Source organism: Frigoribacterium sp. SL97, from assembly GCF_026625765.1.
Classification (GTDB): Bacteria; Actinomycetota; Actinomycetes; order Actinomycetales; family Microbacteriaceae; genus Frigoribacterium.
In genome coordinates, this window is sequence record NZ_CP113062.1 from 1,191,101 (window position 1) to 1,247,538 (window position 56,438).

Sequence of the window (56,438 nt, forward strand, 5' to 3'; positions counted from 1 at the left end):
CTCCCGACCGTGCCCGCGCCTCCTGACCGGGTCTGCGCGTCCTGACCGTGTCCGCGCCTCCTGACCAGGTCTGCGCGTCCTGACCGGGTGTTCGCCTGCTGAACGTGCCCGCACCTCCTGACGGTGGCCCGCGCCTCCCGACCGGGTCTGCGCGTCCCGACCGCGCCCGCGCCTCCTGACGGCACCGTGTCCCCGTCGGCAACTCAGGAGAACGGCCGCCCGCGGGCGCAGGACTGCCGCGGACGACGCCGTAGTCCGGAGTTGCCGACACCCCCGTCGAGGGTCCGGGCCCCCGTGGCCCGGGACGACGAAGGCCCCCGCTCCGTTCGAGCGGGGGCCTTCGGCGTCGGACCTACGGCTGGTAGGTCTCGACGTTCGTGATCGACACCGAGATGTCCTTGCCGTTCGGGGCGGTGTAGCTGGTGGTCGTGCCGACCTTCAGCCCGTTGATGGCCTGGCCGAGCGGACTGGTCTCGCTGTAGACCGAGAGGTCGCTGCCGGCGGCGATGATCTCGCGGTTGCCGAGCAGGAAGGTGCTCTCGTCGCCGGCGATGGTCGCCGTGACGACGGTGCCGGGGCCGACGATGCCGTCGGCGGCCGTCGAGTCACCGACCGTCGCGTGCTTCAGCAGGTTGATCAGCGTGCGGATGCGCGCCTCCATCTTGCCCTGCTCGTCCTTGGCGGCGTGGTAGCCGCCGTTCTCCTTCAGGTCGCCCTCTTCGCGGGCCGCCTCGATGCGTGACGCGATCTCGCGACGTCCCTCGCCGCTGAGGGTGTCGAGCTCGGCCTGCAGACGGTCGCGGGCGTCCGTCGTGAGCCAGGTGGTCTCGTTGTCAGTGCTCATGGTGTCTCCGTTTCGTGCGGCGGCCGAACCCGGTCGGGCGACTCGAGCCGAGGAGGCGCGGTGCCGGGAGCCGGGGCGAGGTCGCCCACCGAAAAAAGGAGACCGGCCGAGTGGCCGGTCTCGTCGTGCGATTCCGAGCAGTCTAGGGAAGCCAGCACCGGTAGATCAAGCCCGTGACCGCCCGTTCCGACGTCGCGAGCGAGGTCGTGTAGGTCACCGAACGGCGCTCCGAGGCGGGCAGGTGCACGATCTTCCAGCCGACGACCGCGAAGCCGCTGTTCTGCGCTTCTACCGCACAGTCGACCGCCGCGCCCGTGTCCGCGGTGACCGTGTACTGGACCTCGACGGCCCGGTCGGAGGTGACCTGGTAGCCCACGTCGGCGGATTCGAGCTGGGACGAGGTCCCGTCGAAGGCGGCGAAGACGACCCACGCCGCGAAGACGACGACGAAGGCGACGGCGACGGACAGGCCCACGACGAGGCGCCTGCGCCGACCCCGCGGCGAACGCCCGTACCGTGCGTCGAGGCGCGACGAGGGCGAGGTGACACGGGGCGTGGACGTCACGCGGATCTCCGTCCGATTAAGCTGTCCCCAGGGTAGCAACGTCTGCCCGGCACACATTGCGAGGAAGAATTGACCCTGCGCCTGCTGGCGGTCCACGCCCACCCCGACGACGAGTCCAGCAAGGGCTCGGCGACCTACGCCTACTACCGCAGCCTCGGCGTCGACGTCCTCGTCGTCAGCTGCACCGGCGGCGAGCAGGGGTCGATCCTCAACGAGCAGCTCGAGGCCCGAGCTCACGCCGAGCGCGACATCGCGGGCCTGCGCGTGCACGAGATGGCGGCCGCCCAGGCGGCGATGGGCATCGACCACCTGTGGCTGGGCTACGCCGACTCGGGCCTGCCGGCCGAGGGCGAGTCGGTCGCGGTCAACTCGTTCTCCACCATCCCGCTCGAGATCAGCGCCGAGCCGCTCGTCGCGATCATCCGCCGGTTCAAGCCGCAGGTGCTGGTGACCTACGACGAGAACGGCGGGTACCCCCACCCCGACCACATCCGCACGCACGAGATCTCGATGGCGGCCTACCGCGACGCCTCCGACCCCGAGCGTTACCCGGCGACCGGCGACGCGTGGCAGATCGACAAGGTCTACTACGACCGCATGTTCAGTGCCGGACGCATCGGCGCGATGATCACGCACCTGCGCGAGAGCGACCCCGAGTCGCCCCTCATCGAGTCGTTGACCGAGATGCTGGCCCGTTTCAGCGACCGGCCCGACCTGGCCACGACCCGCGTGCCGGTCTCCGACTTCTTCCCCGTGCGCGACGCCGCCCTTCGGTCGCACGCCAGCCAGGTGCCGCTCGACAGCGCGTTCTTCTTCTGGCCCCACGACCTCCAGGTCGCCGCCTGGCCCACCGAGGACTTCCAGCTCGTCGAGTCGAACGTCGGGTCCGACCTGCCCGAGGTCGACCTCTTCGCCGGGGTCGTCGACCCCGACACCGGCCTCGTGGGGGTGCAGCGATGAGCGTGCTCTCCGAATCGGTGGTCGCGGTCACGACCCGTCTGCTGGCGCAGCCGCAGACCCCCGACCCGACGCTGCCGCCGTCGACCATCCCCGACGAGGCCGTCACGCCCGGCGTCTGGGGCTTCGTCGCCATCGCGTTCGTCGCCGTCGCGACGGTGCTGATCGTCGTCGACATGACCCGTCGGGTCCGACGCACCCGGTACCGAGGCGAGGTGCGCGAGCGCATCCAGGCCGAGCGCGACGAGGCGACCCTGGCGGCCGCGGCTCTCGACGACGAAGAACTCCCCGGAGACGCCGATCGGCGGGCTCGCCCCGTCGAGGGCGACCTCGACGACGACGGCGACCGCAGGAGGCGCGAGCGCGACTCGTGACCGACGCGACCGGTGCCGGGGTGGCGACCCGCGCCTCCTCGGCTCGGACGACCTCGCGCTAGAAGGTCGGCGGGTCCAGGGCCACGAGCAGGATGCCCGTCCAGTGGCAGAGGTACGCCAGCACCGTCATGGTGTGGAACAGCTCGTGGAATCCGAAGTGCCCCGGTACGGGGTTCGGCCTCTTGATGCCGTAGAACACGGCACCCGCGATGTAGAGCGCGCCGCCGACCAGCACGAGCACCATCATCGCGACGTTCGCGTCGAGCAGGTCGACGATGAACCCCAGGGCGCCGACGCCCAGCAGGACGTAGAGCGGCACGTACAACCACCGCGGCGCGTTCAGGAAGAACACCCGGAAGAGGATGCCCAACACGGCGCCCGTCCAGACGAGCACGAGCAGCGTGACGCCCTTCGACGGCGGCAGGGCGATGACCGCGATCGGCGTGTAGGTGCCGGCGATCAGCAGGAAGATGTTGGCGTGGTCGAGGCGCTTCAGGAAGCGTTTCGCGTTCGGGCTCCACGGGAAGCGGTGGTAGGTCGCCGAGATGCCGAAGAGCAGGAGCGACGTGGTCATGAAGACCGCGCAGGCCCAGGTCGCCGCCACGCCCTGCGCGAGGACGACGAGCACCACGCCGGTCGCGATCGCGACCGGGAAGGTGGCCGCATGGATCCAGCCGCGCCAACTCGGTTTGCGCTCGATGTCGGGGTAGGCGAGGGCGTCGTCGAGCAACGGCAGGTTCGGGATGTCGGCCCCGTCGGACCCGTCTGCCCGGTCGGCTCCGTCGACCTCGTCGGCCCCGAGGCTCGCGCGATCTCCGTCGGTGTGGCTGCTCATGGGGCCGAGCCTAGGGGAGCGCCCGAGGAGGGGGGCTGAGAATCCTCGGCTCTGTGGACGGCCCGCCGTGGGCTACCGTAGCCCTGTGAAAAAGCGCCGTCCCTCTCCCCTCGCCAGGGGAGTCCTGTACGGCCTCTACCAGAACCGCATCCGCCGGAGCCTCGACGGTCAAGAGCTGCCGCACCACGTCGCCATGATCGTCGACGGCAACCGGCGCTGGGCCAAGCAGCGCATGCTCGAGACCGCTGCCCACGGGCACCGCGCGGGTGCCGCGAAGATCAGCGAGTTCCTCACCTGGTGCGACGACCTCGGCATCAAGGTGGTCACGCTGTACCTCCTCTCCGCCGACAACCTCGGCAACCGACAGTCCGACGAGTTGACCGAGCTCTTCGGCATCATCGGCGACGTCGCGGACGAGCTCTCGCGTCAGCGGGACTGGCGCGTGCAGCACGTCGGCGCGACCGACGACCTGCCGCCGGCGCTCTGCTCGGCCCTGCGCGAGGCCCAGGCCCGGACCGCCGACAAGACGGGGCTGCACGTGAACCTCGCCGTCGGCTACGGCGGGCGCCGTGAGATCGCCGACGCCATGCGCAGCATCGTGCGGGCGCACGATGCCGCGGGGGGCACGCTCGACGCCCTGGCCGAGGTGCTCACCCCTGAGCTCATCGCCGACCACCTCTACACCGGCGGCCAACCCGACCCCGACCTCGTGATCCGCACGTCGGGCGAGCAACGGTTGAGCGACTTCATGCTGTGGCAGAGCGCCCACAGCGAGTTCTACTTCGTCGAGGCCTTCTACCCCGACCTGCGCGAGGTCGACTTCCTCCGGGCCGTGCGCGACTTCGCTCTCCGGCACCGGCGCTACGGCAGCTGACGCCCGAGCGGCCGCCGGCGCGGTGACCGGGCTGGTGTCGGCAACTCCGGAATCCGGCTGCGCCGCGCCTCCTCAAGGGGTTCTGGTGCGTCGTTCTCCTGAGTTGCCGGCTGTGCGCGCGGTGGCCGGGCTGGTGTGGGCGACTCCGGAATCCGGCTGCGCCGCGCCTCCTGCTGGGGTTCTGGTGTGTCGTTCTCCTGATTTGCCGGCCGCGTGCTGGCCCCCCGCGCACGGCCCCGCGCGGACGACCGGACGAGGAGGCGCGGGTCGGCGGACCGCGGACGGCACTACGGTGGACCAGTCACCGCCGCCTAGGAGAACACCGTGAAGACCATCGACGACCTCGCCTCGGGGTTCACCGACGAGCCCGGATACTTCGACTTCGCGAAGTGGGGTCCCATCTCGAGCTCCGTCGCCGACGAGCAGCGCTCGTTGGTCGAGGTGCAGGCGAGGGCCCGTTTCGGGTCCGAGATCGCCCTGACCGAGCAGGCGGGTCGCGTCGGACGGGCGATCTCGTCCCTCGTCGGCTTCGCACCCGACCACGTCGTCTTCCAGCCGAACACGAGCGAAGGGCTCACGCACACGCTGTTCGGTCTCACCGGGCAGGTGCTCATGTCGCCGCGCGACTACCCGAGCATGCCCGTCGCGGCGACCCGCTCCTCCGAGGCCCTGCGCGTGCTCGAGCCGGTCTGGATGGACCTCGACCACGACGTGGTCACGCCGGCCGTGGTGCAGCGTCACCTCACCGACTCGGTCACCGCCGTGGCCGTCAGCCTGGTGGACTACCGCACGGGGTACCTGGTGGACCTCGAGGGCATCCGCCAGGTGATCGGCGACCGGTTGCTGATCGTCGACGCGATCCAGGGGTTCGGTGTGGTCGACGCGCCCTACGCCGTGGCCGACGTCGTGGCGTCGGGCGGTCAGAAGTGGGTCCGCGCCGGGTGGGGGACGGGCTTCCTGGCCCTGAGCGACCGCGCTCTCTCGGCCCTGACACCGGTGTTCAGCGGTGTCGCCGGGAGTGACCTGACCCTCGGCGGCTCGTACCACGGACGGCAGCCGACCCGCCCGGGTGCTGCGGCGTTCCAGCTGACGAATCCCGACCCCATCGCCCAGGCGCGCCTCGCCACGGCCCTCGAGGACCTCGCCGACGTGGGCGTCGCCGCCGTCTCGCGGGCCGTGGCCGAGCGGGCCACGCGGGTGATCGACCTCGCCGACGAGTTCGCGGTGCCGGTGGTCTCGCCGCGCGACGAGGCGGAGCGCGCCGGCATCGTCGTGCTCGAACCCGCCCTCGACCAGATGACGACGCTGACGGCCGCTCTGATCAACCACGGGGTCACGGCCACCGTGCGCGACACGACCGTGCGGCTGAGCGTGCACGTGTCCACGGGCGACGATTCGTTCGAGATGCTGCGGGGTGCGTTCACCTCGTTCGGCACGACCGTCTTCTACTAGGCGGGATCGCCCTGCGGGGTGGGGCTCGCGCGCTGCACCCTCGACCGTTACATGAGGGTCGTTCACCTGATCGTCACACGACACGGTGGTGTCGATGATGCGGATGTCGGAGGCGCGTCGTAGGTTCGTCACATCGGGCAAGGAGCCCGATCGAGACGGCCACGAAAGTTCGCCTCGCAACTGCTCCGCGGCCGTCTCTGCCGAAGGTACCCGGGTGCCCAGCCGCCCGAGGACGGAGTGGTCGTGACCGCGTCGAACATCACCTCAACCGAACGCAACACTGCAGCAACGACGGGGGGTGACCAGTCGGTCGCCCAACGCACGTACGTGCTCGACACCTCGGTGTTGCTGTCCGATCCGCAGGCGCTCTTCCGCTTCGCCGAGCACGACGTGGTGCTTCCCGTCGTCGTCGTCAGCGAACTCGAGGGCAAACGTCACGACCCCGAGCTGGGCTACTTCGCGCGCCAGGCCCTGCGCCTCCTCGACGACCTCCGCGTGAAGCACGACCGTCTCGACTTCCCGGTGGCCGTGGGTGACGGGGGCTCCCTGCGGGTCGAGCTCAACCACTCGAACATGTCGGTCCTGCCCTCGGGCCTGCAGTTGAACGACGCCGACTCGCGCATCCTCGCCGTCGCGTCGAACCTCGCCGCCGACGGGCTGGCCGTCACGGTCGTCTCGAAAGACCTGCCCCTGCGGGTGAAGGCCGCGTCGATCGGACTGGCCGCCGAAGAATACCGGGCCGAACAGGTCGTCGACAGCGGGTACACCGGGCAGACCTCGATCGACGTGTCGAGCGACCAGATGGCCTCGTTCTACGAGTCCGAGAAGATCTCCGCCCGTGCGCTCGCGGACGTCCCCGTGAACACCGGGGTGGTCGTGCACTCGGAGCGGGGCTCGGCACTGGGGCGCGTGGTCGCCCGCGGCGAGGCTCGTCTCGTCCGCGGCGATCGCGACGTCTTCGGGCTGCACGGTCGATCGGCCGAGCAGCGCCTCGCGATCGACCTGCTGCTCGACCCCGAGGTGGGCATCGTGTCGCTGGGCGGCAGCGCCGGCACGGGCAAATCGGCCCTCGCGCTCTGCGCCGGCCTCGAGGCCGTCCTCGAGAAGCAACAGCACAAGAAGATCATGGTGTTCCGCCCGCTCTACGCGGTGGGCGGCCAAGACCTGGGGTTCCTCCCGGGCGACGCCGGCGAGAAGATGAACCCGTGGGCGCAGGCCGTCTTCGACACGCTGGGCGCGATCGTGTCCCAGAACGTCCTCGACGAGGTGGTCGAGCGGGGCATCCTCGAGGTCCTGCCCCTGACGCACATCCGGGGCCGGTCGTTGCACGACGCCTTCGTGATCGTCGACGAAGCGCAGTCCCTCGAGCGCAACGTGCTGCTGACCGTCCTGAGTCGCATCGGCCAGAACTCGCGGGTGGTGCTGACCCACGACGTGGCGCAGCGCGACAATCTGCGCGTCGGCCGGCACGACGGGGTCGCCTCGGTCATCGAGACGCTCAAGGGTCACCCGCTGTTCGGTCACGTGACGCTGACCCGCTCCGAGAGGTCCGCGATCGCCGCCCTCGTCACCGAGATGCTCGAGTCGAACGACCTGGTGTAGCAGGGACGCAGGAGGCGCGGGTCACCTGACCCGCGCCTCCTTGCGGTCTGGCGCCGCGGCTCCTGCGTTCTGGCGCCGCGCGTCCTGCGTGTCTGGCGCCGCGCGTCCTGCGGTCTGGCGCTGCGCCTCCCGCGGTCTGGCGCCGCGCGTCTTGCGTGTCTGGCGCTGCGCGTCCTGCGTTCTGGCGTCGCGCCTCCTGCGTGTCCGCCACCGCGCGTCGTGTCGGCAACTCCGGCGATCGGCAGGCTGCGGGGAGTCAGGGCCGCACCTGGTCGCCGTTCTCCTGAGTTGCCCACCGGACTGTGCTCGGGGTCGCGTGGTGCTCGGTGGTCCGTGACGAGTCGGCGTCTCGGTGCGACCCGTGCCGTGCTCGACCGGCACCAGGGTCCACCTGCCGGTCGGCAACTCAGCAATCCGACACGGTTCGAGGCCGTGTCGAGGTCGGTGGGCGGTATTCTCCGGACTTGCCAGCATGGTCGGGAACGCCCGGACGGGCGCGGGGCGCGGGCACGGGCGCGCCGCGGGGTCGACGAGCCGCGGGGTCGACGAGCCGCGGTGAGGGACGCCTCGGCCCCACCTCGCGCGACGCGGACGTTCTCCACCGGCGGGCTCTCGTGCGCCGCGGAGGAGGCGCGGGTCGCGTCAGCCTGTCGGCATGCAGCAGATCGCGACCCACGTCAGGAGGGCAGGCGGCGTCCTCCACAAGCGGGATCTCGTCGCCCTCGGAGCCACCGACCGGATGCTCACCGCAGCAGTGCGATCCGGGCACGTTCACCGAGCCCGACGCGGGTGGTACACGACCTTCGCGCCGGGGGACGCACGGTACGAGGCCGTGCGCATCGGGGGCCGGTTGACCGGGGCGTCGCTCTTGGCCCTCCTCGGGGCGTGGATGTGGACCACCGTTCCGATCGTCAGCGTCGTGGTGCCCCCTGGAGCCTCACGACTTCGGGCCAGGCACGGTGCGAGGGTGCTGTGGCGCTCCGACGGGGGCGTGCCCTGTCGTCCGTCACCCGGGCCGGTGCCCCGTCCGCCGGATGACGACGAACACGGATCGGAGGACGCACGGCGGGCGGCCTGGGCCGTTCCCGTCGGCACCGCTCTGGTGGACGCCGTGACGGCGGCTCCTCTCGACGAGGCCGTCGCCCTCCTGGACTGGGCGCTGTCGAGCGGTCACTTCTCAGTCGCCGGACTGCACGCGGCGTTCGCCGAGGCTCCCGCCGATGTGAGGGGCATCGTCGACTGGGCCGATCCGCGGAGCGAGAGCTTCATCGAGAGCGTCATGCGGGTGACGTTCGCCGACCTGGGGCACCGCGTCGAGTCCCAGACCCGGGTCGGCCCGGAGGATCGCCGCCGCATCGACGTCGTCGTCGACGGTGTCGTCGCCCTCGAACTCGACGGGCGCAGGTGGCACGGCGACACGTTCGACGCGGACCGTCTGAAGGACCTCGCGATCACGGTCCAGGGACGAACCGCCCTTCGAGCCAGCTACGAGATGGTGCGCGACCATCGATCGCTCATCGTCGAGGCCGTGCACGCGGTGCTCGACGACGCCCGGCGACCTCGACGGCGACTCGTCGTGACGACGGGCCGTGCCCACCGTCCGCGAACTCGGCGCACGCGAGGTCGACGCCCGTGGCATCTGGTCCGACCAGCTCGGGGACGTACTCCGCATTCGGGTCGGTCGGGATCGGAGACGGCCTCGTCATCAGGAGCATCGTGAGCTCGTCGGAAGGTCTCGTGGACGAGACGGCGTCCCCGGACGGGACGGGTTCGTCGGACGGGACGGGCTCGCCGGACGGGACGCGCTCGCCGGACGGGACGCGCTCGTCGGACGGGGAAGCGGTTCGAGGTGGTGATGGACCGCGACAGGAGCGCACGCAGGCCCTCGAAGCAGTCGCCGCGGCTGCACTGTCGGCGGTCACGGTCGCTGCCGCCACACTGGATGCCGGCCCCCTCACGGGCGCGAGCGCCGGGGCGGTGACGCTCGTCGGATGTCTCGGAGTCGCGGCCGTGACTCCGGCCCTGGTCTGGATCGACATCGCCGAGCGTCGACTGCCGAACGTCCTCGTCGGAGTGGCCGCGGGTGCGTGGGGGGTGTCGACCGTCCTGCTCGTCGCGGGGGGCGGTATCGCCACGGCGGCCACGAGCCTGGCCTTCGCCCTGGTCGCCGCCGTGCTCGGTCTGGTGGCCGCCATCGCCGGCGGCCTGGGCATGGGGGACGTCAAGCTCGGCGCCGTGTTGAGCGGACTCGTCGCGACGGGTAGCCCGGCGGCCCTCCTGGGTCTCTGGGCTCTTGCCGGAACGTTCGCGGTCGGGGTGGCCGGCGTTCGGGCGTTGGGCTCGAGGTCGCGACGGGCCGGCACGCCTCCGTGGCCAGAGCTGGCATCGGTCAGCCGGGGCATCCCTTTCGGGCCGTGCCTGCTCGCGGCCTTCTGGTGTGTCGTGGCCAGCCCGTCGGTGGCCGTCGCCGTCGATGCCGTCGTGACGGGTCCGTGAGGTCCGCGTCGCGGCGTGCCCCCGTCGACGGGAACGGGAACGGGAACAGGAACGCGAACAGGCAGGCGAGAGGGTAGAGAAGCCTAAAGGTCGAGGAGGCGCGTGTCCGTCGACGACGGGCGCGCGCCTCCTCGACGTGCTGTGGTCCCGGCCGGCCGGGGATGGGCTCAGGACGGAGGGCTCGACCCGGGCCGCTCGGGGCTGGACTCAGGCGGGTGGGCTCAGCCCGGGTGGGTCATGCTGAGCACGTCGAGTGCGGTGTCGAGCTGCTGCTCGGTGACCTCGCCCCGCTCGACGAACCCGAGATCGACGACGGCCTCGCGAACGGTGAGCTTCTGGGCCACCGCGTGCTTGGCCACCTTCGCCGCGGCCTCGTAGCCGATGACGCGGTTGAGCGGCGTCACGATCGACGGGGACGACTCGGCGAGGGCCCGGGCGTGCTCGACGTTGGCCTCGAGCCCGTCGACGGTCTTGTCCGCCAGGGCGCGGGTGGCGTTCGAGAGCAGGCGGATCGACTCGAGCAACGCCGTCCCCATCACGGGGATCGCCACGTTGAGTTCGAAGGCTCCGGACGCGCCCGCCCAGGCGATCGTCGCGTCGTTGCCGATCACCCGTGCCGAGACCATGAGCACGGCCTCGGGGATGACCGGGTTGACCTTGCCCGGCATGATCGACGAGCCGGGCTGCAGGTCGGGGATGTGCAGCTCGCCGAGACCCGCGTTGGGCCCAGAGCCCATCCAGCGGATGTCGTTGTTGATCTTGGTGAGGCTCACGGCGAGCACGCGCAAGGCACCGGAGGCCTCGACGAGCGCGTCGCGGGCCCCCTGCGCCTCGAAGTGGTCGAGCGCCTCGGTGACGGGCAGCCCGCTGTCGTCCGCGAGGGCGGCGATGACCCGCTGCGGGAAGCCCTGAGGCGTGTTGATGCCGGTGCCGGTGGCCGTTCCGCCCAGGGGGACCTCTGCCACGCGCGGCAGGGCGCTCTGCACCCGTTCGATCGCGAGACGGATCTGCCGGGCGTAGCCGCCGAACTCCTGCCCGAGCGTGACCGGCGTGGCGTCCATGAGGTGGGTGCGGCCCGCCTTCACCACGTCGGACCAGGCCGTGGCCTTCTTCTCGAGGGCGACCGCCAGGTGGTCGAGGGCGGGCACCAGGTCGTGCAGCAGCGCGCCCGTGACGGCGACGTGCACCGAGGTCGGGAACACGTCGTTCGACGACTGCGACGCGTTGACGTGGTCGTTGGGGTGGACGGCGACGCCGTCGACCGTTCCGGCGAGGGTGGCGAGCACCTCGTTCATGTTCATGTTCGAAGACGTGCCGCTGCCGGTCTGGTAGACGTCGACCGGGAACTGGTCGTGATGGCTGCCACCGATGATCTGGTCCGCGGCCGAGACGATCGCATCGGCGACGGGACGGTCGATGATGCCCATCTCGCCGTTCACGAGGGCGGCCGCGCGCTTGATGCGAGCGAGCGCGACGATCTGCGCCGGCTCGAGACCGGCCCCGCTGATGGGGAAGTTCTCGACGGCACGCTGCGTCTGGGCGCGGTAGAGGGCCGATGCGGGCACCCGCACCTCGCCCATCGTGTCGTGCTCGATGCGGTACTCGGTCTCGGATGTGGTCACGACGTCGTGGTCCTTTCCTCGGGCCCTGCCGGGCTGCTGCGCCCGTCGAGGGCGCGGGGCGTCGGAGCGTTCGCACCGACTCGGTTCAGAGTCGGCCGACGACGACCGAAGGGTCGACCCGCCCGTTGGCGAGGTCGTAGTTCGCGCCGACCACGGCCAACTTACCGTCCGCGACGGCGGACGCGATGAGGGCGGACCGGTCGACGAGCGTGCGGACCGACGCCTCGATGTGCAATTGGCCGACCGTGCGGGGGTCGAGGTCGGCACCCGTCTCGAGGTCGAGCTGGGCACGCTCGACCGACGGCATGATCATGTCGATCAGCCCACCCAGGAAGGCCGACCCGGGGGCGGCGTCGGAACCGATGGAGTCGATGGCCGAGGCGACGGCGCCGCAGCTGTCGTGGCCGAGCACCACGATGAGGGGGACGTGGAGCACCGAGACCGCGAACTCGAGCGAGGCGATGACGGTGTCGCCGACCACCTGGCCGGCGTTGCGCACGACGAAGAGGTCACCGAGGCCGACGTCGAAGATGATCTCGGCGGCCAGTCGCGAGTCGGCGCATCCGAAGAGGGCCGCCACGGGCTCTTGGCCGGCGGCGAGGGACGACCGCCGGTCGCTGTCCTGGTGGGGGTGGCGAGGTGCCCCCTCGACGAAACGGTGGTTGCCGTCCACCATCCGGCTCCATGCCGTCCCCGGCTCGGACGCGCTCACCGGCGCGATGGCCGAGACGTCCGTGGGCCGGGACGTCGCGGTGTTCTCGGGTGCGGAAGGGACCGCGGTGGCGGGCACGCCGGCGGCGGGGTCGTGTCGGGTCACGTCATTCGCTTTCTTGGCTGGAGATCTGCTCGGCAAGGGAGGTGGCCAGCACGTCGAACTCGGCATCGTCGGCCGTGCCGTAGAGCACGTACGAGCTGCGGTCGACCGTGGTGGTCAGGGCATAGGCGTAGTTGCCCGGGTCGTCGGCGTCGCGCCGGTCGTAGACGTCCCAGGTCAGACCGCCGATCGACCGGGTCGACGTCGCCGCCGCGTTCTGCACCTGCAGGCTGACCCAGGTCGGATTGGCGTCGATGCCCTGTTCGAGCCCGATGAACTGCTGGGCCGGCGTGATCAGCCCCACGTACCAGGTCGGCACGTCGTCGCGGGTCGTGGACCGGACCTCGGCGGCGTTCGAGCTCCAGCCGTCGGGCAGCGGAGGCGCGGCCAGGGGGGCGTCGACGCTCGCCTGGGCCTGCGACGCGACCTGGACGTAGTCGATCTCTTGCCGGTTCACCGTGCCACTCGGGCGGACCACGACGAGCACGAGGAAGAGCACGATGCCGAGCGAGGCGACGATCGACAGGGTCAGGTTGATCGCCGTCTGGTTCGCGTAGTGCTTGCGGGTGTTCTCGGCCTTGCGCGCGGCGGTCTCGTCCGGGGTCTCGGGTCGGCCGAGTTCGGCGACGATGCGGGGCTCTCGGGGACGTCGCGAGCCCCGGGGACCGCCGTCGGAGGGGGAGGTCATTCTGCCGACCCCTGACGGCGGGCCGCCTCGAGGCGCTCCCGCGCCCCCATCAACCATTCTTCGCAGCGCCGGGCGAGCGCCTCGCCGCGTTCCCAGAGGGCCAGCGAGCGCTCGAGGGTCGAGGCGCCCTGCTCGAGTTCGGACACGACGGACACGAGCTCGTCGCGGGCCTGCTCGTAGCTGAGCGACGAGACGTCGGGCGGGGTGCTGGTCGGGGTGGTGTCCACGCGACGATCCTAACGAGGGGTGCTGACGGAGGTCGTGGCGGACGCCACGGGTGACGACTCGTCGGGAGCGTCGGAGCCTGGGGAGGAGGCGCCGGTGCTGACGGCGCCCACCGCGCCTCCGTCGGTCGTCACGAGCAGGCGCGTCTCGGCGGGGGCCTCGGCGGGGGACCGCAACACCCTGCCCGACGGCAGCTGCACGATCGCGTAACCGCGGCGCAGCGTGCCCTGCGGCGACAAGGCGCGCAGCTGGGCCGTGAGCTCCGAGACGCGGGTGTGCGCCCTCTCGACGGCCCGGCCGACGAGTTCTTCGCCGCGGGCCACCGCCCGGACGACCTCGTCGGCCCGCACGTCGACGAGGGTCTGGGGCGACGCCAGCACCGGCCGGCTGCGGATCTGTTCGAGCCGGTCGATCTCGGTGGCGACCAGCGAGGTCAGGCGCACGCCGATGCGGGTGCGCGCCTGTTGCACGCGCGACAGTTCTTCGGTCACGTCGGGGACGACCCGTTTCGCGGCGTCGGTGGGCGTGGACGCGCGCAGGTCGGCGACGTCGTCGAGGAGCGGCCGATCCGCCTCGTGCCCGATGGCGCTGACGACCGGCGTGGTGCACGCCGAGACGGCGCGGACGAGGCCTTCGTCGCTGAAGCCGAGGAGGTTCTGGAAATCGCCGCCGCCTCGCGCGACGATGATGACGTCGACCTCGTCGTCGGCGTCGAGGCGCTGGATCGCCGCCGTGACCTCGCCGACCATGCGGTCGCCCTGCACCGCCGAGTGCACGACGCGGAACGAGACCGAGGGCCATCTCAGCTGGGCGTTGCGCAGGACGTCTTTCTCGGCGTCGCTGTCCTTGCCGGTGACGAGGCCGATGCAGCCGGGCAGGAACGGCAGGGCCCGCTTGCGCTCGGGGGAGAAGAGCCCCTCGGCCGTGAGCTGGCGACGGAGGCGCTCGAGTCGTTCGAGGAGGTCGCCGAGCCCGACGTGGCGCATGTCGAAGACCTGCATCGTGAGGCTGCCGCCCTTGACCCAGTAGTTCGGCTTGACGGCGGCGATGACCCGGTCGCCCTGCTTGAGGTCGGCGGGTACGCGTGACTTCACGCTGGACCAGATCGAGAACGAGACGGTCGCGTCGTGTTCGAGGTCGCGGAGCTTGCCGTAGACGTTGCCGCCCGAGACGTTCCACTGGGTGATCTCGCCCTCGACCCAGGCCGTCCCCAGGCGGTCGATCCAGTCGCGCACCTTGCTCGCGAGGAGGCCGACGGGCCACGGGGACTCGGCGGTGGGGGGAGGGGGAACGATCGTCATGGAGCTCCGTTCGAGGGGTGGTCGACACCGGCAGGACGAGCGGCGACCCCGGTGATCGACCGGTCGCGCGGTCTCTCCCAGTACGCGACCAGTCCGGCACACCTAGACTCGTCGGGTGAGCCACATCTCCAACGGCGCCCTCGCCATCGACCTGCCGACACCGCGTGTTCCTGCGGTGCGGAACAGGCTAAAGGATACCCCCGTCAACGGACGCAAGCAGGTGCTGCTCGCGGCACCCCGCGGGTACTGCGCCGGCGTCGACCGCGCCGTCATCGCGGTCGAGAAAGCCCTCGAGCACTACGGCGCGCCCGTCTACGTCCGCAAGCAGATCGTCCACAACGTGCACGTGGTCGCGACCCTCGAGAGCCAGGGGGCCATCTTCGTCGACGAGGTCGACGAGGTGCCCCCGGGGTCGCACATCGTGTTCAGCGCGCACGGCGTCTCGCCGGCCGTCGTGAAGGGTGCGGCGGATCGCGAGCTGCAGGCCATCGACGCGACCTGCCCCCTCGTCACGAAGGTCCACCGCGAGGCCGTGCGCTTCGGCAACCAGGGCCGGCACATCATCCTGATCGGCCACGCCGGGCACGAAGAGGTCGAGGGCACGATGGGCCACGCGGCGGATCGCACCACCCTGGTGCAGAACCCGGGCGAGGTCGACGACCTCGTCGTCGCCGACCCCGACAACCTCGTCTGGCTGTCGCAGACCACCCTCAGCGTCGACGAGACGATGGAGACCGTGCGTCGACTGCGTGAGCGGTTCCCGAACATCCAGAACCCCCCGAGCGACGACATCTGCTACGCCACGCAGAACCGCCAGGTCGCCATCAAGAAGGTCGCCCAGGGCGCCGACCTCGTCATCGTCGTCGGATCGGCGAACAGCTCCAACAGCGTGCGTCTCGTCGAGGTCGCTCTCGAGCACGGCGCCAAGGCCGCCTACCGCGTCGACTACACGAACGAGATCAAGCAGGAGTGGCTCGACGGCGTCGAGACGGTGGGGGTCACCTCCGGCGCGTCGGTTCCCGAGGTGCTCGTCGACGAGGTGCTGGCCGACCTGTCGGACGCCGGCTACGTCGACGTCCACGAGGTCGTCACGGCTGAGGAAGACCTGATGTTCTCACTGCCGAAAGAGCTGCGGAAAGACGCGACGGGCCAGGTCGACGCCCGCGGCCTCGGCGGTCGCACCCGATGACCGACGACCGACCGAAGCCGCGCTACGGCGAGTACGCGCCCGAGGGCTGGGTCAATCCCGCCGCGGCCGAGGCCGACGCCGCCGAGGAGGCGCGGGTCGCCGGTCAGGGCGCCCGGCCCGCGGTCTCGACCGACGTCCGCCCCGGTGACGAGACCCGCACCGCGCCTCCTGCGCTCTCGACCGGGCGGCGCATCGACCGGGTGGCGACGTTCGCCCTGATCGGGCTGGGTGCCTTCGGGGCGATCCAGGCCGTCGCCCGCGTGCCCGGTTACGCGACGACGCAGCTCGCCCAGTTCGAGACGTTCGGGCTCGACCTCTCGGGGTTCGGCTCGTCCGCTGCGCTGCAGACCTTCGGGGTCGTCATGGCCGTGCTGGCCGTGACGCTGTTCGCCGTCTCGACCTGGTGGACCCTCCGGCGGCTGCGTGCCGGGCGTCTCGGCTTCGTGGTGCCCCTCGTCGCCGGTGTGGTCTTCGGCCTCGTGCAGGGCTTCGGGGCGGCAGCCATCCTGATGGGTGACCCGGCTTTCGCCGAGGCGATGCAGAGCTTCACGAACGACTACTTCTCGGGGTCGAACTGACGTCCACCCCTCGCTCCCACGACGAAGCCCCCGAGCACTCGCTCGGGGGCTTCGTCGTGCGACCAGGAGGCGCGGGTCAGCTCGCCGACTGACCGTACGACCCGAGCTGCTTCGTCGCCTCGACGACGCGGGCGGCCATGGCGCTCTCGGCGACCTTGCCCCAGGCGCGGGGGTCGTACTGCTTCTTGTTGCCGACCTCGCCGTCGACCTTGAGGAACCCGTCGTAGTTCTTCAACACGGTGTCGGCGATGGACCGGCTGAAGGCGTACTGCGTGTCGGTGTCGAGGTTCATCTTGACGACGCCGTTCGAGACGGCCTCGGCGATCTCGGCGTCGGACGACCCCGAACCACCGTGGAAGACGAGTTCGAGGGGCTTCGCGGCGGTGCCGAACTTCTCCTGGATGCCCTGCTGGATCTCGCCGAGCAGTTCGGGACGCAGCTTGACGTTGCCCGGCTTGTACACGCCGTGCACGTTGCCGAAGGTGAGGGCGGCGATGTAGCGGCCGTGTTCGCCGAGGCCGAGCGCCTCGACCACGCGGGTGACGTCGCCCACCGTGGTGTAGAGCGCGTCGTTGGTGCCTTCGTGCTGCACGCCGTCTTCTTCGCCGCCGACGACGCCGATCTCGACCTCGAGGATGGCGTTGATGGCCTTGGTGCGCTTCAGCACGTCCTGCGCGATCGAGATGTTCTCGTCGAGCGGGACGGCCGAGCCGTCCCACATGTGCGACTGGAACAGCGGGTTGCGACCGGCCCGGACCTCTTCTTCGGAGGCGGCGATGAGCGGGAGCACGAAGCCGTCGAGGGCGTCCTTCGGGCAGTGGTCGGTGTGGAGGGCGACGGTCACCGGGTAGTTCTTCGCGACCTCGGTCGCGAACTTGGCGAAGGCGATGGCGCCCGCGGCGCGGTTCTTGACGGTGTGGCCGGCGAAGTAGTCGGCGCCGCCGGTGGTGACCTGGATGATGCCGTCGCTGCCCGCCTCGGTCAGGCCCTGCAGCACGGAGTTGATCGTCTGCGACGACGAGACGTTGACGGCGGGGTAGGCGAAGCCCTTGTTCTTCGCCTTGTCGAGCATCTCGGCGTACTGCTCGGGGGTTGCGACGGGCATTGAATCTCCTTCGATCACGGCTGGTGGCTCATCCACCCTAGTCAGCGCACGTCTGTTCGTCCTGGTCGTCGGAGCCCGGTCGGGAGGCGCGGCGCGGGTAAGATCCGGAGCATGGCTGACACGGATTCCGGAACCCTCTACTCGCACCCCGACCGCAACCTCGGCATGGAACTGGTCCGGGCCACCGAGGCGGCCGCGATCCGTTCGGCGCCGTTCATCGGCAAGGGCGACAAGAACGCCGCCGACAAGGCCGCGGTCGACGCCATGCGCAAGTTCTTGGGCACGGTGGCGTTCGACGGCGTGGTCGTGATCGGCGAGGGCGAGAAGGACGAAGCCCCGATGCTCTTCAACGGCGAGCACGTGGGCAACGGCTTCGGCCCGGCCTGCGACATCGCCGTCGACCCCATCGACGGCACGAGCCTCACCGCGGCGGGACGCATGAACGCCCTCTCGGTGATCGCCGTCAGCGACCGCGGCAGCATGTACGACCCCGGCGCCGTCTTCTACATGGACAAGATCGTCACGGGCCCCGAGGGCCGCGGCATCATCGACCTCGACCGTCCCATCGGCGAGAACATCACCGCCCTGGCCGCCGCCAAGGGCATCGCCGTCGAGGACATGCAGATCGCCGTCCTCGACCGTCCCCGTCACGCCGACCTCATCGCCGAGATCCGGGCCGTGGGCGCGTCGACCCGCCTGCTCCTCGACGGTGACGTCGCCGGTGGCATCAACGCCGCCCGTCCCGACTCCCGCATCGACATGTGCGTCGGTGTCGGTGGCACGCCCGAGGGCATCATCACGGCCTGCGCGGTCAAGGCCCTCGACGGCCTGATCCTCGCCCGCCTCGCCCCGAAGGACGACGCCGAGCGCCAGAAGGCGATCGACGCCGGTCACGACCTCGACCGCGTCCTCGACCAGGACGACCTCGTCACGGGCGACAACGCGTACTTCGTCGCCACGGGTGTCACCGACGGTGCACTCGTCGCGGGCGTCACGCGCAAGCAGGGCATGATCCGCACGTCGAGCATCGTGCTGCGCTCGCACTCGGGCACCATCCGCCGGGTCGAGGCCGACCACCTCGTCTCGAAGTGGTACGGCGAGAAGGCCTGATCGGCGCGACACCCACCTGACACGACGAACGCCCGGCCTCGGCCGGGCGTTCGTCGTGTCGGGGGGTCACTCGTGGTCGGTGCTGCCCTCGACGAGGGCCGACGCGAGCTCGGGGGCGGTGAGTTCTCGGGGAGACTCCTCGACGATCGTCGGGGTCGCGAGGACCTTGGACTCGTCGAGCATGCTGAGCCGGCGGGCCGACGGGAGGACCGTCCGCTCGAGCGACCCGACGAACCGGTTGTAGTCCGTGACGCCGGCGCGTAGCGACCGGCCGAGCTTGTCGACGTGGCCGGCCATGGTCGACAGCCGACCGTAGAGTTCGCGGCTGAGGTCGAAGAGCTCTTTCGCCTCGGCGGTGACGACGTCCTGTTGCCAGCTGAAGGCGACGGTCTTGAGCACCGACCAGAGGGTCACGGGCGAGGCGAGGGCGACGCGCTTCTGGAAGGCGTAGTCCATCAGGGCCGGGTCGGCCTCGAGGGCGGACGACACGAGCGACTCGCTCGGGATGAACGCGATGACCAGCTCGGGCGAGGACTCGAGTCCGGCCCAGTACGTCTTGCCCGCCAGGGCGTCGACGTGGGCCCGCAGCGCCTTGACGTGCTGCCGGACCAGCTGGTCGCGTCGTGCGCCCTCGTCGCCCGTGGCGGATGCGGGGATGGCGCTGGCCTCGAGGTAGGCGGAGAACGGCACCTTGGCGTCGACCGCGATGTTCTTGCCGCCGGGGAGGTGCACCACCATGTCGGGGCGACCGGAGCCGGCGTCCGACGAGATCGACGTCTGCACGTCGAAGTCGACGCGCTCGACGAGACCCGCGGCCTGCACGACGTTGCGCAACTGGGTCTCGCCCCACACGCCGCGGGTGCTGTTCGACTTCAGCGCGGAGGCGAGCGACTCGGCCGTCCCGCGGAGCCGTTCACCCGATTCGGCGGCGGTGCGGAGCTGCTCGCTGAGGGCGCCGTACTGGAGGGTGCGTTCGGCTTCGAGCTCGGCCACCTTCTGCTGGACGGCCTGCAGGCTCTCGGCCACAGGGCTGAGCGCGACGAGCACCTGACCGTCGGTGCGTGCCCTCTCGGCCTCGGCGATGCGGACGTCGCGGAGGCGGTCCTGGAACTCGCGGAGGCGGTCTTCTTGCTGCGCGATCTGTCGACGGTACTGGTCGTCCTGACCGTCGAGGCGCTCACGAGTGGCATCGGCCACGGCGCGGGCTGCGGCGAGGTCGGACGACAGGCGTGCCGTCGCCTCCGCGGCGCGGGTACGAGCGACGAGTGCTCCGACGGCGACGCCGAGGACGAGACCGAGCAGCAGGGCGAGGAACAGCGCGAGCGGAAGGGGCATGGCGGAAGTGTGGCAGCGGCCACCGACACCGGTCGGGAGTCGACGCGGTGGGGTCGGGAGAGACCGACGCGCCCCGGGGGCGTCGGACTGGCGTGAGGGAGGCGCCTAGCCGAAGGCCATCGGGCGTCGGTCGGCCCGGGGCACGGCGGGCGCCGTCGGCGCCCCGGCCGGCTGCAGCACCTTCACCTTGACCGACGCGATCGTCGCGAGTTCGGACAGGTCGGAGGCGCCGTGGAACAGTGCGGCGTGGGCGACGATGGCCGCACAGGCCTCGGCGTCGGCGAGGGCGTCGTGGTGGGAGAAGGCGTCGAATCCGGCGGCCGTCGCGGCGACCGGCAGTCGGTACGAGTCGAGCGAGTAGGTCTTGCGGGCGACCTGCAGGCTGCAGAGGTACGACCACGGGGGAGGGGTGAGCCCGGTCGCTGCGCAGGCGGCCTTGATGACGCCCATGTCGAAGCCGGCGTTGTGGGCGACGAAGACGTCGTCGCCGGCGAAGTCGGCGAGCAGCTCGAACTGTTCGGCCCAGCCGAAGGCGCCGACGACGTCGTTCGCGACGATGCCGTGGATGCGGGTGTTCCACTCGGAGAACTCGTCGTGCCCGGTGGGTGGCTGGATCAACCAGCCGACCTTGTCGACGACGACGCCGTCGCGGACCTTGACGAGGCCGACGGAGCAGGCACTGGCGCTGCTCGAGTTAGCGGTCTCGAAGTCGATCGCGGTGAAGTCGATGGGCATTGACTCATGCTCTCACGCGCCTCCGACACCGCCTCCCCAGGCGCGGTGGGGGACCGTTCCGTCCACAGCGGACGCGGTTCCGACGGCACGGCTCGGCAGGCCCGGTACGCTTGACCCTCGTGGCTCTCACTATCGCGATCGTCGGACTGCCCAACGTCGGCAAGTCCACCCTGTTCAACGCCCTGACCAAGAACCAGGTGCTGGCGGCGAACTATCCGTTCGCGACCATCGAGCCCAACGTGGGCATCGTCAACCTGCCCGACCCGCGCCTCCAGGTGTTGGCCGGTCTCTTCGGCAGCGAGAAGATCCTGCCCGCGCCGGTGTCGTTCGTCGACATCGCCGGCATCGTCAAGGGGGCGAGCGAGGGCGAGGGGCTCGGCAACAAGTTCCTGGCGAACATCCGCGAGGCCGACGCCATCGCCGAGGTCGTGCGCGGCTTCGACGACCCCGACGTCGTGCACGTCGACGGCAAGGTCGACCCCGAGAGCGACATGGGCACGATCAACACCGAGCTGATCCTCGCAGACCTCGAGACGGTCGAGAAGGCGCTCGTCCGGTACGAGAAAGAGCTGCGGCTGAAGCGCGTCGAGCCGATCGTGCACGAGACGGCCGTCGCCGCCAAGGAGGCGCTCGAGCGAGGCGAGGCGCTCTCGGCCACGAGCATCGACCTCGAGCCGATCCGCGAACTCGGGTTGCTCACCGCGAAGCCCTTCATCTACGTCTTCAACGTCGACGAGGCCGTCCTCACCGACGAGGCGCGCAAGGCCGAACTGCAGGCCCTGGTCTCGCCGGCCGAGGCGATCTTCCTCGACGCGCAGGTCGAGTCCGAGCTGATCGGCCTCGACGACGAGGACGCCGCCGAGCTGCTCGCGTCGCTCGGGCAGGACGAGTCCGGTCTCGACCAGCTCGCCCGCATCGGCTTCGAGACGCTCGGGCTGCAGACCTACCTGACGGCCGGCCCGAAAGAGACCCGCGCCTGGACGATCGGCAAGGGCTGGAAGGCCCCGCAGGCCGCCGGGGTCATCCACACCGACTTCGAGAAGGGCTTCATCAAGGCCGAGGTCATCTCGTTCGACGACCTGGTCGAGACCGGCTCCATCGCCGAGGCCCGCTCGGCCGGCAAGGCCCGCATCGAGGGCAAGGAATACGTCATGCAGGACGGCGACGTGGTGGAGTTCCGCTTCAACAACTGACCCTCCGGCTCGGGGGCGAGCGCCACTCATCTACTCTCAAGCATGAGCCAAACGGATTCCCCGCCCACCGGCACCACCTCCGGCGCCCCCGCACTGCTGCGCCTCGGCGTCCTGGCCACCTCGCGCAAGCCCGACGAGCGGCGCCTGCCGATCCACCCCGCCCACCTCGACCGCATCGACGCCGACCTGCGGGCGAACATGACCCTTGAGCGCGGCTACGGCCTGCGCTTCGGCATCCCCGACGCCGACCTCGAGCCCCTCGTGGCGATGGCCGACCGCGAGCAGATCGTCGCGGACAGCGACGTCGTCCTGCTGCCCAAGCCCCAGGCCGCCGACCTCGAGGGCCTGCGCGACGGTCAGACCCTCTGGGGCTGGCCGCACTGCGTCCAGGACCGCGAGATCACCCAGCTCGCCATCGACAAACGGCTCACCCTCATCGCGTGGGAGGCCATGAACCACTGGCAGTCCGACGGCGGCTACGGCCTGCACGTCTTCCACAAGAACAACGAGCTCGCCGGCTACTGCTCGGTGCTGCACGCCCTCCAGCTCTGCGGCTCGACCGGCGACTACGGCCGTCGCCTCAGCGCCGTCGTCATCGGCTTCGGCGCCACCGCCCGCGGCGCCGTCACGGCCCTCAACGCCCACGGCATCCACGACGTGCGCGTCCTGACGAACCGCAACATCGCCGCCGTCGGGTCGCCGATCCCGTCGGTCGACATCTTCCAGTTCGAACACGACCCCGAGACGCCCGGCGCCAGCACCGTGAACACCCCCGACGGGCCGGTCGCCCTCGCTCCGTTCCTCGCCGCAGCCGACATCGTCGTCAACTGCACCCTCCAGGACCCGAACGCCCCGCTCACCTACCTGCGCGAGACCGACCTCGACGCCTTCCGCCCCGGCAGCCTCATCGTCGACGTCTCGGTGGACGAAGGCATGGGCTTCGACTGGGCCCGCGCCACGACGTTCGCCGAACCGCTCGTCACGGTGGGCGCCACCACGAACTACTACGCCGTCGACCACAGCCCGTCGCTCCTCTGGAATTCCACGACGTGGGAGATCAGCGAAGCCCTCCTCCCCTTCCTCCGCACCGTCATGGAGGGGCCGACCTCGTGGGCGGCGTCCGACACGATCCGCCGCGCCGTCGAGATCGCGGAGGGGCGGGTCGAGAACGAGGCGATCCTCGAGTTCCAGCACCGCGCCTCCTCGTACCCGCACGCACCGCTCGACTGAGCAGAGCGCCAGGCCGGGCGGTCGCGGGGGACGGATCAGACCGCAGGAGGCGCGGCGAGGGCCGCGAGGACGCGCTCGGCCCCGAAGTCCCACGCCCCGTCGACGTCGCCGCCCAGCTGGAAGCCGCCGTTGAGCTCCATGATGACGAAGCCCGCCACCCACGCCGTGAGCGTGCGGGCGGCGTCGAGGGCCCGCTCCGGCCCGACGAGCTGCTCGCCGACCCGGAGGGCGGCGGCGCTCGCCGCGGCGCCGAACTCGCGTCGCGCGGTGGGGACGCCGGGCCCGGGCGTCATGACCAGCTGGAACGCGGCCGGGCGCTCGTGCCCGAACGTGCGGAAGGCGTCGAGCACCTCGCGAGCGGACCCCGCCCCGTCGAGCCGCGCGGCCAGGTCGGTGAGGGTGGCCTCCGCGACCGACCGAAGCACCGCCTCCCGGTTCTCGACCCTCTTGTAGAGCGAGGGCGCACGCACGCCGACCCGTGCCGCGACCGCGGCCATCGTGAGGCCGGACGGGCCGTCGGCCTCGAGCAACTCGCGCGCGGCGAACAGGATGGCGTCGGGTGAGGTGCGGTCGGGTGTGGGCATCCGTCGAGTATAGCTATTGACAATAGCCATGATGGCTAACTACCGTAGCCATCATGGAACTCGCCCCCTCCCTCCACCGCATCGGCAACGACATCGTCGCCGCGTACCTCGTCGTCACGCCCGAGGGCGTGACCGTGATCGACGCCGGTCTGCCCGGCCTCTGGTCCGAACTCGTCTCCGAGCTGGCCGCCGTCGGACGCACCCCCGACAACGTGAAGGGCGTCGTCCTCACCCACGGTGACTCCGACCACGTCGGCTTCGCCGAGCGGCTGCGTCGCGAACACGGGGTGCCCGTGTACGTCCACGCCGCCGACGCCTCGCGGGCGAAGGGCGGCCCGAAGCCGGGGAACGGCATGCCGCCCATGAAGCTCGGCCCCCTGCTGGGGTTCGCCGGCTACAGCCTGCGCAAGGGCGGGGCGAGGACCGCGTGGCTCACCGAGGTCGTCGAGGTGCACGGGGGCGAGACGCTCGACCTGCCGGGTGCGCCTCGGATCATCCCGATGCCCGGGCACTCCGAGGGCAGCATCGCCGTCTTCGTCCCGAGCGTCGACGCCGTCTTCGTGGGCGACGCCCTGACCACGCGCCACGTGACGACCGGGCACGTCGGGCCCGCCCCGGCTCCGTTCACCGACGAGCCCGAGCAGGCCCTCGCCTCGCTCGACGCCCTGCTCGGGACCGGTGCGACCTGGGTGCTGCCGGGCCACGGCGCTCCCTGGGACGGTGGCGTGGCCGCGGCCGTCACCGCCGTCCGCGCCGCCGCCCGCTGACCCGACCGAGCCGGCTCGGACGGCGCCGCCCGGCGACGGGCCGACCCGGGGTCAGACCCCGACCGGCACCGCCGCCGGCGTCACCCGCACCAGCACGGCCTTCGACACCGGGGTGTTGCTGCCGATCGACGCGCTGTCGAGCGGCACGAGCACGTTCGCCTCGGGGAAGTACGCGGCGGCGCACCCGCGGGCCGTGGGGTAGGCGACGATGCGGTAGTCGCGGAGCACCCGCTCGACGTCGTCGGTCCAGACCGTCGACACGTCGACCTTCTGGCCGTCGGTCAGCCCGAGGTCGTCGAGGTCGAGCGGGTTGACGAAGACCACGTGCCGACCCTTCTTGATGCCGCGGTAGCGGTCGTTGAGGCTGTAGATCGTGGTGTTGTACTGGTCGTGCGAGCGCAGGGTCTGCAGCAGCAGCGTCCCCTCGGGGCGTTCGACGTGCTCGAGGTCGTTGACCGTGATCATCGCCTTGCCGACCTTCGTCGCGAAGGTCCGCGAGTCGCGCGGCCCGTTCGGCAGCACGAAGCCGTCACGGCTGCGAACCCGCTCGCTGTAGCGCTCGAAGCCCGGCACGACCCGGCTGATGTGGTCGCGCAGCGTGTCGTAGTCGTCCTCGAAGCCCTTCCAGTCGATCTCGAGGTCGGCCCGGTCGCCGAGCGTCGCCCGCGCCAGGCGACTGACGATGGCGACCTCGCTGAGCAGGTCGGGCGCGACCGGCGGCACCTGGCCGTGGCTGCCGTGCACCGAGCACACGGTGTCCTCGACCGAGACGAACTGCGGCCCGGCCTCCTGCACGTCGATCTCGGTGCGGCCGAGCGTCGGCAGGATGAGCGCCTCGGCGCCGACCACGGCGTGCGAGCGGTTCAGCTTCGTCGACACCTGGACGGTCATGTCGGTCCCGCGCATCGCGGCCTCGGCGAGCTGGGTGTCCGAGATCGCGGCCACGAGGTTGCCGCCCATGCCCATCCAGAACTTGATGCGCCCCTCCTGCATGGCCTTGATGCCCTTGAGGGCGTCGACGCCGTGCTCGCGCGGCGGGTCGAAGCGGAACTCCTTCTGCAGGGCGTCGAGGAACTCGTCCGAGACCTGCTCCCAGATGCCCATCGTGCGGTCGCCCTGCACGTTGCTGTGCCCGCGGATCGGCGAGGCGCCGGCACCCGGCTTGCCGATGTTGCCGCGCAGCAGCAGCAGGTTGATGATCTCCTTGATGGTGTCGACGGCCTTGCGGTGCTGCGTGATGCCCATCGCCCAGGTGATGATCACGCGGTCCGAGGCCAGGTAGCGGTCGGCCAGCTCGTCGATCTCGGCCCTGTCGAGCCCGGTCGCCAGCAGCACCTCGTCGTCGTCGACCTGCGCGATGTGTTCGCGGAAGGCCTCGAGCCCGACGGTGTGCTCGGCCAGGAACTCGTGGTCGAGCACCGTGCCGGGGGCGGCGTCCTCGGCCTCGAGGACGCGCTTGGCGACGGCCTGCAGCAGCGCCATGTCGCCACCGAGCCGGATCTGCAGGAACTGGTCGGCGATCTCCGTGCCGCGACCCGCGACGCCGCGCGGCAGCTGCGGGTTCTTGTAGCGACGCAGGCCGGCCTCGGGCAGCGGGTTGACCGCCACGATCTTCGCGCCCTTGAGCTTGGCGTCCTCGAGGGCCGTCAGCATGCGCGGGTGGTTGGTGCCCGGGTTCTGCCCGAGGATGACGATCAGGTCGGCCTGCTCGAAGTCGTCGTAGGCGATGGTCGACTTGCCGATGCCGACCACCTCGGCCATGGCGAGGCTCGTCGACTCGTGGCACATGTTCGAGCAGTCGGGCAGGTTGTTCGTGCCGAAGGCGCGCACGAACAGCTGGTACGCGAAGGCCGCCTCGTTCGAGGTGCGGCCCGAGGTGTAGAACGACGCCTCGTCCGGGCTGTCGAGAGACCTCAGCTTGTCGCCGACGATGCGGAACGCCTCGTCCCACGACACCTCGCGGTAGTGGTCGCTGCCGGCGGGCTTGTGCACGGGCTTGGTGAGGCGGCCCTGCATGCCGAGCCAGTACTCGGTCTTGTCGAGCAGGTCGGTCACCGAGTGCTCGGCCCAGAACGTGTCGGGCACGAGCACCGGGTTGGCCTCCCAGGTGACCGCCTTGGCGCCGTTCTCGCAGAACTCGGCGACCTTGCGGTGGTTCGGGTCGGGCCAGGCGCAGCTCATGCAGTCGAAGCCGTCCTTCTGGTTCAGCGACGTCATGAGCTTGACGGTGCGGGCAAGCCCGAGCTGCTTGATGGCCGGGTCCATCGAGTGCAGCACGCCGGGCACGCCGGCGGCCCACTCGCGCGGGGGGCCGACCTCGATGTCGGCGTCGGTCACGTCGGAGACGGGGGGTTTCTCGGTCACGGTCTGGTTCCGATCGTCAGGGGGACGGGCGAGGAGGCGCGCGTCGCGCCGCCGGGGGAGTCGAGGGCGTCGGCGTCATCGGCGTCGGCGGATTCGCGGGATGAGGAGGCGCGGGTCGCGTCGCCGGCGTCGCGCGAGCGGGCCGACGGCTCGGTCCCGTCGGGCTCGCCGAGCCGGTCCGGTCGCGAGTAGACGACCATCGACCGGCCGCGGAGGAACCCCACGATCGTGACGCCCAGCTCGGTCGCGAGGTCGACGGCGAGCGACGACGGTGCCGACACGGCGGCGAGCACCGGGATGCCGGCCATCGACGCCTTCTGCGTGAGCTCGAACGAGGCGCGACCCGAGACCATCAGGACGGTCCCGCCCAACGGCAGCCGCGCCTCCTTGACGGCCCAGCCGACGACCTTGTCGACGGCGTTGTGCCGACCGACGTCCTCGCGCAGGACGAGCAGCTCGCCCGTGCGGCCGTCGAAGAGTGCAGCGGCGTGGAGCCCGCCGGTCTTCTCGAACACGTCCTGGCCCTCGCGCAGGCGGTCGGGGAAGGTGGCGAGCAGGGCGGGGTCGACGACGAGGGGGTCGTGCCGCACGTCGTGCTGCGACGTCGTGCGGACGGCGTCGATCGAGGCCTTGCCGCACAGCCCGCACGAGCTGGTCGTGTAGAACGCCCGCTCGAGGCTCGGGTCGGGCGCCGGCACCCCGGGCGCGAGCGTGACGTCGAGCACGTTGTACGTGTTGAGCCCCTCGGCGGTGGCCCCGGCGCAGTACCGGGCGGCGAAGAACTCGTCACCGGTCGAGATGACGGCCTCGGACACGAGGAACCCCGCGGCCAGGTCGAAGTCGTGACCGGGTGTGCGCATGGTGATGGCGAGCGACGTGCCGCCGACGCGGATCTCGAGGGGTTCCTCGACCGCGAGGGTGTCCATGGTCTTGCGGACGCCCGCGCTGCCGTCGTCACCGACCGTGATGCGGGTCACCGGTTTGCGGGACGTGATGCGTGCCATGGGTCAGGTCTACCCCTCGAACCCCGGAATCGAAAGCCGGCGGGGTCCGCGCCTCACCACGGGAGGCCGAGCGAGGGGACGACGTCGCCCGCCCGCGCCCCGCCCTCGGGCACGACGAGCAGCCCGTCGGCGTCGGCCAGGCCGCGCAGCATCGCCGACGACTGGCGCTCGGTCGGCACGGCTCCGTCCGGGGTCGCCCGGTACGCCTGCACGAGCGCACCGGGGCGGGGGTGGGCCACGTCGACGGCGAGCGTGACGGACCCGGGAGGCGCGGGTCGCCTCCCGAGGAGGCCGTCCACCACCGCGGTCCCCACGACCACGAGCCCCACGTAGGCGGCCATCGGGTTGCCGGGCAGGCACAGGTAGACCGTGTCGCCGCGGCGCGCCACGACCAGGGGCTGCCCCGGCCGCATCGCGAGACCGTCGACGACGAGCTCGGCGCCCAGCCGGTCGAGGGCGGCGCGGACGTGGTCGGTCGGGCCGTGCGCGGTGCCGCCGGTCGTCACCACGAGGCGACGGTCCGGGCGGTCGAGGGCGGCGGTCGTCGCGTCGAGGTCGTCGGCCACCCGCGTCGTGGTCGCGGACGCCGTGCCGAGGGAGCCGAGGAGGCGCGGCACCGGCACCGAGAACACGTCGCGGACCGTGCCGCGCTCGGGCACGCCCTCGGCCACGACCTCGTCGCCGAGCACGGCCAGGGCCACCGTCGGGCGGGTCACCACGGGCACGGCGTCGTGCCCGCCGAGGGCCAGCACGGCGACGCGGGGCGGGGTGAGGAGCGTGCCCGCGGTGATCAGGGCGTCGCCGCGGTCGATCTCTTCTCCGGCCCGCCGGACGTGCGGCGGACGGCGGGGGTCGTCGTCGGCCGTCAGGACGCCGTCGGCCACGTGCCCGGACTCCGAGCGCAGCACCCGGTCCGTCCCGTCCGGGACGACGGCGCCCGTGGTGACCGGTCGCGCGACCCCGGTCGGCAGCGAGCCGTCGTCGTCGGCGACCCGGCCCGCGACGATCGACGGGCCGAGTCGCCAGGGGCCCTCGCCGGCGACCGCCCAGCCGTCCATCGCCGAGACGTCGGAGCCGGGCACGCGCGCGAGGCTCGTGGCGTCCCGGGCCAGCGTGCGACCGACCGCGTCGGCGAGCAGGACGGTCTCGAGGTCGCGGGGCAGGGCCCGGGCGGCGTCGGACGCCTCGGCGCGGGCCACCCGCCAGTCGGCCCGCCGGACCGTCACGCCGGGTCGGCCGTGGCCAGCGCGGTGGCGGTCGCGGTCGCCCGGTCCAGCTCGGCCTGCGATCCGCCGGCGAGCCCCGCGGCGTAGCCGACGAGGAACGTCGTCAGCGGGGCGGCCGGGCGGGCGACGCCGTGCGCCGCGTCGCGGGCGAGGTCGAGCACCACGGGGACGTCGACCACGAAGTCGTCGGGCAGGCCCAGGGCCCGGACGAGTCGTGCGGCCCAGGCGTCGAGTTCGGCAGGTGTGTCGGTCATGGTCGACACTCAACCAGTCGCGTCGGCCTCGCGCCGGACGACACCCAGGCGGTCGGCGTCGGCGACGGTGTCGACGTCGGCGCAGAGCGCGTCGGGCACGGGGACCTCGAGCAGGTCGAGCCCGTCGAGCAGACGGCGGAGCGACAGGCCCTCGAGGGGGCCGTCGGCCCGCAGTCCTCCGAGTCGCGTCCGCAGGGCGTCGGTCCGGTAGAGAGCGAGCAGCGGCTGACGTCGCCCGCCCGAGTCGACGGCGAGCCGACCGTCCCGGTGTTCGTCGTCCGCGGCGCCGCCGGCGAGGAGGGCCGCCACGGCCTCGGGCGCCCGCGGCAGGTCGCAGGCCAGCACGAGTGCCCACGGTGCCGGGTCGACGACGACGGCGAGACCGGCCGCGAGGGCGGCGACCGGCCCGGACCAGGCGGGCTCCTCACGGGTCAGCAGGGCTCGGGCGGGCGGCACCCGACCGTCGCGCAGGCCGACCACGACGAGGGTCCGGGCTCCGGTCGCCGCCTGGACGGCCCGGTCGAGGAGCGTCGCGTCGCCACTCGTGAAGCCGGTCTTGTCGGCACCGTGCACCCGGGAGGCGCGACCCCCGGCGAGCAGGACGGCGTCGAACCCGGCGTCCCCGGTCATGCCCTGCCTCCCGCGTCCACGCCGCGAGCCTAGACCTGCCCTCGACCGGCGTCCTCGGGGCGAGGCCCATCCCGGAGGATGATCCGATGTCGTCCTCGGAGCCGAGGCTTCCTCGCGTCGTCGTCGTTAGGCTGGAGAGATCAGCCGACAGACCGGTCCGGCATCGGCCTCCTAGGGGGAGACGACCATGAAGCGTTCCGTGAACACCGCCCTCGTCGGTCTTGCACTGGCCGGACTGCTGGCCGGTTGCGCGCCGGCGACGGGTGGAGCGGGCGCGTCGACGTCCGGTCCGACCGCCCCGGCGACCGACGTCGCCGCCTCGCCCGAGGCCACCGCGACCCCGTCGGAGACCCCGACGGCGACTCCGTCGCAGACCCCGACGACGCGGCCCGTGTCGATCCCGACGGACTGCACCGACCTGGTGGACGCCGCGACCTACGCCGCCACGATGGGCGACGCCCCCCTCAACGACCCCGCCTACTTCGGTCAGCCGATGGGACAGGTCGCTCCCACGGCACCCGGCGCCGACGCCGACCTGAGGGACGTCGTGGCGTCCGCCCAGGTGCTCCGCTGTGGCTGGGCCGACGTGCGGGCCGACGTCACGGGCCTCTTCGCCGACGTCAGCACGGTGGACGCCGCGACGGCCGCGGCGTATCCCGCCTGGCTCGCCGAGGGACGCGAACCCACCTCGGTCTTCTGGCTCGACGGCGTGGTCTACGACTGCTCCGAGGCGTACGGCGGCTCGCTCTGCCAGTACGTCACGACCCACCCGATGTACGGCGTCGACATGGCGGACACCGTGCTGGTGCGCGACGACGTCGTCGTCACGGTGTCGCAACGGAATTTCCCGACCGACGACCTCATGGGATCGATCGTCACGCGCCTCTGGGGCTGAGGAGCGACCGGACGCCAGGAGGCGCGGTGCCGGTCGAACCGGCACCGCGCCTCCTAGGGTCCGACGGGCGTCAGCCCGCGGCGACCTGCTGGTCGCGCTTCGGCAGCACCCAGCCCGGACGGACGAAGTGGCAGGTGTAGCCGTAGGGGTCCTTCTCGAGGTAGTCCTGGTGCTCTTCTTCGGCCTCCCAGAAGTCGCCGGCCGGGGTGACCTCGGTGACCACCTTGCCGGGCCAGAGGCCGGACGCGTCGACGTCGGCGATGGTGTCGAGGGCCGTCGCGCGCTGCTCGTCGTCCGCGTAGAAGATCGCCGAGCGGTAGCTGTCGCCGACGTCGTTGCCCTGGCGGTCCTTCGTCGACGGGTCGTGGATCTGGAAGAAGAACTCGAGGATCTCGCGGTACGAGGTCAGACCCGGGTCGAACACGATCTCGACGGCCTCGGCGTGGCCGCGGTGGTTGCGGTACGTCGCGTTCGGCACGCTGCCGCCCGAGTAGCCGACGCGGGTCGAGACGATGCCCGGTCGGCGGCGGAGCAGCTGCTGGGCGCCCCAGAAGCAGCCGCCGGCGAGGATCGCGGTCTCGGTCGTGCCGCTGGGGGCGGGGGTGGATTCGGGGGAGAAGAGCGTCATGTAGGCACCGTATCCTTCGGTTTCGAGTGAGGCGTAGGGGACGAAGCGGAGAGCCGCCGAGTTGATGCAGTACCGCAGCCCGCCGGTCGCGGTGGGTCCGTCGCGGAAGACGTGGCCGAGGTGGCTGTCCCCGGCGGTCGAGCGCACCTCGGTGCGCTTGAAGAACAAGCCCTCGCGCTTCTCGACGACGTGTTCGGCGTCGATGGGTCGCGTGAAGCTCGGCCAGCCGGTGCGGCTGTCGAACTTGTCGACCGAGGCGAACAGGGGCTCGCCCGAGACGACGTCGACGTAGATGCCCGCGTCCTTCGAGTCCCAGAACTCGTTGCGGAAGGCGGGTTCGGTGCCACCGCCCTGGGTCACGCGGCGCTGGGTCGAGGTGAGGCGGGCGACCGCCTCGGGGTCTTTCCGGTACTGGTCCGACATGATGCCTCCTGTTCGTCGGCGTCGGTGCGATCGGATGGGTCGGATGCCCGCGGTCGCCTCGATGCCTCTCACGACAACAACCGCGCGGCGCCGGGTGTTCCGTCGGCCTGCGAGGATCGACGCATGAGCCTGATCCGACTGAACGACGTGACCGTCCGCTTCGACGGCACCCCGGTGGTGCGCGAGGCGTTCTTCCGCCTCGACGAGAAGGAGCGCGTGGGGATCGTCGGTCGCAACGGCAGCGGCAAGTCCACGCTGCTCAAGCTGATGCTCGACCAGGTGCAGCCCGACGAGGGCACGGTCACGCTCGAGCAGGGCGTCCGGGTGGGGTACTTCTCGCAGTTCTCCGAACTCGACGGCACGCAGACCATCGTCGAGGTGCTGACCGGGCTCTTCGCCCACGAGCGGGCGATCGAGGCCGACCTGGCGCAGATCGACGCCGACATCGCCGTGGTCGCGATGGACCCCGACGGCGGGGACGCCCTCGACCAGCTGATCCACCGACAGTCCGAACTGTTCGCCGAGATGGACCGGGTCGACGGCTGGGAGTACCCGCGCCGCATCGACACGGCACTGAGCGTGCTCGGATTCAGCGACGCGCACCGCACCAGCCCGATCGACGACCTCAGCGGTGGTTGGCGCAACCGGGCGGCCCTCGCGAAGATCGTCCTCGAGGACCCCGACGTGCTGCTGCTCGACGAGCCCACGAACTTCCTCGACGTGGCCGGCGTCGAGTGGCTCGAGTCGTGGTTCCGCGACTTCCACGGCGCGGCCGTGGTCGTCTCGCACGACCGCAGCTTCCTCGACGCGGTCGTCACCCGCATCGTCGAGGTCGAGAACTTCCACCTGCACGACTACCCGGGGGACTTCGCCGAGTACGTCGTGCAGAAGCAGTTCCGGCTGAAGAGCCTCGAGCAGCAGTTCGTGCACGAGTCCGAGCTGCTCGCGTTCGAGGCCGAGGGCATCTCGGACCGCCGCGACGCCGCCAAGGCCGCCAAGCGCCAGGACGGCGGCGACCTGCTCAAGCAGCTCGCCAAGGTCAAGAAGTCGCGGGCACCCCGCCCCGTCGACCAGATCATCACCGAGATCTACTCGGGGCTGCACGTCAAGGACGTCCTGTGCCGGGTCGACGGTCTCGGCAAGGCCCGCGACGACCGGACGCTCTTCGACGACCTCACGTTCGAGCTGCGGCGCGGCGACCGCCTGGTGATCACGGGGGCGAACGGCAGCGGCAAGAGCACGCTGCTGCGGGTGCTGACGGGGGAAGAACGTGCCGACGCCGGTCGGGCCGCCTGGGCGGGCGGGGTCAAGGTGGTCTCGTACGACCAGGTGCTGGCCGAGCTCGACGACGACGACACCGTCACGCACTCGGTCAACGCGATGCCCGACAGCCTCGCCCTGACCGCGACGCGGAAGTCGGTCGGGCGGTTCCTCGCGATGTTCCAGTTCAGCGAGGCCGATCTCAAGAAGCGCATCGGCGCGCTCTCCGGTGGGCAGCGGGCCCGCGTCGCGATGGCGCAGTGCCTGCTCTCGGGGGCCTCGGTGCTGCTGCTCGACGAGCCCACCAACCACCTCGACGTGCCGAGCGCCCAGGTCATGGAGCGGGCGCTGCAGCACTTCCCCGGGGCGGTCGTCGTGGTCAGCCACGACCGGTTCTTCGCCGACAAGGTCGCCACGCGGCGTCTGGTCTTCGGCGCGGACGCCGACCGTCCCGAGCGCGTGGTCACACCGCCGCCTGAGCCGCGGGGCGCGGGGCGCGGGTCGGGTCCGCGTGCGACCGGGCTCAGCCCTCGGTCGTCAGCTGCCGGACGACCTCGGCGACGCCCGAGACGACGAGCCCGGACGCACCCCCGTCGAGCGCGGCGCGAGCGGCGTCCAGGTCGGACACGATGTGCCCGAGGACCGGCTTGCCGGTGGCCGTCATCGTCGCCCAGGTCGCGGCCGGGGCGGACCAGTCGAGGCCCAGCAGGCTCCAGCTGTCGGAGGTCCGGGTGAGCAGCTCGGGGTCGTCCGCCAGCTCGTCGGCGTAGTAGTACCCCCAGGTCGCGCACCCTTCGGAGGCGGCGAGGTCGCCCCACTCGGTCTGCGTGCAGTACCCCTTGCCGACGAGGGTCTGCGCCACCTCGGACGTCCCGAGCTGCATCCACGCGATCTCGAACAGCTCGGGGTAGAAGCGGGCGTCGACGTACTTCGGGTCGACGAACAGGGCGTGTTCCCGGCCGAACTCACGCACGATCTCGTCGAAGCGGGCGTACGGCTGGTCGGACTGCTCGGGGTCGTTCGTCTCGGCCGCCGAGATGCGGTACTGCTGCACCTCGCTCCACGTGTGGTCGGCGGGGACGAACCCGGTCGTGCCCGAGGTGCGGTCGAGGGTCTCGTCGTGCAGTCCGAACCAGACGCCGTCCGAGGTGCGGGAGAGCGACACCTCGAGTCCGTCCACCCCGGCGGCGACCGACTGCCGGTAGGCGAACATCGACATCTCGGGCCAGTCGCCGGACCCGCCGCGGTGGGCGACGGTGGAGGGCCGAGCCGCCAGGAGGGCGTCGACGGGCCGAGGAGGCGCGGCCCGGGTGACCGGCGCCTCCTCGCTCAGTCGCGCGGAACGCAACCCGAGGGCGACGGCGGCCGTCCCGAGGACGGCGACGCCGCCGACGCCGAGCAGGACCGTTCGACGGGAGAGGCGTGCCAGGGGCTCGGGCGTGCGGGGCATGTGCCCACTATGGGGGGAGACCGGGTGCCGCGCCGACCACCGCCCGCCGGATCACCCGTCGTTCGCCCGGTTCAGTCGGCCGCGTACTCATCGAGCGCGGGCAGCGGGCGACCGTCGTGGTCCCACATCGCCTGGTTCTCCCACGCGTTGCCCGAGGTCGGGTCGTCCGGGTCCCATCCGGCACCGTCGACCGCGGTCCACGCGGGTTCCCACGCGACGACGCCGATTCCGCGGCCGCCCGGGGCCGAGGCCACGACGTCCTGGATCGCACGGAAGTTCGCGGCCTGCCCCTCGGGCGTCGCGGGGTAGCCCGCGACGAGCTGCGACGGGTCGACGACGACGTTCTCCCAGAGGTGGTCGGGGTCGTCCTCGAGCGTCCAGGGGTACGACGTCTCGACGATCAGCACGTCGCGGTCGTAGCGCTCGGACAGCGTCGTGACCGCCTGCTGCATGCCCGACAGCCCGCCGTGCCAGTAGCCGTAGTACGACAGGCCGATCAGGTCGAACGGCACGCCGCGTGAGGTCGCCTCGTCGAACCACCAGGTGAGGCCGTCGACGCCGGCGTTGATGTTGGTCAGGTGCAGCACGACCTGCGTCGTGGGCGAGACCTCCTTCACCGCCGTCGCTCCGGCCGTGAGGAACATGGCCAGGTTGCTCCACTGCGCACCGCTGACGCCGTCGCTCGGGTCGACGTCCCAGGTCTGGCCCAGCGGCCAGACCATGCCGGGGTTGATCTCGTTGCCGACCTGCACGGCGTCCGCGGTGATCCCCTCGGCGGCGAGGGCGTCGAGCACGCTGCGGGTGTGGTCGTGGATCCTCGTGGCGACCTCGGGGGCGCTCAGCCCGAGCCAGGCCCTCGGCATGGTCTGGGCGCCCGGGTCGGTCCACCGGTCGCTGTAGTGGAAGTCCACGAGCAGCTGCATGCCCGCCGCCTTCACCCGCGCCGCCATCGCGACGACGTCGTCCTGGTCGTTGTAGCCGTCGGTCGGGTCGACCCAGACCTTCAGCCGCACCATGTTCGCCCCGTGGTCCGCCAGCTGCGTCACCGGGTCGGTGGGTCGACCGGCGGCGTCGAGGTAGACGGCTCCGCGATCCTCGTTGCGGGGCAGACCCGACAGGTCGGCACCCCGCACGTCGCGCGTCACCCGCCCGGGCGTGACGGTGACGTCGTCGATGCTCGCCCAGGCACCGGCCGCGCCACTCGTGGTGAACGTCGGAGTGCACTGGCGGTGCGTCACCTCGGCCGAGACCGAGAGGCGCAGCCACCCGTCGTCGGACTCGGTCGAGGGGATCACCGTCGTCGCCGCGGCGTCCGTGCTCGAGCCGGTGCCGCACCCGGTCAGCGACAGCGTGCTCGAGGCCAGGTCGCCACCGCTCTTCACCCAGGCCGAGAAGGTCCACCACCCGGGCGTCACCTTCTTGAGCTTCTGGCTGGTCGTGGCCGTGCCGGCCGTCGACAGCACGTGTGTCAGGCGCGTGGCCGAGTCGTGCCCACCCGCCTCGAGCGTCGTGGTGCCCGACCCCTTCGAGACCCAGCCCGTCGCGCCGTGCTCGAAGCCGGGGTCCTGCACGACGACGGGGCGAGGAGCCGGGCCGCCGGGCACCGCGGTCGCGGGGGCGCCCGACAGCAGGCCGGCTCCCAGGGCCGCCGTGGCGAGGGCGGCGCCGACGGCGAGACCGCGCCGGCCCCTCCGGTCGGCGGGGGGCCGGGGTGTGGTGGTGGGTCGTGTCATCGCGTCGTCCTCCTTGACGATCGGTGTGGCGGGGTGCTGCGGGGGCGGTACGGGGTTCGGGACGGTGGGGCGCAGGAGGCGCGGTGCCGGTCTCGACGCCGGCACCGCGCCTCCTGCGGTCGCCTCGCGTCGCGGCTCAGCCGCGCGGGCGGCTGACGACGCGGACCGCACCGGCGGGGACGCCCACGCGGCCGTCGACGGCGTCGCCGGTGATCAGCTCGGTGCCCTGACCGACCACGACGTCGGTCGCGGTCTCGGCGTGGTTGACCAGGAAGGTGAAGTCGACGTCGTCCCCGTGGCGCACGACGACCTCGAGCCCCTCGGGGTGGTCCACCGGCAGCGGCACTCCGGCGTCGTCGAGCACCGACCGGACGAGACCCTCGAGGTCGGCCCCGGTCGTGCGCGTCGAGACGTACCAGGCCGAGCCGTCGCCGTGGGCGTGGCGGGTGACCGCCGGACCTCCCGCCGCCGGGCCGTCGACGTAGCTCGCGACCGCCACGGCGCCCTCGAGCACGATGTCGTCGGACCAGCCCGTGCCCGTCGTGCCGTCGTCGAGGGTGACGACCTGGTCGGCGTACAGGGGCAGGAACTCGGGCACCGAGAGGCCGAGCACCTCGCGCAGGGCGCCGGGTGCGCCACCGGCGTGGACGGTGTCGTTCTCGTCGACGACGCCCGAGAAGTACGACGCGACGAAGGTGCCGCCCTTGCGGACGAACGCGCCGAGGCCGTGGGTCGTCCGCCGGTCGGCCAGGTACAGCGAGGGCGCGAGCACGAGGTCGTAGCCCGACAGGTCGTCGTGCGGGTGGCGGAAGTCCACCGTCACGCCGAGCTGCCACAGGGCGGAGTACCAGGCGACGACGCGCTCGCGGTGCTGGAGTTCGACCGACGGCCGCCATTCGAGGTCGTGGGCCCAGAAGGACTCGACGTCCCAGAGGATCGCGACCCGCGCCTCCACCCGGCTGCCGCGGACGGCCGAGAGCCGACCCAGGTCGGCGCCGAAGTCGACGACCTCGCGCCAGGTGCGGGTCGAGGTGCCGGCGTGCGGCAGCATCGCGGAGTGGAACTTCTCGGCGCCGTACCGCGACGCCCGGAACTGGAAGAACAGGATCGCGTCGGCGCCCCGGGCCAGGTGGCTCGCGGCGTTCCGGGCGAGCTCGCCGGGGCGCTTGGCGATGTTGCGCGGTTGCCAGTTGACGGCCGAGGTCGAGTGCTCCATCAGCATCCACGGGGCACCGCCGGCGAGCGAACGGGTGAGGTCGGCGTCCATGGCGAGCAGCACGTGGTTGTCGCGGCGCTCGGCCACGAGGTAGTGGTCGTTCGCGACGACGTCGACCTCGCGGGCCCACCTCCAGTAGTCGATGGAGGGGCAGTTCGTGGCCATGAAGTTCGTGGTGACCGGGAGGTGCGGCGCGTGTCGTTTGATCGCGTCGCGTTCGGCGGTGAAGCAGGCCAGCAGGGCGTCGGAGGTGAAGCGGGCGAAGTCGAGGCGCGAGGTCTGGTTCACGACCGTGGCCGAGGTGCGTGGGGCGTCGATCTCGTCCCACTCGCCGTAGGTCTGGCCCCAGAAGCGGGTGCCCCAGGCCTCGTTGAGCGCGTCGAGGGTGACGTACTTCTCCTCGAGCCAGGTGCGGAAGGCGAGCACCGAGTGGGGGCCGTAGTCCTCGCTGATCGGGGCGCCGTACTCGTTGTGGACGTGCCAGAGCACGACCGCGGGGTGGTTCGCGTAGCGCTCGGCCAGTCGCTCGGTGATCGCGAGGGCCGCCCGGCGGTAGTCGGGGCTGCTCGGGCTGACCATGCCGCGGGAGCCGCGGCCCAGGGTGACGCCGTCCCGCGTGACCGGGTGGGAATCGGGGTAGGCCTTCCAGAACCAGGCCGGCGGGACCGTCGTCGGGGTGGCCAGGTCGACGTCGATGTCGGCGTCGTGCAGCAGGCCCAGGATGTCGTCGAGGAAGCCGAAGTCGTACTCGCCCTCGCGGGGTTCGAGCAGGGCCCACGAGAAGATGCCGACGCTGACCAGGTTGACGCCCGCCTGCTTCATCAGGGCGATGTCCTCGAGCCAGACCTCGCGCGGCCACTGTTCGGGGTTGTAGTCGCCGCCGTAGCGCAGGTCGGCTCGGCCGGGCAGCCAGGTCGTGGTGGCCTGGGGCGTGGGTCGGGCGTCGAGCTCGAGTGACATGCGGTGATCTCCTTTGACTGTGTGCGCTCCCAGTTGTAACACACCGATATCGAGCGGCGAAAGGGCCCGTAACGGTGTTGACAAGCGAAAACCGCTGTGCGTAACTGTAACCGCTCACAGGCACAGCGACGTGGTTCTCCGAAGCACGCGCTGTCCCGCCCCCACCACAGCTCTTGCTTTCCTCAAGGAGGACGAATGCGCAGCTCATTCCACCGTCTCGGTGTCGCCATGGTCGCGACCGCCGCCCTACTGCTCACCGCCGGGTGCTCCGGCGCCGGGGGAGGCGCGGCCGACGACGGTCCCGTCGAGCTCAGCTACTGGGCCTGGGCCCCGAACCTCGACAAGGTCGTCGACCTCTGGAACCAGGACAACCCCGACATCCAGGTCACCGTCAACAAACAGGACGGCGGAGACCCGGCCATCACCAAGCTGCTCACCGCCATCAAGGCCGGGAGCGGCGCACCGGACCTGATCCAGGCCGAGTACCAGAAGATCCCGACGCTCGTGTCCTCGGACGCGCTCGCCGACATCTCCGACCAGGGCGCCGCCGACCTCGAAGGCGACTTCTCGGAGGGCACCTGGTCGTCGGTGACCCTCGGCGGTGACGGCGTCTACGCCATCCCGCAGGACTCCGGCCCGATGATGGCGTACTACCGCACCGACGTCCTCGACCAGTACGGCCTGAGCGTCCCCACCACGTGGGACGAGTACGCCGACGTCGCCACCAAGCTCCACGCCGCGGACCCGACGAAGTACCTCGGCACCTTCTCGGCCAACGACGCCGGCTGGTTCGCCGGCCTCACGCAGCAGGCCGGGGCCTCGTGGTGGTCGATCGACGGCGACAGCTGGGGCGTCGACATCGACGGCGGCCCGGCGGAGAAGGTCGCCTCGTACTGGGGCGGGCTCGTCGAGAGCGGAGCGATCGACAACAAGCCGATGTACACGCCCGAGTGGAACGCCGGTCTGAACGACGGCAGCCAGGTCGGCTGGATCAGCTCGGTCTGGGCGCCGGGCGTGCTGGGCGGCAACGCCCCCGACACCGCCGGCAAGTGGACCGCGGCCCCGATGCCGCAGTGGGACGCCTCGAAGCCGGCGGACGGCAACTGGGGCGGCTCGACCACGGCCGTGACGACCCAGTCCGAGCACAAGGAGGCGGCGGTCGAGTTCGCGACGTGGCTCAACACCGACCCCACGGCCGTGGCGGCGCTCGCCGACATCGCCGGCGTCTACCCGGCGGCCACCGACGCGGCCTCGGACGCGCTGACCACCAGCCCCGAGTTCTTCAGCCAGCAGGACGACTTCTACGACATCGCCGCCGAGGCGTCCGAGTCGGTGCAGCCGTTCACCTACGGCCCGAACGTCAACGTGGCCTTCAGCGCCTACAACGACGAGTTCGCCAAGGCGGCCGACGCCAAGACGCAGGCGGCCTTCGAGGACGCGGTCGCGGCCATGCAGAAGATCACCGTCGACGACCTGACCAAGAGTGGCTTCTCGGTCAAGTAGCGACATCGGGCGGGGCGGTCGGGGTCACCCCGCCCGCCCCGTCACCCCTCCGTCACACCCGTCTCGACCCAAGGACACGGCATGGCCGACACCCTCACCCCCCTCAGCCCGCGAACCGACGGGTCCGGCCCTCCGCGGTCGTCGGCCGGTCGCGAGGCGCCCCGCCCGGCGACCCGCAAGGGCAACGGCAGCTTCCGCACGCGGGTGCTGACCCCCTACGCCATGTTGGCCCCCGGAATCGTGCTGTTCGTGCTGTTCATGGCGGCGCCCATCGTCTACACGCTGTTCCTCAGCTTCCAGAAGAAACAGGTCGTCGGCCTGGGGCTCGGCTCGGGCGGCGAGAGCCAGGTGTTCGCCGGGTTCGAGAACTACGTCGGTTCGCTGACCGACCCCGAGTTCGCCTCCAGCGTGGGTCGCGTCCTGCTCTACGGCGTCGTGCTGATCCCGTGCATGCTCGGCCTCGCGTTGCTCTTCGCCCTGCTGCTCGACTCGAAGCGCACGCGGGCCACCGCCTTCTCGCGGGTCTCCATCTTCCTGCCCTACGCGGTGCCCGCCGTGATCAGCTCGCTGCTCTGGGGCTTCCTCTACCTCCCGGCCGTGAGCCCCTTCTACTACGTGTTCGACCGGCTCGGCTGGGACGTCGACGGGGTGCTCGGCTCGGGAACCGTGCTGTTCGCGATCGCCAACATCGCCCTCTGGGGCGGTGTCGGCTTCAACATGATCGTCATCTACACCTCGCTCAAGGCCGTGCCGACCGACGTCTACGAGGCCGCCCGCCTCGACGGTGCCAGCGAGGTGCAGATCGCCCTGCGCATCAAGATCCCCATGGTCGCGCCGGCGCTCGTCATGACCGCGCTGTTCTCGATGGTGGCCACCCTGCAGGTGTTCGCCGAGCCGACCACCCTCCGTCCGCTCACGAACAGCCTGTCGACCAGCTGGTCACCGCTCATGCTCGTCTACCGCGACGCCTTCACCCGCGACGACATCTACTCGGCGGCGGCGACCTCGGTCGTCATCGCGCTCGCCACCTTCATCGTCAGCTTCTTCTTCCTCCGGGTCGTCCAGAAGCGCGCATTCGGCCAGGAGGACTGACCATGACCACCATCGACCTCGACGGCTCCCGAGACGCCACGGCCCCGGTGCCCGACCCGACCCGCGCCTCCTCGACGAACCGTCGTCCCTCGGGCAGGGTGCCGCGCGACCCGGCCGCACCGCGCCTGCACGCCGAACGGCCGAGCGTCGTCTCGACGGTGCTGCTGCTGATCGGCGCCGTCTACTGCCTGTTCCCGGTGCTCTGGGTCGTCATGGCCTCGACCAAGGACGGCGGCGAGCTCTTCTCGACCTTCACCCTGGCGCCGAGCGGTCACCTGCTCGACAACGTCGTCGCCCTGACGCAGTACCGCGACGGGCTGTTCTGGCGATGGATGCTCAACACGGCCCTCTACGCCGGCATCGGCGCGATCGCCTCGACCTTCGTCTCGGCGCTCTCGGGCTACGTGCTCGCGAAGTTCGAGTTCCCGGGCAAGAAGGTCGTCTTCAACGTGCTGCTGATGGGCGTGCTCGTGCCCGGCGTCATCCTGGCGATCCCGCAGTACTTCCTGCTCGCGAACGTCGGCCTGACCAACACCTTCTGGGGCGTGCTGCTGCCGCAGATCATCAGCCCCTACGGCATCTACCTCGCCCGCATCTACGCCGCGGCCGCCGTGCCCACCGACGTGATCGAGGCCGCGCGCACCGAGGGGGCCCGCGAGATGGGCATCTTCTCGAGGATCGCCGTGCCGATGCTGCTGCCCGGGCTCGTGACGATCTTCCTGTTCCAGTTCGTCGCCATCTGGAACAACTTCATGCTGCCGTACATCATGCTCGGCGACGACGCGCTGTTCCCGCTCACGGTGGGACTCAACGGGCTGCTCAACCAGGGGGCCTCGGCGCCGGCGTTGTACACGCTCGTCATCACGGGTGCCCTGCTCTCGGTCATCCCGCTGATCGCGATCTTCCTCGTGCTGCAGCGCTTCTGGAAGGTCGACCTCGCGGCCGGCGCGGTCAAGTAGTGCGGCCTCGACGACCGGTCGTGCCGGCGGGGCGGAGCGCGCCGCCGGCCCGGCGGTCGCCGCACCCTATGCTGGCCGCGTGAGCAGCACGACCGGCCGCGGCCGACCGACCATCGACGACGTCGCGACCGCCGCCGGCGTCTCGCGGGGCACGGTGTCGCGGGCCCTGAACGGCGGCCGGTGGGTCAGTCCCGAGGCCAAGACCGCGGTCGACGCCGCCATCAAGGCCACCGGGTACCGCGTCAACCCGCACGCGCGCAGCCTCGCGACGAACCGCACCGGCTCGGTCGCCTTCCTGCTCACCGAGGACCACGAACAGCTCTTCGAGGACCCGAACTTCTCCATCCTGCTGAGGGGGGCGGCCTCGGCGCTCGCCGAGCGCGACGTCTCGCTCGTGCTGATCATGGCCGGGTCGCCTGCCGAACAGCAGCGGGCGTTGGCCTACATCGGGGCCGGGCACGTCGACGGCGTCCTGCTCGTCTCGGCGCACAGCGGCGGAAGGCTGCTCGCCGACGTGGTCGAGTCGGGGGTCCCCGCGATCGCCTGCGGCATCCCGATCGGCCACGAGAAGAAGATGGGGTGGGTGGCCGCCGACGACCGCGAGGGCGCGCGCGAGATGGTCGCGTACCTCCGCGGCCTGGGGCGCAGGCACATCGCCACGATCGCCGGCCCCGCCGACACCCCCGGCGGCATCACCCGCCTCGAGGGCTACCGGGCCGAGCTGGGCGACGACGCCGACGACGCGCTCGTGCGCCACGGCGACTACGGGCGTGAGAGCGGCCGCGTCGTGATGGAGTCCCTGCTCGCCGAACGGCCGGACCTCGACGCCGTCTTCGCCGCCACCGACCGCATGGCCGCCGGGGCGATCGACGCCCTGACGGCCGCGGGGCGGCTCGTGCCGGACGACGTCGCGGTCGCGGGCTTCGACGACTCGAGCGTCGCGACCGCGACGTCGCCGGCCCTCACGACCATGCGTCAACCGTTCGACCGCATCAGCAGCGAGATGGTGCGCCTGCTCCTGCAGGTCATCGACGGCGAGAAGCCGGCCGCCATGACGTTGCCGACCGAGCTGGTGGTGCGCGCGTCCGCGTGACGCGACCCGCGCCTCCTGCGGTCCCTCGCCCCGGCGTCCCACCGGGACGCGCGCGTAGGGTCGGCGGCATGACCGATCTCGACGGAGCCGTGGTGCTCGTGGCCGGTGCGTCCGGCGGACTGGGGCAGCGTCTCGCGGCGATGCTCGAAGACGAGGGGGCCGTCGTCGTCCGCGCGGCCCGACGACCCGAGTCGCTCTCGGGCCCCGGCGCCTACCTCGCCGACCTGCGTGACCGGTCGGGAGGCGCGGCGCTGGTCCGGTCGGCGCTCGACGAGCACGGACGCCTCGACGGCGTCGTGGTCGCCGCGGGCGTCGTCGCGTTCGGAGCGGCGAAGGACCTCGACGACGACACGCTCGACGAACTCGTCGAGACGAACGCTCTCGGACCCATCCGTCTGGTGCGTGCCGCGCACGCCGCCCTCGCGGAGTCCGCGGCGGCCGGTCGCGAACCCTTCGTCGTGACGATCAGCGGCGTCGTGTCCGAGGCCGCGACCGTGGGGATGGCCGCCTACTCGGCGTCCAAGGCGGCCCTGGCGTCCTTCGCGTCGGCCGCCGGACGCGAGTACCGGCGAGACGGCATCCGCATGCTCGACGCGCGCCCGGGGCACACCGACACCGGCCTCGCCACGCGGGCGGTCGCCGGGAAGGCGCCGACGTTCGGCGCGGCCCTCGACCCCGACGCGGTGGCCGAGCGGATCGTGCGGGCGATCGTCGACGGCGAGAAGGATCTGCCGAGCTCGGCGTTCTCGAGCTGACTCCCGACCGGCCCGACGCCGTCAGCTGAACTCGTCGCCGACGAGCCGCAGCAGGTCGGCGAGCTGGGCCTGCTGGGCGGGTGACAGCGAGTGCAGCCGTGCGCTCTCGGCGTCGACCAGACTCAGCATGGCGGCGTCGACCCGCGCGATGCCGTCCTCGGTCACGCGCACCAGCACACCGCGGCCGTCGCTCGGGTCGCCGTGGCGTTCGACGAGGCCGCGCTCGACCAGACGGTCGAGTCGGTTCGTCATGGTACCGCTCGTGACCATGGTCGCCGTGACGAGGTGCTTCGGGCTGAGCTGGAAGGGGTCGCCGGCCCGACGGAGGGCCGAGAGCACGTCGAACTCCCAGATCTCGAGGCCCGCATGGGCGAACGCCTCGCTGCGGATCCGGTCGAGGCGCCGCGACAGGCGGCGGAGGCGCGAGAAGACGTCGAGGGGTGCGAAGTCGATGTCGGGGCGCTCGCGGGCCCAGGCGTCGATGATCAGGTCGACTTCGTCGTTCGTGGCCACGGTGCTGCGTTCCCATCGGTCGGTTTCGGACTCCTCATCTTCGTCCACCTGCCGGTGAATCGTCCGCACGGGTCGCCGGGGCGACCCGGGTGGTGGGCTACTGGTACGTCACGAGGTCGGGCGTCGGCGACACGTCGGCCATGGTCTGCTCGGGCGAGAGCATCGGGGCGTCCTCGTCGTAGAAGTTCTTCCAGCCCCAGGCGACCCCGGCCGGAGCGCCGTCGTGCAGCGTGCGCCAGGTCGCCTGCTTGTCGGGCTGCGAGCCCTGACCGTCGGCGTGGATCACGCATGGCCAGCTCGGGCCGCGACGTGTCGATCGACGCCCGGTCGCGCAGCATGTCGAGTCGGAACTGGTGCAGCACGAACATCTTCGGCGGCAGACCCTTCGAGGCCACGAGGTCGGCCAGCCAGGTCGACACGGCGTTCACCTCGCCCGCCTCGACCCCGCCGATCTGGCGCAACGGCACCTGGTCGGCCTCGAGGCGCCATTCGGGGTCGAGGGCCAAGCCGACGTTCGGCCGCGACAGCAGAGACTCGTAGCGCTTCGCCTGGCTGAGGAAGTCCGCCCGACCCGGCTGCAGGTCGATCACCACGTACTGCCCCGCGGCGACGGCCGCGTCCACGTAGGGCTCGATGCTCTCGACCGACAGCTCGTTCGAGTAGTCGCCGTCGTCCCCGGCGGCACCGGCGGCGACCGTCGCGATGACCTCGAGCATCGGCACCACGGGACGGTCGCTCGCCGCGTCATAGCTCGCCGCGACGTCGGCGGCACGCTGCACGGTCGCGGCGACGTCCTGCTCGCCGAGGACGCCGAGCGCCCCGATGCCGGGCGCGCCGTAGAGCGCCACGAACCGCCGGTCCGGGAAGAACCGTTGGCCGCCGCCGGGCAGCTGTGCCCCGGACCGGGCCGCCGCGACCGACCACGCGGCGTCGCGCACGGTCGAGAAGGACGAGCCGATCAGGACGGTGTCGGTCGTCGTCGAGGCGTGCAGCGCGTCGATCGCCTCACCGGAGGCCTGAAGGTCGACGACCCCCTCGGGCAGGGCCTGGACCTCGGCACCCGCGGCCCGGGCTGTGGCCGTGGCCGCGACGTCCTCGGCTCCGGCCACGACGGCGAGGACGTCGTCCAGGGGCGTCGCCGGGTCGGGCACGTCGACCGAGGAGGCGCGGCTCGCGATCTCGACGCCCGCCCCGTCGATCGCGCCCACGTCGCCGACCGCCAGCACGGTCTCTACGCCGAGCCGGTCGAGCTCGGCCGCCAGGACGGACGGCCCGGTCGTGGGGCTGTCGCTCGACGGGCCGGCGGACGGCGACGCCGTCGGCGCCCCCGCCGGGGCGAGCAGCAGGGGCACGCCCAGTCGCTCCGCCTCGTCGGCCGCCTCCGCCTGGCCCGCCGCGTCCCCGTCCGCTGCGACGACCGCGACCGGCTGGCCTTGACGGCCCTCTCTCGGGGCGGTGGCGCCGCCGACCACCGTGACCCGCGCCTCCTGCTGGTGGGTGACGAGGGCCGTGCGCCCGTCGGCGTCGTCGGTCGACGTGGACGTGCAGCCGGTCGCGGCGAGCAGGGCCACGGTGGCGAGCGACGCCGCCACGGTCAGGCGGAACGGGCGGGAGGGGACGCGGGATCGGCGGGTACGGGAAAGCACCGATCCACGGTAACCGCGACCGCCGACACGGGCGCGCCGACGGCTCAGCTCAGGACGTCCTTCGTGGTGAACCGGCCGAGCGCCAGGGCACCGAAGACCACGACGTAGCCGGCCTGCAGCAGGGCGTTGGCGCCGAACGAGTCCCACGAGACCGGGTCGCGCATGAGGTCGGCGAATCCCAGCCAGTGGTGCGTGAACAGCCAGGGGTCCAGGACGTCCAGTTGCGGCAGCGCATCGACGATCTGGGCGACGGTCGAGAGCACGATCGTGGCCGCCATGGCCCCGACGGGCACGCTCGTCAGCGTCGAGGCGAACAGGCCGATGGCGCTCAGGCCGAGCAACGACATCGTGACGTAGAGCGCCATCAGCAGCAGCCTCAGGGCGTACTCGCCCAGGCCGATCGTCTGCCCGGAGAGCAGGGTGACCGGCCCGACCGGGAACAGCGCGGCCCCGGCGATCGCCCCGAACACGACCACCACGAGCGTGGCGGCGAGGCAGAACGCCGCGGCCGCCGTGAACTTGACGAGCAGGAGGCGCACCCGGCCCACCGGCGTCACCAGCAGGTACCGCAGGGTGCCGAGGCTCGCCTCGCCCGCGATCGTGTCGCCGGCGACGACGCCGACGGTCAGCGGGAGGAAGAGCGGGATCGCCACCGTGAGGGCGGTGAGCGAGACGAAGAGGCCGTTCTGGGTGATGTCGCCGAGGAAGGCGGGCCCGCGACCACCGCCGCCGTCGGACGACGTGACGCGCACGGCGACCGCGAGCAGCACCGGGATGAGGGCCAGCGCGGCGAGCAGTGCGATCGTGCGGACGCGGCGGAAGAGCACCGCCAGCTCGCTGCCCAGCAGGCCGAGGCCCAGCGCGCTCCGGGGGCGGTCGACGGCGGGGGCGGCGTCGGGACGCGCGCCCGCGGCCTCAGCCGGCGACATCGAAGCCCTCCCCGGTCAGGTCGACGAACCGGTCCTCGAGGCTGGCACCGGCCACCTCGAACCCGCGGACGCGCACGTCCGCGGCGACGAGCGCCGCGACGATCGACTCGGGCGAGAGCCCGTCGACCGCGAGCTCGGCCTCGACGCCGACCGCACCACCCGCGGTCGCGGGCGTCGCGTCGGGCCGTGCCCGCGCCTCGGGGGAGAGCCCCAGGCGGACGAGCACGTCGCGGGCGGCGTCCGGATCGGGCGTGAGCAGGCGGACCCGGTGCGTGCCGAGCGCGCGCAGGTCGTCGAGCGTGCCCTGGGTCAGCAGCCGCCCGGCGCTCATCACGCCGATGTGCGTGCACATCTGCTCGACCTCGCTGAGCAGGTGGCTCGAGACGAAGACGGTCGTGCCCTCGTCGGCCAGGGAACGGATGAGGGTGCGGACCTCGCGCGTGCCCTGCGGGTCGAGGCCGTTGCTGGGCTCGTCGAGCACCAGCAGGTCCCGCGGCATCAGCAGGGCGTTCGCGATGCCGAGGCGCTGCTTCATGCCGAGCGAGTAGGCGTGGGCCTTCTTCGACGCCGCGTGACCGAGGCCGACGCGGTCGAGGGCGGCGTCGACCCGGGCGCGTCTCGTCGAGGCCGGGGCCGAGCGGTCGCCCGAGTCGAGGCGGTGCAGGTTCGCCCGTCCCGACAGGAACGGGTAGAACGCCGGACCCTCGACCAGGGCGCCGACGCGGGGGAGGACGCGGCGCAGGTCGTCCGGCATCGACCCGCCGAGCACCCTGATGTCGCCGCTCGACGCCGAGGTGAGCCCCAGAAGCATGCGGATCGTGCTGGTCTTGCCCGAGCCGTTCGGACCGAGGAACCCGTAGACGCTGCCGTGCGGCACCGCGAGGTCGACTCCGTCGACGGCGCGCTGGCGTCCGAACTGCTTCGTCAGGCCCGTCGTCTCGACGGCGAACGCCCCTCGGGGTGCGTCGCCGACGGCGGGCACCCGGGCGGCGGGGGTGTCGAGGCTCACCGGCCGGAGGTCACTGCCCGGCCACGGCGGCCTGCAGGGTCGAGGCGTCGACCGCCCCGGCGAACACCCGACCGTCGTCGGTCAGCAGGACGGACACCAGCGACGTCTCGAGCACCCGGCCGCCGTCGACCTTCGTGGTCAGCTGGTCGAGCAGACCCTGGGCGTCGGCATCGATCGACGAGGTGCCGTCGGTCGACCCGGCAGCCGGGGTGACCCCGACGATCGTGCTCCAGCCGGAGCCGATGACGGCCTTCTCGGCGTGCGCCGCGTCACCGTGCGACCGTCCGGAGGCGCCGGTCGGCACGGTCACGTCGGTCACGGTCGCGTCCGCCGGGGGAGTGAACGCGAAGACGGACGCCGCGGGGGCGCCGAAGTCGACCGAGGTGAAGCCGGCCGACAGCGCCGGATCGCTCTGCCCCTTCGCGGCGACGACCACCTTGAGTGGGACGCCGGTCTCGGCGTCGACGGTGAGGGTCGCGCTCGCGACGAGCGTCGAGGAGTCCTTCGGGGTCAGGACCAGCTGGTACGCGTCGCGTCCGGCCACCCTCACGTCGGAGTCGGCCGTGACGGTCGTCGTGGGCTCGACCGACGACAGGACGAGGTCGGCCAGTTCGGCGGGCGTCTGCGGCACGGCGGTGCCGTCGGGGAGGGCGCTCGGCGTCGGGGTGCTCCCCTGGTCGGGCAGCGTCGCGTGCGTCGCTTCCTTCGTCTTCGAGTCGTAGGCCCACACGCTCGACCCGACACGGATGACGTCCCGCTCGGCGAGCTGGTCGATCACCTGGATGCGCTGCTTCGTGGCGCCGTCGGCGTAGACCTTGGCCGTGTGGCTGCCGGTCAGCAGTTCGAGGGCACCGGCGGCGTCGGACGACGATCCGCCGCCCGTGGCCTGGGCCGACACGTCGGGCAGCCCGAGGTCGGAGGTCTGCTCGACCGTGCCCGAGTAGGACGCTCCCGAACTCGAGGCGGCGAGGGCCAGCACCTGCTGCGGCGTCTTGTCGGGCAGGTCGACGTCCGCCGTGGCCGAGACGGCGGGGACCACGATGCTCGCGGCGATGACGGCCACGGGGACGGCGGCGGCGGTGGCCCAGCGGGTGGACTTCTTCATGACGATCGCGACCTCTCACGCCGGGCCCCGAGCGGGTCGGCGATTGGGCAGGAGACTACGCGCGAAGCCTGGAGATCGCTGTCATCCTCGCCCCCGGTCGCTCGACGTCGAACGAGCCGTGCCGACGCCGGCCGGACGCCCCGGCGCGACCGTCCCGGTCAGAGGTCGACGACCTCGAACTCGAGCAGGTCGGCACCCGTCGCGACGGGCCCGCGCGGGGCGTCGCCGGATGCGCCGGGGCGGGCGTGGGCGGCCTTGGCGCCGTCGGCCGACCAGGCCGCGAAGTCCTCTTCGCTGCGCCAGGTCGTCACGACGAAGTAGCGGTCCTCGCCCTTGACGGGACGCAGCAGCTGGAACCCCTCGAACCCCTCCGCCCCGTCGACCGAGTGCTTGCGGGCGGCGAAGCGCTTCTCGAGCTCGGAGCCGGAGCCCTCGGGGACGTGGATGGCGTTGATCTTGACGACGGACACGACGGTGCCTTTCGGTGGTGACGGGAGGGGGAGCGGGTGGGGGACGACGGGAGGCGCGGTGCGGTCGGCGGGACGGCCGCGCGTCAGGCGGTCTTCATGACGTTGGCCGTGAAGCCCTGCACCCGTTCGGCGAGTCCGGCCGAGCGGCGGGCGATCTGCTCGGGCGGGTTGAGGTGCGGGGGAGCGACCCGGATCAGCAGCGAGCAGGCGAGGTCTTCACAGATGTAGGTGCCGAGCGTGTTGCCGTTGAGCCCGGCCTCGCCGGCCTTGGGGGCGGTGAAGAGGCGTACCTGCGTGGCCGGCTGGGGTGAGTGGCAGAGCGAGCACATGGCGGCGATGCCGGGGCGCAGCGAACTGCTCGACGACCGGACGACGAGTCCGACGGGTCGGCCGTCCATCCAGTGGACGATGTAGCCGCGGTGATGGGCCTGCGGATCGCGCCAGCCGAGGAACTCGCGTTCCTCCCAGAGCATCTCGTGCAGTCCGGGGATCGGCAGGCGGTCGAGGTCGCCCGGCAGGGCGTTGACGAACGACTCGCGGATGTCGGTCTCGGTCAGCGGCTTCATGTTCTCCCTCGTGCCGTCGGGTCTCGTCAGCCTACGCGTCGGTCTAGCGTGGGCGCGTGACGATCCCGGAGGCCGACCGCGAGCTGATCGTCGCGCGTCGCCTCCGAGCCGCGGGCTGCGTCTTCGCCGAGGACGAGGCGCGCCTGCTGGTGGCCGCCGCCGACGCCGGAACCCGGCCCGCCGCCGGAACCCGGCCCGCCGCCGGAACCCGGCCCGTCGCCGGAACCCGGCCCGAGGCCGATGCCGACGCGCCCGACGCCGACGCGCTCGAGTTGATGGTCGCCGACCGCGTCGCCGGACGACCGCTCGAGCAGATCCTCGGCTGGGCGGAGTTCGCGGGGCGGCGGATCGTCGTCGAGCCGGGCGTCTTCGTGCCCCGCCGCCGGACCGAGTTGGTCCTGGGGCAGGCCTCCGCGGCGCTCGTGGACGATGCGGCACCCGTGGACGAGGGCGACGGTCCGGCGACCCGTTCCCCCGCCGTGCTCGAGCTCTGCTGCGGCGCCGCCGCCGTCGCGACCGTGCTCGCCGCCGAGCACCCCGGTCTCGACCTCTGGGCCACCGACCTCGACCCGGCCGCCGTGCACTGCGCCCGTCGCAACCTCGACGGGAGGGGGACCGTCGTCCGGGGAGACCTGTTCGACGGGCTGCCCCCGTCGCTGCGCGGCCGGTTCCGGGTGATCGCGGCGAATGCGCCCTACGTGCCGACCGGGGCGATCTCGTCCCTGCCGCCCGAGGCGCGCCTCCACGAGTCGTCGCTCGCCCTCGACGGCGGGGCCGACGGGCTCGACCTCCACCGACGGATCGCCGCCGAGGTCGGCGAGTGGCTGGCACCGGGCGGTACCCTCGTCCTCGAGACGAGCGAGCGTCAGGCTCCCGACACGCAGGAGGCGCTGGTCGCCGCGGGCCTGCGGGCCCGGGTCGTGCGCGACGACGAGATCGACGGCACGGTCGTCGTCGCCGTCGCGCGGTGAGGCGGTCGGCCCCCGGCGCGGTGGTCCGTGACCGGACTCAGACGTCGGCCGGGGTGACGGAGTCGACGACCGGGGCGTCGGGGGTGCCCGAGATCTGGCAGGTCCACTCCGTCGCGGGGCGGCCGTCGGCGAGGTGGCCCATCGTGACGGTGGCCACCGCGCCCGTGGCGCTGTCGCGGACGTCGTCGGCCTCGTAGGCCCACACGTCGCCGAGGTACGGCAGGTCGGTGTACTGCTGACCGATCGCCGTGACGCACGCGTGCCAGGCAGGAGGCGCCTCCTGGGCCTGGGCCGTGGCGGGGGCGGGCGGCTCGGTCGTCGGGAGCGCGGTGGCGTCGGGCAGGGCCGTCGCGTCGTCCGAGACCGTGGGCGTGGGCGTCCGCGACGCCGCGGCCGTCGGGCCCGGGGACGAGGCCGGCGCGCCCCCGGCGCACCCGGACACGAGCAGCACGAGGGCCAGGCCCGTGACGGCGAGGGCCGGGGCGGTTCGGGGGGACGGGCGGAGGCTGCGGGGCACGAGGGCTCCTCGAGGTGGGTGCGACACGGCGGGGTGTTGCACAGGGTAGCGAGTGGCCGGGCCGCCCACCACGCGCGACGCTGAGCCGACACGGAGGTTCGCCCGGCAGGCTGGTCGGATGACCGACACGGACAACCGCGAAAAGACCGCACTCGAACAGGCCATCAGCAAGGGCCAGGCGGGTGAGGGCGACATGAACAGCGTGCTCGCCGAGTTCGTCAACGCCCAGGTCGTCGTCGCCACGGCCACCGACGCGCAGGAGTCGCTGAACGACCTGCAGCCCGTGCTCTTCGACCGCGAGGGCGTGCCCATGCTGGCCGCCTTCACCCACGTCGACATGATCGGCGAGCAGGTCAAGGGCGTCGCCGAGTTCTCGGCGACCCTCCCGGCGGCCGAACTCGTCCAGGCCATCCCGGCCGAGACCGGTCTCGTCGTCAACCCGGGCAACCGCGAGGGCTTCGAGATGCTGCCCGAGGGCGTCGCCCAACTGGCGGACGACGTGCGCAAGCTCGTCGCCGAGCACGAGGCGGCCGGTTCGCCCGAGCCCGGGCAGCCCTCCCGCGCCGTCTGACGCACCCGCACGACCCCACGACGCCCCGACCGCACCCGGTCGGGGCGTCCGTCGTCGTCCGGGTGGCCCGGATCGCGTGAGATCCCGAAACCTGCGTGTCACACGACGACGCTAGGCTGGCGCCACAATCGAACATCGGGCCACGAACACGTCGCGGGAGAGCCCCGGTGCGCAGAGACTGCGCCGACCGGGCACCGAAGGAGCAAGCTCCCCGCCAATCTCTCAGGTACGCGTACCGCGACGGACTGGCCACTCTGAAAAGCAGGAGGCGCGAGGCGGTCGACAGACCCCCTCGCCGGTCCTCGCCCACGGTGAAAACCGGCCTCGGCCGGTGAAGCTCTCAGGCCCATGACAGAGGGGGAGCCCCGACCGGCGGACCGCCGGACGGGGCTGCCCCGTCGTGCCCCATCCGCACGACACCGTTCCCGGCCGAGACACCTGGCGGCCGGTCCGTCCCTCTCAGGAGCACGATGTCCGACGCAGCCTCGAACCTTCCCGCCGCCCCCGGGCCCGACGACGACGACCTCGGCGGTGCCGACGCGTCCGCCGTGCTCGACGGCGACGTCGTCCTCTCCGACGACGGCACCGAGGGCATCGCCACCGGGCCGGGCGACGCCCACGACCTGACCGGTACCGACGAGCCCGACGAGCGCTACAGCCCGTTGCACGAGGTCCACGTCGCCGCCGGCGCCGTCTTCACCGACTTCGCGGGGTGGCAGATGCCGGTCCGCTACGACTCCGACCTCGCCGAGCACCACGCCGTCCGCACCGCCGCGGGGCTGTTCGACCTCTCGCACATGGCCGAGATCGCCGTGGTGGGGCCCGACGCCGGCGCCTTCCTCGACCACGCCCTGGCCGGCACCCTCTCGACCATCGCCGTCGGGCGGGCGAAGTACTCGCTCCTGCTCGCCGCCGAGGGCGGGATCGTCGACGACCTGGTCGTCTACCGCCTCGACGAGCACGACTTCCTGGTCGTGGCCAACGCGGGCAACCGCGAGGCGGCGTTCGCGGCATTGGCGACCCGCGCCTCCGGGTTCGACGTCACCGTGGACGACGAGAGCGACGACACCGCGCTGATCGCGGTCCAGGGGCCCGAGAGCGAGGGCGTGCTCGACGAACTCGTCACGGCCGACCGCCTCCAGCCCGACGCCCCGCTGTCCACGCTGCGGTACTACCGCGTGCTGCAGGCCACCTTCGACGACGCCCCCGTGCTGATCGCGCGCACCGGGTACACCGGCGAGGACGGCTTCGAGCTCTACGTCGACCCCGAGACCGCCCCGTCGCTGTGGGCCGCGATCGCCGAGGCCGGCGGACCCCGGGGGATCGTCCCCGCGGGGCTGGCCAGTCGCGACACGCTCCGTCTCGAGGCCGGCATGCCGCTCTACGGCCATGAACTCGGCCTCGACGTCCGCCCCGACCAGGCGGGGCTCGGCCGGGTCGTCGACACCTCGAAGGACTTCGTCGGGCGCTCGAACGTCGAGCCCGCCGCCGGTGCCCGCGTCCTCGTCGGACTGACGCTCACGGGGCGCCGGGCCGCCCGGGCGGGCTACCCGGTCGTCACCGACGACGGCACCGTCGTCGGCGAGGTCACGAGCGGCGCGCTGTCGCCCACCCTCGGCCACCCGGTGGCCATGGCCTACGTCGACCCCGACGTCGTCGACCGCGGTCCCGCCCTGGCCGTCGACGTCCGCGGCACCGCCGTCGCCGCCACCGTCGTCCCGCTGCCCTTCTACAAGCGCTCCTAGGCACCCCCTCCCTCGAAAGGACCGGCCATGACCGATCTCACCGCACTGAAGTACACCGCCGAGCACGAGTGGCTCCTGATCGACGGCGACACCGCCACCGTGGGCATCACCGACTACGCCGCCGACAAGCTGGGCGACGTCGTCTACGTCGACCTGCCCGCCGAGGGCACCGAGGTCGAGACCGGCACGGTCGTCGGCGAGATCGAGTCGACCAAGTCGGTCGGCGAGCTGTTCGCCCCCGCGCTCGGCACGGTCCTCGAGGCCAACCAGGCCGTCGTCGACAGCCCCGACCTCGTCAACAGCGACCCGTTCGGCGACGGCTGGCTCATCAAGATCACCCTGTCGTCGACCGACGGCCAGGGCCTGCTCTCGCGCGACGAGTACGTCGCGCTGACCGCCGAATGAGCGCCGAGCAGACGGGCGGGTCCGTCTTCGGCGGCTGGTCCGACCAGGTCGCCACCGGCTTCGTCGACCGCCACGTCGGCACCACCCCGGACGACCAGGCGACCATGCTCGCCGCTGTCGGGCACGACAGCGTCGAGTCGCTCGTCGCGGCCGCCGTGCCCGACGCGATCCACGCCGCACCCGTCGAGGGCAGCGTGCTGCCCGAGCCGATCGGCGAAGAAGAGGCGCTCGCCGAGCTGCGGGCACTCGCGGGGCGCAACCGCGTCTCGCGCAGCCTCCTCGGTCTCGGGTACTACGACACCGTCACCCCGGCCGTCATCCAGCGCAACGTGCTCGAGAACCCCAGCTGGTACACCGCCTACACGCCGTACCAGCCCGAGATCTCGCAGGGTCGACTCGAGGCCCTCATCAACTTCCAGACGATGGTGGCCGAGCTGACCGGGCTCTCGACCGCCAACGCATCGATGCTCGACGAGGGCACGGCCGTCGTCGAGGGCATGCTGCTGGCCCGCCGTGCGTCCAAGGCGAAGACCGACGTCTTCGTCGTCGACAGCGACACCTTCCCGCAGACCAAGGCCCTGCTCGCCGGCCGCGCCGAGGCCGTCGGGATCGAACTCGTCGAGCTCGACCTCTCGGTGCTCGACCCCGCCGAGCTGCCCGAGTCGTTCGGCCTCTTCGTCCAGTACCCCGCGGCGTCCGGGTCCGTCTGGAGCCCGCGCGCCGTCGTCGAGGCGGCCCACGCCCAGGGCGGTCTGGCCGTCGTCGCCGCCGACCTGCTCGCGCTCACGCTGATCGAGGCACCCGGCGAGTTCGGGGCCGACGTCGCCGTGGGCACCAGCCAGCGCTTCGGCGTGCCGATGGGCTTCGGCGGTCCGCACGCGGGCTACATGGCCGTCCGCACGGGGCTCGAGCGTCAGCTGCCCGGGCGCCTGGTCGGGGTCTCGCAGGACGCCGTCGGGCAGCCCGCCTACCGCCTCAGCCTGCAGACCCGCGAGCAGCACATCCGTCGCGAGAAGGCCACGTCGAACATCTGCACCGCACAGGTGCTGCTCGCCGTGATGGCGTCGATGTACGCGGTCTACCACGGCCCCTGGGGGCTGCGGCACATCGCGACGCGCGTGCACGGCCACGCCTCCGACCTGGCGGCCGCGATCGGGGCGAGCGAGCTCGAGCTCGAGCGGGACTCGTTCTTCGACACCCTCCAGGTCTTCGTGCCGGGTCGGGCGGCCGAGATCGTCGCCGCGGCACACGCTCGGGGCTACCTGCTGCACGCCGTCGACGACGACTGCGTCCGTCTCTCGTTCGACGAGACCACGACGCGGGACGACGTCCGGGTCGTCGCCGAGGTGCTCGGCGTCGAGCTGCTCGACGATGCCGCACCCTCGGGCCTGCAGGAGGCGCTGCTGCGGACGAGCGACTACCTCACGCACCCGGTCTTCCGCACCCACCGCAGCGAGACCAGCATGATGCGCTACCTCAAGCACCTGGCCGACAAGGACTACGCGCTCGACCGCGGGATGATCCCGCTCGGCAGCTGCACGATGAAGCTCAACGCGGCGACCGAGATGGCCGCGGTCACCTGGCCCGAGTTCGCCGGCGTGCATCCGTTCGCCCCGGCCGACGACGTGGCGGGGTACCTCGACCTGATCGGTCAGCTCGAGGGATGGCTGGCCGAGGTCACGGGCTACGACACGGTCTCGCTGCAGCCCAACGCCGGCAGCCAGGGCGAACTCGCGGGTCTCCTCGCGATCCGCGGTTACCACCTGTCGAACGGCGACGGCGAGCGGACGGTGTGCCTGATCCCGCAGAGCGCGCACGGCACGAACGCGGCCAGCGCGGTGCTCGCGGGCATGCGCGTCGTCGTGGTGGCCTGTGACGAGGGCGGCAACGTCGACCTCGACGACCTGCGCGCCAAGGTCGAGCAGCACGCGGCCCAGCTCGCGGCGCTCATGATCACCTACCCGTCGACGCACGGCGTGTACGAGCACGACATCGTCGCCCTCACCGACGCCGTGCACGCGGCCGGAGGCCAGGTCTACGTCGACGGGGCGAACCTCAACGCCCTGCTCGG

The 56,438-nt window shown here is 71.9% G+C and carries 53 protein-coding genes, 1 pseudogene and 2 riboswitches (1 of these 56 cut by a window edge); of the genes and pseudogenes, 25 read left to right on the forward strand and 29 right to left on the reverse strand.

The features are described from left to right. Positions 1–352: 352 nt before the first annotated feature. Both greA and OVA02_RS05750 read right to left on the reverse strand, forming a co-directional pair. Positions 353–844 (reverse strand): transcription elongation factor GreA, encoded by a 492-nt coding sequence (gene greA / locus OVA02_RS05745; RefSeq protein ID WP_056048805.1) that lies wholly within the window; start codon positions 842–844, stop codon positions 353–355. 142 nt (positions 845–986) lie between these two features. Beyond that, entirely contained in the window at positions 987–1,409 is a 423-nt protein-coding gene (locus OVA02_RS05750; RefSeq protein ID WP_236556896.1) for a DUF4307 domain-containing protein, read from the reverse strand. Between the two features lie 69 nt (positions 1,410–1,478). Between OVA02_RS05750 and mca the strand changes: the two genes are divergently transcribed. Next, positions 1,479–2,369: a mycothiol conjugate amidase Mca gene (mca, locus tag OVA02_RS05755; protein ID WP_192122780.1), complete on the forward strand. Its 891-nt coding sequence runs from the start codon at positions 1,479–1,481 to the stop codon at positions 2,367–2,369. After that, positions 2,366–2,740, forward strand: coding sequence for a hypothetical protein (locus OVA02_RS05760; protein ID WP_056048802.1), 375 nt, complete (start codon positions 2,366–2,368; stop codon positions 2,738–2,740). Before mca ends, OVA02_RS05760 begins: the two co-directional genes overlap by 4 nt. Positions 2,741–2,798: 58 nt before the next feature. On the opposite strand, the gene trhA is transcribed toward OVA02_RS05760, so the two are convergent. Further along, positions 2,799–3,485: a PAQR family membrane homeostasis protein TrhA gene (gene trhA, locus OVA02_RS05765; protein WP_374058385.1), complete on the reverse strand. Its 687-nt coding sequence runs from the start codon at positions 3,483–3,485 to the stop codon at positions 2,799–2,801. A gap of 175 nt (positions 3,486–3,660) precedes the next feature. On the opposite strand from trhA, the gene OVA02_RS05770 reads away from it, so the two are divergent. The 5 genes from OVA02_RS05770 to OVA02_RS05790 all read left to right on the forward strand — a co-directional run bounded on the left by OVA02_RS05770 (position 3,661) and on the right by OVA02_RS05790 (position 9,999). Further along, positions 3,661–4,449, forward strand: coding sequence for an isoprenyl transferase (locus tag OVA02_RS05770; RefSeq protein WP_043597826.1), 789 nt, complete (start codon positions 3,661–3,663; stop codon positions 4,447–4,449). A 324-nt stretch (positions 4,450–4,773) separates the two neighbouring features. Next, positions 4,774–5,901, forward strand: coding sequence for an aminotransferase class V-fold PLP-dependent enzyme (locus OVA02_RS05775; RefSeq protein ID WP_056048799.1), 1,128 nt, complete (start codon positions 4,774–4,776; stop codon positions 5,899–5,901). 258 nt (positions 5,902–6,159) lie between these two features. Then, a complete protein-coding gene (locus OVA02_RS05780; RefSeq protein WP_267659683.1) occupies positions 6,160–7,503 on the forward strand; it encodes a PhoH family protein in 1,344 nt (447 codons plus the stop codon). Positions 7,504–8,614: 1,111 nt separating this feature from the next. After that, a complete protein-coding gene (locus OVA02_RS05785; protein ID WP_267659399.1) occupies positions 8,615–9,223 on the forward strand; it encodes a hypothetical protein in 609 nt (202 codons plus the stop codon). 290 nt (positions 9,224–9,513) lie between these two features. Beyond that, positions 9,514–9,999 carry a prepilin peptidase gene (locus OVA02_RS05790; RefSeq protein WP_056048795.1) on the forward strand — a complete coding sequence of 162 codons (486 nt, stop codon included), beginning with the start codon at positions 9,514–9,516 and terminating at the stop codon, positions 9,997–9,999. Positions 10,000–10,220: 221 nt separating this feature from the next. Here OVA02_RS05790 and OVA02_RS05795 read toward each other — a convergent pair whose 3' ends face one another. From OVA02_RS05795 to xseA, 5 genes are all read right to left on the reverse strand, one after another. Further along, the gene (locus OVA02_RS05795; RefSeq protein ID WP_255350807.1) at positions 10,221–11,621 is read right to left on the reverse strand and encodes a class II fumarate hydratase; all 1,401 of its coding nucleotides are present in this window, start codon (positions 11,619–11,621) and stop codon (positions 10,221–10,223) included. An 85-nt stretch (positions 11,622–11,706) separates the two neighbouring features. After that, a complete protein-coding gene (locus OVA02_RS05800; protein ID WP_056049244.1) occupies positions 11,707–12,297 on the reverse strand; it encodes a carbonic anhydrase in 591 nt (196 codons plus the stop codon). 142 nt (positions 12,298–12,439) lie between these two features. Further along, a complete protein-coding gene (locus OVA02_RS05805; RefSeq protein ID WP_056048791.1) occupies positions 12,440–13,123 on the reverse strand; it encodes a DUF4245 domain-containing protein in 684 nt (227 codons plus the stop codon). Next, a complete protein-coding gene (locus OVA02_RS05810; RefSeq protein ID WP_056048788.1) occupies positions 13,120–13,350 on the reverse strand; it encodes an exodeoxyribonuclease VII small subunit in 231 nt (76 codons plus the stop codon). The genes OVA02_RS05805 and OVA02_RS05810 overlap by 4 nt, the downstream gene beginning before the upstream one ends. Positions 13,351–13,359: 9 nt before the next feature. After that, positions 13,360–14,649, reverse strand: a complete 1,290-nt coding sequence (xseA, locus tag OVA02_RS05815) for an exodeoxyribonuclease VII large subunit (RefSeq protein WP_056048784.1) — start codon at positions 14,647–14,649, stop codon at positions 13,360–13,362. Positions 14,650–14,773: 124 nt separating this feature from the next. Here xseA and OVA02_RS05820 point away from each other — a divergent pair, with 124 nt between their 5' ends. Next, positions 14,774–15,838: a 4-hydroxy-3-methylbut-2-enyl diphosphate reductase gene (locus tag OVA02_RS05820; protein ID WP_233568507.1), complete on the forward strand. Its 1,065-nt coding sequence runs from the start codon at positions 14,774–14,776 to the stop codon at positions 15,836–15,838. Next, positions 15,835–16,416 carry a DUF6264 family protein gene (locus OVA02_RS05825; protein WP_056048781.1) on the forward strand — a complete coding sequence of 194 codons (582 nt, stop codon included), beginning with the start codon at positions 15,835–15,837 and terminating at the stop codon, positions 16,414–16,416. The genes OVA02_RS05820 and OVA02_RS05825 overlap by 4 nt, the downstream gene beginning before the upstream one ends. 76 nt (positions 16,417–16,492) lie before the next feature. Here OVA02_RS05825 and fbaA read toward each other — a convergent pair whose 3' ends face one another. Then, positions 16,493–17,521: a class II fructose-bisphosphate aldolase gene (gene fbaA / locus OVA02_RS05830; RefSeq protein WP_043597847.1), complete on the reverse strand. Its 1,029-nt coding sequence runs from the start codon at positions 17,519–17,521 to the stop codon at positions 16,493–16,495. 111 nt (positions 17,522–17,632) lie between these two features. Between fbaA and glpX the strand changes: the two genes are divergently transcribed. Further along, a complete protein-coding gene (gene glpX, locus OVA02_RS05835) occupies positions 17,633–18,631 on the forward strand; it encodes a class II fructose-bisphosphatase (RefSeq protein WP_267659400.1) in 999 nt (332 codons plus the stop codon). 66 nt (positions 18,632–18,697) lie between these two features. Here glpX and OVA02_RS05840 read toward each other — a convergent pair whose 3' ends face one another. After that, positions 18,698–19,966: a DNA recombination protein RmuC gene (locus OVA02_RS05840; protein ID WP_056048778.1), complete on the reverse strand. Its 1,269-nt coding sequence runs from the start codon at positions 19,964–19,966 to the stop codon at positions 18,698–18,700. 105 nt (positions 19,967–20,071) lie between these two features. Continuing rightward, the gene (locus OVA02_RS05845) at positions 20,072–20,701 is read right to left on the reverse strand and encodes an exonuclease domain-containing protein (RefSeq protein ID WP_056048775.1); all 630 of its coding nucleotides are present in this window, start codon (positions 20,699–20,701) and stop codon (positions 20,072–20,074) included. Positions 20,702–20,820: 119 nt separating this feature from the next. Between OVA02_RS05845 and ychF the strand changes: the two genes are divergently transcribed. Together ychF and OVA02_RS05855 are read left to right on the forward strand one after the other, a co-directional pair. After that, the gene (gene ychF, locus OVA02_RS05850; RefSeq protein ID WP_043597911.1) at positions 20,821–21,894 is read left to right on the forward strand and encodes a redox-regulated ATPase YchF; all 1,074 of its coding nucleotides are present in this window, start codon (positions 20,821–20,823) and stop codon (positions 21,892–21,894) included. A gap of 42 nt (positions 21,895–21,936) precedes the next feature. Beyond that, on the forward strand, positions 21,937–23,124 hold the full coding sequence (locus tag OVA02_RS05855) for a N(5)-(carboxyethyl)ornithine synthase (protein ID WP_056048773.1): 1,188 nt from the start codon (positions 21,937–21,939) through the stop codon (positions 23,122–23,124). Between the two features lie 35 nt (positions 23,125–23,159). On the opposite strand, the gene OVA02_RS05860 is transcribed toward OVA02_RS05855, so the two are convergent. After that, positions 23,160–23,708, reverse strand: a complete 549-nt coding sequence (locus OVA02_RS05860) for a TetR/AcrR family transcriptional regulator (protein ID WP_267659401.1) — start codon at positions 23,706–23,708, stop codon at positions 23,160–23,162. A gap of 53 nt (positions 23,709–23,761) precedes the next feature. On the opposite strand from OVA02_RS05860, the gene OVA02_RS05865 reads away from it, so the two are divergent. After that, positions 23,762–24,475: an MBL fold metallo-hydrolase gene (locus OVA02_RS05865; RefSeq protein ID WP_056048769.1), complete on the forward strand. Its 714-nt coding sequence runs from the start codon at positions 23,762–23,764 to the stop codon at positions 24,473–24,475. Positions 24,476–24,526: 51 nt separating this feature from the next. On the opposite strand, the gene OVA02_RS05870 is transcribed toward OVA02_RS05865, so the two are convergent. From OVA02_RS05870 to mobA, 5 genes are read right to left on the reverse strand one after another with little or no spacing between them, the layout of a single operon-like run. Next, positions 24,527–26,839: an FdhF/YdeP family oxidoreductase gene (locus tag OVA02_RS05870; RefSeq protein WP_173152821.1), complete on the reverse strand. Its 2,313-nt coding sequence runs from the start codon at positions 26,837–26,839 to the stop codon at positions 24,527–24,529. Beyond that, on the reverse strand, positions 26,836–27,843 hold the full coding sequence (fdhD, locus tag OVA02_RS05875; protein WP_192122763.1) for a formate dehydrogenase accessory sulfurtransferase FdhD: 1,008 nt from the start codon (positions 27,841–27,843) through the stop codon (positions 26,836–26,838). The genes OVA02_RS05870 and fdhD overlap by 4 nt, the downstream gene beginning before the upstream one ends. 53 nt (positions 27,844–27,896) lie before the next feature. Next, complete coding sequence (locus OVA02_RS05880) at positions 27,897–29,069, reverse strand: molybdopterin molybdotransferase MoeA (protein ID WP_267659402.1); 1,173 nt, start codon at positions 29,067–29,069, stop codon at positions 27,897–27,899. Next, positions 29,066–29,323, reverse strand: coding sequence for a DUF6457 domain-containing protein (locus OVA02_RS05885; RefSeq protein WP_158612919.1), 258 nt, complete (start codon positions 29,321–29,323; stop codon positions 29,066–29,068). Before OVA02_RS05885 ends, OVA02_RS05880 begins: the two co-directional genes overlap by 4 nt. Positions 29,324–29,332: 9 nt before the next feature. Continuing rightward, entirely contained in the window at positions 29,333–29,953 is a 621-nt protein-coding gene (mobA, locus tag OVA02_RS05890; RefSeq protein ID WP_267659403.1) for a molybdenum cofactor guanylyltransferase, read from the reverse strand. A 187-nt stretch (positions 29,954–30,140) separates the two neighbouring features. On the opposite strand from mobA, the gene OVA02_RS05895 reads away from it, so the two are divergent. Continuing rightward, a complete protein-coding gene (locus OVA02_RS05895) occupies positions 30,141–30,848 on the forward strand; it encodes a hypothetical protein (RefSeq protein WP_123571577.1) in 708 nt (235 codons plus the stop codon). A gap of 70 nt (positions 30,849–30,918) precedes the next feature. Here OVA02_RS05895 and OVA02_RS05900 read toward each other — a convergent pair whose 3' ends face one another. Continuing rightward, positions 30,919–31,899 carry a bifunctional methionine sulfoxide reductase B/A protein gene (locus OVA02_RS05900; protein ID WP_082460582.1) on the reverse strand — a complete coding sequence of 327 codons (981 nt, stop codon included), beginning with the start codon at positions 31,897–31,899 and terminating at the stop codon, positions 30,919–30,921. A gap of 123 nt (positions 31,900–32,022) precedes the next feature. Between OVA02_RS05900 and OVA02_RS05905 the strand changes: the two genes are divergently transcribed. Next, the gene (locus OVA02_RS05905; protein ID WP_267659404.1) at positions 32,023–33,894 is read left to right on the forward strand and encodes an ABC-F family ATP-binding cassette domain-containing protein; all 1,872 of its coding nucleotides are present in this window, start codon (positions 32,023–32,025) and stop codon (positions 33,892–33,894) included. 214 nt (positions 33,895–34,108) lie between these two features. Here OVA02_RS05905 and OVA02_RS05910 read toward each other — a convergent pair. The 3 genes and pseudogenes from OVA02_RS05910 to OVA02_RS05920 form a co-directional block, all read right to left on the reverse strand. Then, positions 34,109–34,609 (reverse strand): annotated as a pseudogene (locus OVA02_RS05910) (glycerophosphodiester phosphodiesterase); the annotation flags it as partial. A 71-nt stretch (positions 34,610–34,680) separates the two neighbouring features. Then, entirely contained in the window at positions 34,681–36,342 is a 1,662-nt protein-coding gene (locus OVA02_RS05915; protein ID WP_267659405.1) for a glycoside hydrolase family 53 protein, read from the reverse strand. A 136-nt stretch (positions 36,343–36,478) separates the two neighbouring features. After that, positions 36,479–38,518 carry a beta-galactosidase gene (locus OVA02_RS05920; protein WP_267659406.1) on the reverse strand — a complete coding sequence of 680 codons (2,040 nt, stop codon included), beginning with the start codon at positions 38,516–38,518 and terminating at the stop codon, positions 36,479–36,481. A 195-nt stretch (positions 38,519–38,713) separates the two neighbouring features. Between OVA02_RS05920 and OVA02_RS05925 the strand changes: the two genes are divergently transcribed. From OVA02_RS05925 to OVA02_RS05945, 5 genes are all read left to right on the forward strand, one after another. Then, on the forward strand, positions 38,714–40,021 hold the full coding sequence (locus OVA02_RS05925; protein ID WP_267659407.1) for an ABC transporter substrate-binding protein: 1,308 nt from the start codon (positions 38,714–38,716) through the stop codon (positions 40,019–40,021). 81 nt (positions 40,022–40,102) lie between these two features. Continuing rightward, entirely contained in the window at positions 40,103–41,113 is a 1,011-nt protein-coding gene (locus tag OVA02_RS05930; RefSeq protein ID WP_173152791.1) for a carbohydrate ABC transporter permease, read from the forward strand. Between the two features lie 2 nt (positions 41,114–41,115). After that, positions 41,116–42,072: a carbohydrate ABC transporter permease gene (locus OVA02_RS05935; protein ID WP_267659408.1), complete on the forward strand. Its 957-nt coding sequence runs from the start codon at positions 41,116–41,118 to the stop codon at positions 42,070–42,072. Between the two features lie 79 nt (positions 42,073–42,151). Continuing rightward, positions 42,152–43,165 (forward strand): LacI family DNA-binding transcriptional regulator, encoded by a 1,014-nt coding sequence (locus OVA02_RS05940; protein ID WP_267659409.1) that lies wholly within the window; start codon positions 42,152–42,154, stop codon positions 43,163–43,165. 68 nt (positions 43,166–43,233) lie between these two features. After that, entirely contained in the window at positions 43,234–43,920 is a 687-nt protein-coding gene (locus tag OVA02_RS05945) for an SDR family NAD(P)-dependent oxidoreductase (protein ID WP_267659410.1), read from the forward strand. Positions 43,921–43,941: 21 nt separating this feature from the next. Here the strand turns inward: OVA02_RS05945 and OVA02_RS05950 are convergent, their stop codons facing one another. The 7 genes from OVA02_RS05950 to OVA02_RS05980 all read right to left on the reverse strand — a co-directional run bounded on the left by OVA02_RS05950 (position 43,942) and on the right by OVA02_RS05980 (position 50,158). Then, positions 43,942–44,433: a MarR family winged helix-turn-helix transcriptional regulator gene (locus OVA02_RS05950; protein ID WP_043596034.1), complete on the reverse strand. Its 492-nt coding sequence runs from the start codon at positions 44,431–44,433 to the stop codon at positions 43,942–43,944. Further along, complete coding sequence (locus OVA02_RS05955) at positions 44,406–46,079, reverse strand: hypothetical protein (protein ID WP_267659411.1); 1,674 nt, start codon at positions 46,077–46,079, stop codon at positions 44,406–44,408. Before OVA02_RS05955 ends, OVA02_RS05950 begins: the two co-directional genes overlap by 28 nt. Positions 46,080–46,123: 44 nt before the next feature. Beyond that, entirely contained in the window at positions 46,124–47,008 is an 885-nt protein-coding gene (locus tag OVA02_RS05960; RefSeq protein ID WP_267659412.1) for an ABC transporter permease, read from the reverse strand. Further along, positions 46,995–47,990: an ABC transporter ATP-binding protein gene (locus OVA02_RS05965; RefSeq protein WP_267659684.1), complete on the reverse strand. Its 996-nt coding sequence runs from the start codon at positions 47,988–47,990 to the stop codon at positions 46,995–46,997. Before OVA02_RS05965 ends, OVA02_RS05960 begins: the two co-directional genes overlap by 14 nt. Positions 47,991–48,027: 37 nt before the next feature. Further along, the gene (locus OVA02_RS05970) at positions 48,028–49,122 is read right to left on the reverse strand and encodes a LolA family protein (protein ID WP_267659413.1); all 1,095 of its coding nucleotides are present in this window, start codon (positions 49,120–49,122) and stop codon (positions 48,028–48,030) included. A 158-nt stretch (positions 49,123–49,280) separates the two neighbouring features. Then, positions 49,281–49,592 (reverse strand): antibiotic biosynthesis monooxygenase family protein, encoded by a 312-nt coding sequence (locus OVA02_RS05975; RefSeq protein ID WP_267659414.1) that lies wholly within the window; start codon positions 49,590–49,592, stop codon positions 49,281–49,283. Positions 49,593–49,675: 83 nt separating this feature from the next. After that, entirely contained in the window at positions 49,676–50,158 is a 483-nt protein-coding gene (locus tag OVA02_RS05980) for an FBP domain-containing protein (protein ID WP_056048726.1), read from the reverse strand. Positions 50,159–50,214: 56 nt separating this feature from the next. On the opposite strand from OVA02_RS05980, the gene OVA02_RS05985 reads away from it, so the two are divergent. Further along, positions 50,215–51,129 (forward strand): putative protein N(5)-glutamine methyltransferase, encoded by a 915-nt coding sequence (locus OVA02_RS05985; RefSeq protein WP_267659415.1) that lies wholly within the window; start codon positions 50,215–50,217, stop codon positions 51,127–51,129. Positions 51,130–51,166: 37 nt separating this feature from the next. Here OVA02_RS05985 and OVA02_RS05990 read toward each other — a convergent pair whose 3' ends face one another. Next, complete coding sequence (locus OVA02_RS05990) at positions 51,167–51,646, reverse strand: hypothetical protein (protein ID WP_267659416.1); 480 nt, start codon at positions 51,644–51,646, stop codon at positions 51,167–51,169. 118 nt (positions 51,647–51,764) lie between these two features. Here OVA02_RS05990 and OVA02_RS05995 point away from each other — a divergent pair, with 118 nt between their 5' ends. The 4 genes from OVA02_RS05995 to gcvP all read left to right on the forward strand — a co-directional run. Then, positions 51,765–52,217: an SseB family protein gene (locus OVA02_RS05995; RefSeq protein WP_054144917.1), complete on the forward strand. Its 453-nt coding sequence runs from the start codon at positions 51,765–51,767 to the stop codon at positions 52,215–52,217. A gap of 144 nt (positions 52,218–52,361) precedes the next feature. Further along, positions 52,362–52,465, forward strand: a riboswitch (glycine riboswitch). Position 52,466: 1 nt separating this feature from the next. Continuing rightward, a riboswitch (glycine riboswitch) is annotated at positions 52,467–52,579 on the forward strand. A gap of 261 nt (positions 52,580–52,840) precedes the next feature. Continuing rightward, positions 52,841–53,962: a glycine cleavage system aminomethyltransferase GcvT gene (gene gcvT / locus OVA02_RS06000; protein ID WP_216844374.1), complete on the forward strand. Its 1,122-nt coding sequence runs from the start codon at positions 52,841–52,843 to the stop codon at positions 53,960–53,962. A 27-nt stretch (positions 53,963–53,989) separates the two neighbouring features. Then, a complete protein-coding gene (gene gcvH, locus OVA02_RS06005; RefSeq protein WP_056048718.1) occupies positions 53,990–54,367 on the forward strand; it encodes a glycine cleavage system protein GcvH in 378 nt (125 codons plus the stop codon). A 104-nt stretch (positions 54,368–54,471) separates the two neighbouring features. Next, positions 54,472–56,438 carry the 5' portion of an aminomethyl-transferring glycine dehydrogenase gene (gene gcvP / locus OVA02_RS06010; protein WP_233568505.1) on the forward strand. Its footprint extends 853 nt past the window's final position, so 1,967 of the gene's 2,820 nt are visible here — the first part of the coding sequence; its start codon is at positions 54,472–54,474; its stop codon lies beyond the right edge, outside the window.

Bases quoted from the DNA above. Each gene is read 5' to 3' on its own strand.
- greA (WP_056048805.1), bottom strand. From the start codon at position 844: ATGAGCACTGACAACGAGACCACCTGGCTCACGACGGACGCCCGCGAC.
- OVA02_RS05760 (WP_056048802.1), top strand. From the start codon at position 2,366: ATGAGCGTGCTCTCCGAATCGGTGGTCGCGGTCACGACCCGTCTGCTG.
- OVA02_RS05800 (WP_056049244.1), bottom strand. From the start codon at position 12,297: ATGGTGGACGGCAACCACCGTTTCGTCGAGGGGGCACCTCGCCACCCC.
- OVA02_RS05805 (WP_056048791.1), bottom strand. From the start codon at position 13,123: ATGACCTCCCCCTCCGACGGCGGTCCCCGGGGCTCGCGACGTCCCCGA.
- xseA (WP_056048784.1), bottom strand. From the start codon at position 14,649: ATGACGATCGTTCCCCCTCCCCCCACCGCCGAGTCCCCGTGGCCCGTC.
- OVA02_RS05825 (WP_056048781.1), top strand. From the start codon at position 15,835: ATGACCGACGACCGACCGAAGCCGCGCTACGGCGAGTACGCGCCCGAG.
- fbaA (WP_043597847.1), bottom strand. From the start codon at position 17,521: ATGCCCGTCGCAACCCCCGAGCAGTACGCCGAGATGCTCGACAAGGCG.
- glpX (WP_267659400.1), top strand. From the start codon at position 17,633: ATGGCTGACACGGATTCCGGAACCCTCTACTCGCACCCCGACCGCAAC.
- OVA02_RS05840 (WP_056048778.1), bottom strand. From the start codon at position 19,966: ATGCCCCTTCCGCTCGCGCTGTTCCTCGCCCTGCTGCTCGGTCTCGTC.
- OVA02_RS05845 (WP_056048775.1), bottom strand. From the start codon at position 20,701: ATGCCCATCGACTTCACCGCGATCGACTTCGAGACCGCTAACTCGAGC.
- OVA02_RS05855 (WP_056048773.1), top strand. From the start codon at position 21,937: ATGAGCCAAACGGATTCCCCGCCCACCGGCACCACCTCCGGCGCCCCC.
- OVA02_RS05860 (WP_267659401.1), bottom strand. From the start codon at position 23,708: ATGCCCACACCCGACCGCACCTCACCCGACGCCATCCTGTTCGCCGCG.
- OVA02_RS05865 (WP_056048769.1), top strand. From the start codon at position 23,762: ATGGAACTCGCCCCCTCCCTCCACCGCATCGGCAACGACATCGTCGCC.
- fdhD (WP_192122763.1), bottom strand. From the start codon at position 27,843: ATGGCACGCATCACGTCCCGCAAACCGGTGACCCGCATCACGGTCGGT.
- OVA02_RS05885 (WP_158612919.1), bottom strand. From the start codon at position 29,323: ATGACCGACACACCTGCCGAACTCGACGCCTGGGCCGCACGACTCGTC.
- mobA (WP_267659403.1), bottom strand. From the start codon at position 29,953: ATGACCGGGGACGCCGGGTTCGACGCCGTCCTGCTCGCCGGGGGTCGC.
- OVA02_RS05895 (WP_123571577.1), top strand. From the start codon at position 30,141: ATGAAGCGTTCCGTGAACACCGCCCTCGTCGGTCTTGCACTGGCCGGA.
- OVA02_RS05900 (WP_082460582.1), bottom strand. From the start codon at position 31,899: ATGTCGGACCAGTACCGGAAAGACCCCGAGGCGGTCGCCCGCCTCACC.
- OVA02_RS05905 (WP_267659404.1), top strand. From the start codon at position 32,023: ATGAGCCTGATCCGACTGAACGACGTGACCGTCCGCTTCGACGGCACC.
- OVA02_RS05915 (WP_267659405.1), bottom strand. From the start codon at position 36,342: ATGACACGACCCACCACCACACCCCGGCCCCCCGCCGACCGGAGGGGC.
- OVA02_RS05920 (WP_267659406.1), bottom strand. From the start codon at position 38,518: ATGTCACTCGAGCTCGACGCCCGACCCACGCCCCAGGCCACCACGACC.
- OVA02_RS05925 (WP_267659407.1), top strand. From the start codon at position 38,714: ATGCGCAGCTCATTCCACCGTCTCGGTGTCGCCATGGTCGCGACCGCC.
- OVA02_RS05930 (WP_173152791.1), top strand. From the start codon at position 40,103: ATGGCCGACACCCTCACCCCCCTCAGCCCGCGAACCGACGGGTCCGGC.
- OVA02_RS05935 (WP_267659408.1), top strand. From the start codon at position 41,116: ATGACCACCATCGACCTCGACGGCTCCCGAGACGCCACGGCCCCGGTG.
- OVA02_RS05945 (WP_267659410.1), top strand. From the start codon at position 43,234: ATGACCGATCTCGACGGAGCCGTGGTGCTCGTGGCCGGTGCGTCCGGC.
- OVA02_RS05960 (WP_267659412.1), bottom strand. From the start codon at position 47,008: ATGTCGCCGGCTGAGGCCGCGGGCGCGCGTCCCGACGCCGCCCCCGCC.
- OVA02_RS05970 (WP_267659413.1), bottom strand. From the start codon at position 49,122: ATGAAGAAGTCCACCCGCTGGGCCACCGCCGCCGCCGTCCCCGTGGCC.
- OVA02_RS05980 (WP_056048726.1), bottom strand. From the start codon at position 50,158: ATGAAGCCGCTGACCGAGACCGACATCCGCGAGTCGTTCGTCAACGCC.
- OVA02_RS05995 (WP_054144917.1), top strand. From the start codon at position 51,765: ATGACCGACACGGACAACCGCGAAAAGACCGCACTCGAACAGGCCATC.
- gcvH (WP_056048718.1), top strand. From the start codon at position 53,990: ATGACCGATCTCACCGCACTGAAGTACACCGCCGAGCACGAGTGGCTC.